The organism is Moraxella canis, assembly GCF_002014965.1.
In the GTDB taxonomy this organism is placed as follows: domain Bacteria; phylum Pseudomonadota; class Gammaproteobacteria; order Pseudomonadales; family Moraxellaceae; genus Moraxella; species Moraxella canis.
Genome location: NZ_MUXT01000001.1, coordinates 217560 through 275230 on the forward strand (window position 1 = coordinate 217560; position 57671 = coordinate 275230).

Annotated in this window: 45 protein-coding genes and 2 tRNA genes (2 of these 47 cut by a window edge); 18 read left to right on the forward strand and 29 right to left on the reverse strand. The window is 46.0% G+C overall.

What is annotated here, in order from left to right:
- The 4 genes from B0180_RS00975 to B0180_RS00990 all read right to left on the reverse strand — a co-directional run.
- Positions 1–1771 carry the 5' portion of a M3 family metallopeptidase gene (locus B0180_RS00975; protein ID WP_208609372.1) on the reverse strand. Its footprint begins 440 nt before the window's first position, so 1771 of the gene's 2211 nt are visible here — the first part of the coding sequence; it begins with the start codon at positions 1769–1771; the stop codon falls past the left edge of the window.
- A 98-nt stretch (positions 1772–1869) separates the two neighbouring features.
- Positions 1870–3474, reverse strand: coding sequence for an efflux transporter outer membrane subunit (locus B0180_RS00980; protein WP_233424883.1), 1605 nt, complete (start codon positions 3472–3474; stop codon positions 1870–1872).
- A gap of 9 nt (positions 3475–3483) precedes the next feature.
- Positions 3484–6639, reverse strand: a complete 3156-nt coding sequence (locus tag B0180_RS00985) for an efflux RND transporter permease subunit (protein ID WP_078255263.1) — start codon at positions 6637–6639, stop codon at positions 3484–3486.
- Between the two features lie 13 nt (positions 6640–6652).
- Positions 6653–8068, reverse strand: a complete 1416-nt coding sequence (locus B0180_RS00990) for an efflux RND transporter periplasmic adaptor subunit (RefSeq protein ID WP_078255444.1) — start codon at positions 8066–8068, stop codon at positions 6653–6655.
- A 364-nt stretch (positions 8069–8432) separates the two neighbouring features.
- Here B0180_RS00990 and B0180_RS01000 point away from each other — a divergent pair.
- Positions 8433–8506: transfer RNA gene (locus B0180_RS01000), tRNA-Cys, on the forward strand.
- 9 nt (positions 8507–8515) lie between these two features.
- Positions 8516–8602, forward strand: a tRNA-Leu gene (locus B0180_RS01005).
- Between the two features lie 101 nt (positions 8603–8703).
- On the opposite strand, the gene tsaA is transcribed toward B0180_RS01005, so the two are convergent.
- Positions 8704–9429, reverse strand: coding sequence for a tRNA (N6-threonylcarbamoyladenosine(37)-N6)-methyltransferase TrmO (gene tsaA, locus B0180_RS01010; protein WP_078255264.1), 726 nt, complete (start codon positions 9427–9429; stop codon positions 8704–8706).
- Positions 9430–9576: 147 nt separating this feature from the next.
- Here tsaA and B0180_RS01015 point away from each other — a divergent pair, with 147 nt between their 5' ends.
- A complete protein-coding gene (locus B0180_RS01015; RefSeq protein ID WP_078255265.1) occupies positions 9577–10350 on the forward strand; it encodes a ferredoxin--NADP reductase in 774 nt (257 codons plus the stop codon).
- Between the two features lie 51 nt (positions 10351–10401).
- Here the strand turns inward: B0180_RS01015 and B0180_RS01020 are convergent, their stop codons facing one another.
- A complete protein-coding gene (locus B0180_RS01020; RefSeq protein ID WP_078255266.1) occupies positions 10402–10827 on the reverse strand; it encodes an HIT family protein in 426 nt (141 codons plus the stop codon).
- Positions 10828–10943: 116 nt separating this feature from the next.
- Here B0180_RS01020 and B0180_RS01025 point away from each other — a divergent pair, with 116 nt between their 5' ends.
- Positions 10944–11588 carry a hypothetical protein gene (locus tag B0180_RS01025; RefSeq protein ID WP_078255267.1) on the forward strand — a complete coding sequence of 215 codons (645 nt, stop codon included), beginning with the start codon at positions 10944–10946 and terminating at the stop codon, positions 11586–11588.
- A 4-nt stretch (positions 11589–11592) separates the two neighbouring features.
- Here B0180_RS01025 and B0180_RS01030 read toward each other — a convergent pair whose 3' ends face one another.
- Positions 11593–12834 (reverse strand): AI-2E family transporter, encoded by a 1242-nt coding sequence (locus B0180_RS01030; RefSeq protein ID WP_078255268.1) that lies wholly within the window; start codon positions 12832–12834, stop codon positions 11593–11595.
- Positions 12835–12970: 136 nt separating this feature from the next.
- Positions 12971–14674, reverse strand: a complete 1704-nt coding sequence (locus tag B0180_RS01035) for a BCCT family transporter (protein WP_078255269.1) — start codon at positions 14672–14674, stop codon at positions 12971–12973.
- A 570-nt stretch (positions 14675–15244) separates the two neighbouring features.
- On the opposite strand from B0180_RS01035, the gene ilvD reads away from it, so the two are divergent.
- Positions 15245–17143, forward strand: coding sequence for a dihydroxy-acid dehydratase (gene ilvD / locus B0180_RS01040; protein ID WP_078255270.1), 1899 nt, complete (start codon positions 15245–15247; stop codon positions 17141–17143).
- A gap of 247 nt (positions 17144–17390) precedes the next feature.
- On the opposite strand, the gene B0180_RS01045 is transcribed toward ilvD, so the two are convergent.
- Positions 17391–18470 (reverse strand): phosphoribosyltransferase, encoded by a 1080-nt coding sequence (locus B0180_RS01045; protein ID WP_233424884.1) that lies wholly within the window; start codon positions 18468–18470, stop codon positions 17391–17393.
- Here B0180_RS01045 and B0180_RS01050 point away from each other — a divergent pair.
- A complete protein-coding gene (locus tag B0180_RS01050; protein ID WP_233424885.1) occupies positions 18469–18645 on the forward strand; it encodes a hypothetical protein in 177 nt (58 codons plus the stop codon). The genes B0180_RS01045 and B0180_RS01050 overlap by 2 nt on opposite strands.
- Positions 18646–18745: 100 nt before the next feature.
- On the opposite strand, the gene hpt is transcribed toward B0180_RS01050, so the two are convergent.
- The 4 genes from hpt to B0180_RS01070 all read right to left on the reverse strand — a co-directional run bounded on the left by hpt (position 18746) and on the right by B0180_RS01070 (position 23067).
- Positions 18746–19282 carry a hypoxanthine phosphoribosyltransferase gene (gene hpt, locus B0180_RS01055; RefSeq protein ID WP_078255271.1) on the reverse strand — a complete coding sequence of 179 codons (537 nt, stop codon included), beginning with the start codon at positions 19280–19282 and terminating at the stop codon, positions 18746–18748.
- Positions 19283–19370: 88 nt separating this feature from the next.
- Positions 19371–20630 carry a serine hydrolase domain-containing protein gene (locus B0180_RS01060; protein WP_078255272.1) on the reverse strand — a complete coding sequence of 420 codons (1260 nt, stop codon included), beginning with the start codon at positions 20628–20630 and terminating at the stop codon, positions 19371–19373.
- A 76-nt stretch (positions 20631–20706) separates the two neighbouring features.
- Positions 20707–21603: a MaoC family dehydratase gene (locus tag B0180_RS01065; protein WP_078255273.1), complete on the reverse strand. Its 897-nt coding sequence runs from the start codon at positions 21601–21603 to the stop codon at positions 20707–20709.
- Between the two features lie 96 nt (positions 21604–21699).
- A complete protein-coding gene (locus B0180_RS01070) occupies positions 21700–23067 on the reverse strand; it encodes a 3-oxoacyl-ACP reductase (protein ID WP_078255274.1) in 1368 nt (455 codons plus the stop codon).
- A 328-nt stretch (positions 23068–23395) separates the two neighbouring features.
- Between B0180_RS01070 and B0180_RS01075 the strand changes: the two genes are divergently transcribed.
- Complete coding sequence (locus B0180_RS01075; protein ID WP_078255275.1) at positions 23396–24679, forward strand: acetyl-CoA C-acetyltransferase; 1284 nt, start codon at positions 23396–23398, stop codon at positions 24677–24679.
- Between the two features lie 105 nt (positions 24680–24784).
- Here B0180_RS01075 and ruvB read toward each other — a convergent pair whose 3' ends face one another.
- Positions 24785–25774 (reverse strand): Holliday junction branch migration DNA helicase RuvB, encoded by a 990-nt coding sequence (ruvB, locus tag B0180_RS01080; RefSeq protein WP_078255276.1) that lies wholly within the window; start codon positions 25772–25774, stop codon positions 24785–24787.
- Positions 25775–26071: 297 nt separating this feature from the next.
- Here ruvB and B0180_RS01085 point away from each other — a divergent pair, with 297 nt between their 5' ends.
- From B0180_RS01085 to B0180_RS01110, 6 genes are all read left to right on the forward strand, one after another.
- The gene (locus tag B0180_RS01085) at positions 26072–26557 is read left to right on the forward strand and encodes an MCR_0457 family protein (RefSeq protein ID WP_233424886.1); all 486 of its coding nucleotides are present in this window, start codon (positions 26072–26074) and stop codon (positions 26555–26557) included.
- A gap of 64 nt (positions 26558–26621) precedes the next feature.
- Positions 26622–27620 (forward strand): porphobilinogen synthase, encoded by a 999-nt coding sequence (hemB, locus tag B0180_RS01090; protein WP_078255278.1) that lies wholly within the window; start codon positions 26622–26624, stop codon positions 27618–27620.
- Positions 27621–27888: 268 nt separating this feature from the next.
- A complete protein-coding gene (locus B0180_RS01095) occupies positions 27889–30219 on the forward strand; it encodes an NADP-dependent malic enzyme (protein WP_078255279.1) in 2331 nt (776 codons plus the stop codon).
- 101 nt (positions 30220–30320) lie between these two features.
- On the forward strand, positions 30321–31493 hold the full coding sequence (locus B0180_RS01100) for a tRNA nucleotidyltransferase/poly(A) polymerase-related protein (RefSeq protein WP_078255280.1): 1173 nt from the start codon (positions 30321–30323) through the stop codon (positions 31491–31493).
- 25 nt (positions 31494–31518) lie between these two features.
- On the forward strand, positions 31519–32286 hold the full coding sequence (locus B0180_RS01105; protein ID WP_078255281.1) for a pteridine reductase: 768 nt from the start codon (positions 31519–31521) through the stop codon (positions 32284–32286).
- Positions 32287–32583: 297 nt separating this feature from the next.
- Positions 32584–33972: an APC family permease gene (locus B0180_RS01110; RefSeq protein ID WP_078255282.1), complete on the forward strand. Its 1389-nt coding sequence runs from the start codon at positions 32584–32586 to the stop codon at positions 33970–33972.
- A gap of 118 nt (positions 33973–34090) precedes the next feature.
- Here B0180_RS01110 and B0180_RS01115 read toward each other — a convergent pair whose 3' ends face one another.
- On the reverse strand, positions 34091–34804 hold the full coding sequence (locus tag B0180_RS01115; RefSeq protein WP_167366897.1) for a TetR/AcrR family transcriptional regulator: 714 nt from the start codon (positions 34802–34804) through the stop codon (positions 34091–34093).
- A gap of 389 nt (positions 34805–35193) precedes the next feature.
- On the opposite strand from B0180_RS01115, the gene B0180_RS01120 reads away from it, so the two are divergent.
- The 4 genes from B0180_RS01120 to B0180_RS01135 all read left to right on the forward strand — a co-directional run bounded on the left by B0180_RS01120 (position 35194) and on the right by B0180_RS01135 (position 39053).
- Positions 35194–36369 carry an acyl-CoA desaturase gene (locus B0180_RS01120; RefSeq protein ID WP_078255283.1) on the forward strand — a complete coding sequence of 392 codons (1176 nt, stop codon included), beginning with the start codon at positions 35194–35196 and terminating at the stop codon, positions 36367–36369.
- Between the two features lie 85 nt (positions 36370–36454).
- A complete protein-coding gene (locus tag B0180_RS01125; RefSeq protein WP_078255284.1) occupies positions 36455–37951 on the forward strand; it encodes a protein adenylyltransferase SelO family protein in 1497 nt (498 codons plus the stop codon).
- Between the two features lie 98 nt (positions 37952–38049).
- Positions 38050–38226 carry a cbb3-type cytochrome oxidase assembly protein CcoS gene (gene ccoS, locus B0180_RS01130; protein WP_078255285.1) on the forward strand — a complete coding sequence of 59 codons (177 nt, stop codon included), beginning with the start codon at positions 38050–38052 and terminating at the stop codon, positions 38224–38226.
- The gene (locus tag B0180_RS01135) at positions 38223–39053 is read left to right on the forward strand and encodes a sulfite exporter TauE/SafE family protein (RefSeq protein ID WP_078255286.1); all 831 of its coding nucleotides are present in this window, start codon (positions 38223–38225) and stop codon (positions 39051–39053) included. The genes ccoS and B0180_RS01135 overlap by 4 nt, the downstream gene beginning before the upstream one ends.
- On the opposite strand, the gene B0180_RS01140 is transcribed toward B0180_RS01135, so the two are convergent.
- The 9 genes from B0180_RS01140 to B0180_RS01180 all read right to left on the reverse strand — a co-directional run bounded on the left by B0180_RS01140 (position 39036) and on the right by B0180_RS01180 (position 49603).
- Positions 39036–40508: a zinc ribbon domain-containing protein gene (locus tag B0180_RS01140; RefSeq protein ID WP_167366898.1), complete on the reverse strand. Its 1473-nt coding sequence runs from the start codon at positions 40506–40508 to the stop codon at positions 39036–39038. The two genes, B0180_RS01135 and B0180_RS01140, sit on opposite strands and share 18 nt — an antisense overlap.
- Positions 40469–40732, reverse strand: coding sequence for a hypothetical protein (locus B0180_RS01145; protein ID WP_143821248.1), 264 nt, complete (start codon positions 40730–40732; stop codon positions 40469–40471). Before B0180_RS01145 ends, B0180_RS01140 begins: the two co-directional genes overlap by 40 nt.
- 143 nt (positions 40733–40875) lie before the next feature.
- Positions 40876–41532, reverse strand: coding sequence for an IS607 family transposase (locus B0180_RS01150; RefSeq protein WP_078255289.1), 657 nt, complete (start codon positions 41530–41532; stop codon positions 40876–40878).
- A 151-nt stretch (positions 41533–41683) separates the two neighbouring features.
- Positions 41684–42544 (reverse strand): S-formylglutathione hydrolase, encoded by an 861-nt coding sequence (gene fghA, locus B0180_RS01155; RefSeq protein ID WP_078255290.1) that lies wholly within the window; start codon positions 42542–42544, stop codon positions 41684–41686.
- A 12-nt stretch (positions 42545–42556) separates the two neighbouring features.
- Positions 42557–43666, reverse strand: coding sequence for an S-(hydroxymethyl)glutathione dehydrogenase/class III alcohol dehydrogenase (locus tag B0180_RS01160; protein WP_477472527.1), 1110 nt, complete (start codon positions 43664–43666; stop codon positions 42557–42559).
- Positions 43667–43845: 179 nt separating this feature from the next.
- Entirely contained in the window at positions 43846–45186 is a 1341-nt protein-coding gene (gene gdhA / locus B0180_RS01165; RefSeq protein ID WP_049236500.1) for an NADP-specific glutamate dehydrogenase, read from the reverse strand.
- A 306-nt stretch (positions 45187–45492) separates the two neighbouring features.
- Positions 45493–46923 (reverse strand): C13 family peptidase, encoded by a 1431-nt coding sequence (locus B0180_RS01170; protein ID WP_233424887.1) that lies wholly within the window; start codon positions 46921–46923, stop codon positions 45493–45495.
- 182 nt (positions 46924–47105) lie between these two features.
- A complete protein-coding gene (gene htpG, locus B0180_RS01175) occupies positions 47106–49040 on the reverse strand; it encodes a molecular chaperone HtpG (protein WP_078255293.1) in 1935 nt (644 codons plus the stop codon).
- A 92-nt stretch (positions 49041–49132) separates the two neighbouring features.
- Positions 49133–49603, reverse strand: a complete 471-nt coding sequence (locus B0180_RS01180; RefSeq protein WP_078255294.1) for a pyrimidine dimer DNA glycosylase/endonuclease V — start codon at positions 49601–49603, stop codon at positions 49133–49135.
- A gap of 173 nt (positions 49604–49776) precedes the next feature.
- Between B0180_RS01180 and B0180_RS01185 the strand changes: the two genes are divergently transcribed.
- Complete coding sequence (locus B0180_RS01185; RefSeq protein WP_078255295.1) at positions 49777–52137, forward strand: penicillin-binding protein 1A; 2361 nt, start codon at positions 49777–49779, stop codon at positions 52135–52137.
- 44 nt (positions 52138–52181) lie between these two features.
- Here the strand turns inward: B0180_RS01185 and B0180_RS01190 are convergent, their stop codons facing one another.
- The 5 genes from B0180_RS01190 to B0180_RS01210 form a co-directional block, all read right to left on the reverse strand.
- The gene (locus B0180_RS01190) at positions 52182–52958 is read right to left on the reverse strand and encodes a lysophospholipid acyltransferase family protein (protein ID WP_078255296.1); all 777 of its coding nucleotides are present in this window, start codon (positions 52956–52958) and stop codon (positions 52182–52184) included.
- 177 nt (positions 52959–53135) lie between these two features.
- Positions 53136–55034 carry an ATP-dependent zinc metalloprotease FtsH gene (ftsH, locus tag B0180_RS01195; RefSeq protein ID WP_078255297.1) on the reverse strand — a complete coding sequence of 633 codons (1899 nt, stop codon included), beginning with the start codon at positions 55032–55034 and terminating at the stop codon, positions 53136–53138.
- A 119-nt stretch (positions 55035–55153) separates the two neighbouring features.
- The gene (locus tag B0180_RS01200) at positions 55154–55786 is read right to left on the reverse strand and encodes an RlmE family RNA methyltransferase (protein ID WP_078255298.1); all 633 of its coding nucleotides are present in this window, start codon (positions 55784–55786) and stop codon (positions 55154–55156) included.
- 110 nt (positions 55787–55896) lie between these two features.
- Entirely contained in the window at positions 55897–57216 is a 1320-nt protein-coding gene (locus B0180_RS01205; RefSeq protein WP_167366899.1) for a surface lipoprotein assembly modifier, read from the reverse strand.
- 59 nt (positions 57217–57275) lie between these two features.
- Positions 57276–57671, reverse strand: the 3' portion of a protein-coding gene (locus B0180_RS01210; RefSeq protein WP_078255300.1) for a transferrin-binding protein-like solute binding protein. Its footprint extends 354 nt past the window's final position; 396 of the gene's 750 nt are visible here — the last part of the coding sequence; its start codon lies beyond the right edge, outside the window; it ends in the stop codon at positions 57276–57278.

Consider the following 57671-nt stretch of genomic DNA (forward strand, 5'->3'; position numbering starts at 1 on the left):
CCAGCAAATCAGCAGGCAGCGGCTCACCGGTCTGATAGTGCGCCGAAATGAAAGGCAGCGTCGTACGGTTAAAGGTAAACCCTTCCATTAATTGGCTTGGCACTTCGACAGCATCCCAAGGCACACCTGAAAGACCTGATACCCCATACACATCCATTTGGGTGAGCATCAGATGGATGGCATGTCCAAACTCGTGGAAAAGCGTGGTTACTTCATCATGCAATAATAATGACGGCTGACCTTCTGCCGGACGGCGAAAATTCGTCACAATCACTGCCACAGGCAGCTGAACACTCTCATCGATACGGCGAATGCGATTGATCGCGCTGCTATCGCTGCTGCGTGTAGCTGGGCTTGCATCGATACGGCGAATGCGATTGATCGCTGTGGACATCCAAGCCCCACCACGCTTATTATCACGGGCATACATATCCAAATAAAACGAAGCTTTATGGCGGTTTTGGGGATCATAAACCTCATAAAATTTCACCGAGCTGTCCCAAACATCTGCCTGTGCACGGCGAATGGTAATCCCAAATAAGCGCTTGGCAATTTCAAATAAACCTGATAGTACTTTTTCTTCAGGGAAATATTCTCTGAGCAATTCTTTATCAAAAGCATAAAGTGCGCTTTTGTGTTTTTCGGTATAGTACGCCACATCCCACGCATTGATTTTATCCACGCCATAAGTCTGCTTGGCAAACTCGCTTAGCTCTGCAAACTGCGCCTGCGCCTTGGGTCGGCTGCGTACGCTTAGATTGGTCAAAAAATCCATCACTTGCTTTGGGCTGTCTGCCATCTTGGTCGCCAAAGAATATTCAGCAAAATTATCAAAACCAAGCAATTTTGCCTTTTGATGGCGCAGTGTCATGATCTCAGCGATGACTGGCGTATTATCCCAAGCAGTATTATCCGCCAGTGGTGATGCCTTGGTCGAAAATGCCTTATAAACGGTGCGGCGCAAATCGGCATCATCGGCATAAGTCATGACCGCCATATAGCTTGGAATATCAAGCCCGATGCGGTAGCCGCTCTCCCCTTTATCTTCGGCGGCTTGTTTTGCACTTGCCAGTGCCGCATCATTGAGTCCTTTGAGTGCATCCGCCGTTGGGAAAGTGCGATGCCAACCATTGGTGGCGTCCAAAGCATTATTCCCAAACTGCGTGCTAAGCTCGGATAATCGCTGATCGATCTTCGCCAATTGTTCCTGTTTATCTTTGGGTAAATCCACGCCAGACAGGCGAAACTCAAGCACAACATCATCAATCAGCTTTTGTTGGGCGGTGGTCAAAGTAGCGTATTCTGGTGAGTTTTTGAGCGCCAAAACCGCGTCAAATAATGGTCGATGCATGCCGCGCCAAGTATAAAATTCGCTCACCAAGCTGCGCGCTTCATTATAAGCTTTACGCAGTGCGTCATCATTGGCGACCGCGTGCAAATTAGAAACAGCCGACCATGCCCTGTCGATTTTGTCATCAATTGCAGCAAGCGGAAAGTAGAAATTTTGCCAAGTGATATCAGGCTCATTGGCGACGGTTTCGATGGTTTTTTTGGCTTCTTCAAATAAAAACATCATCGCAGGCTTGATATGCTCAGGCTTAATTTTTGAATATTTTGGCAAACCACTAAAATCAAGCAAAGGATTGTCCATCAGCTCTTTGGGGATTTGCAATGATACATTGGGCACCACACCCAAAGCAAAATTAGGCAGACCAAAAATACCCATCGCTGTCATGCCAAGACTACCAAACAAAAAACGACGTCGATTCATCATCCATCCTTATGACTGATTAAAATTAGGTTTTTCATTCTATCATAAGCCAAAAACAAAAGCACCCATGCTGATGGGTGCTTTTATAACCGAAAGAATCACTGAGCCGGATGTGCTGCTGGTATGGTAGCGGGCTCAGGCTGTGCGATGACCGGCGATGTGACAGGCGAAGCTAAAGGCGCAGCCATCATCTCATCACTGGCAAGTTCGGCGGTGCGCATGGCTTCACGCTGACGATTCAATTCTGTGATTTGCTCAGCGGTTAAGCTTGCACCGCCGCCCAAGGCTTGGTACAGCTGGATTTGACTGACCAGTTTGGCAAGCTCAAGCTGCAGGATATTCTGCTGATTGGCAAACAAAGACCGCTCAGCGTCCAGCACCGTCAGATAATTATCCAATCCAGAACGAAACCGCGCGTAGGCGATATCATAAGTCTGACGATAGTTATCTTGAAGGCGAAGCTGAGCATCAATGCGCAAGCCCAAAGTCGCGCGCTCAGCTAAGACATCTGACACTTCTTTGAAGGCAGTTTGAATGGCTTTTTCATAATCCACCAATGCTGACTGCTGAGCGACTTGCGCCATCTCGTGATTGGCGCGGCGACTGCCTGCATCAAAGATGGGTAAACTGATCGAAGGTCCAAAAGACCAACCCAACGCGCTTGATTCAAACAAGTTATTCAAACTATTACTGCTAAAACCCACATTCGATGACAAACGAATCGATGGAAAATAAGCCGCACGTGCTACATTGATATTTGCGCCTGCCGCTTTTAAGCGATGTTCAGCCTGCACGATGTCTGGGCGATAATATAAAAGCTCACTGGGCAGACCTGCACTAAACAGTGTCTGTGCGGTGATATTTCCCATGTGCATACTAGCGTCTATCACTGGCAGCAGCTCATTTGGGACAGGGCGACCGATGAGTAGCTGCAGCGCATTTTTAGCTTTCAAGATACTGGTATCTGCTGCATATACCGCCAAACGCGCTGATTCAAGCGAACTTGCCGCTTGCAGGCTTGGCGACTTAGAATCAATTCCTGCCTCAAACCGCTTTTGGGTAATCATCATCGCATGTTCGCGAGTTTTTAGCGTCTGGTCAGCCAGCTGTCTTTGAGCCAAAGCATGGGCTAAGCTCACATAGCCTTGAGCAACACTTGAGATGATCGAGATTTGAGCAGCATCTTTGGCAGCGTTAGTTGCCAGATACTGATGTAGCGCCTGCTCTTTTTGACTGGCGACTTTACCCCACAAATCCAGCTCATAGCTACTCATTGCAAGCCCAACATTATAATTGGTTGAGGCATTGGCATCGACGCGGTTATTGGCTTGGCGTGTTACGCTGGCATTTGAGCCGACTTGTGGCACGCTGTTGGCTTCGGTGATTTGATATTGGGCACGCGCTGACTGAACAGCCAAGACTGCCGATTGCAAGTCTTTGTTATTTTGCAAAGCAAGCTCAATCAAGGCTGCAAGCTTAGGGTCTGTATAAAATTCCTGCCAGCGCAGTGATGCCACACTTGGCGCCTGAGCGACACTGATGGTGTCAGCATCATAGACTTGATAGCCATCCTTCATAGGCACATTGGGCACCGCCAGAACGGGTGCCGATGTGTCAATTTTCTTTGGAATGCTACTACAAGCTGCCATGCTGATAGCCAGCGCTGAGAGCGTCAAGATACGCGCAGTTGTAGAGATTTTCATAATCCATCCTTAAACATGTTCATGAGGTTCAGCATCAGTCACAGGCTGAGCTTTTGGCTTGTAGGGAAAGAGCGTACGCACCCAGACGTAAAACATTGGGATAAAGAATATTCCCAAGAACGTCGATGTCAATACTCCGCCCAAAACCCCTGTACCGACAGCGTTTTGACTGCCTGAACCTGCGCCTGTGGCAATATATAGCGGCACAACACCCATACCAAAAGCAAGTGAGGTCATGATAATTGGGCGCAAACGCATACGCGCCGCCATCATGACCGACTCTTTGAGAGTTTTACCAGATTCTTGGATTTCTTTGGCAAATTCAATAATCAAGATGGCATTTTTTGCCGACAGACCCACTACGGTCAATAATGCTACTTGCAAGTACACATCATTGGCAAGACCATGGATTTTGGTGAGCAATAAAGCACCAATCACGCCCAAAGGAATGACCAAAATCACCGCAAAAGGCACAGACCAGCTTTCGTATAGTGCCGCTAAGCACAAGAAAACGACCAAAATCGATAAAGCATACAGCATCGGTGCTTGACCACCTGATTTTTGTTGTTCAAGCGACAATCCCGTCCACTCAAAATCAATACCAGCAGGCAGCTGTGATGCCATTTGTGCCATCGCCTCCATGGCATCGCCTGTGCTCAGACCTGGAGCAGCTGCGCCTGTCAGCGCCATCGAAGAGACGCCATTATAGCGCGCCAAGCTTGGGCTACCATATTCCCATTTGCTGCTAGAAAAAGCACCAAAGCTCACCATCTCGCCAGATTGATTACGCACATACCATCGATTGATGTCCTCAGGCACCACGCGGCTGTCCGCCTCACCTTGGATATAGACTTTTTTGATGCGTCCGCGGTCAATAAAGTCATTGACATAACTGCCGCCCCACGCCTGTGCGATGGTGTTATTGATCGTCGCCAGGGGTACGCCATAAGCTGCCGCTTGCGCTTGATTGATATCAACTTTTAGCTTAGGTGCGTCTTCTTGACCACCTGGACGAATCGAAGCGATCGCTGGATTTTGCATCGCCATACCCATCAGCTGATTACGCGCATCTAGCAAGGTTTCATGACCGACGCCGCCGACATCTTTTAATTGTAGATCAAAGCCGCTGGCATTACCAAAACCTTGGATTGGCGGTGGCGCCATCGGGAAAATCAAGCTTGCTTCTGGGATCATCATATTCATCGCCATCGCTCGGCGCGCGATACTCTGAGCGGTGTTCTCACCACCTTTTCGCTCATCCCAATCTTTGAGCTTGATAAATGCCATCCCAGCATTTTGACCACTGCCCATAAAGCTAAATCCAGAAATCGTAAACACCGACTCGATGTTATCCACTTCTTTATCATGATAATAATTGGCAAGCTTATCCATCACGCTATTGGTCTTATCTAGCGTTGAACCTGCTGGCAGCTGCACCAAAGTCATGACCGAGCCTTGATCTTCTTCAGGCACAAATGAGCTTGGCAGACGCATAAAGACAAATGCCATGACCGCCACAATGCCAGCATACACCGCCAAATATACCAATTTAGAGGCATAAGTTTTGCCAACAAAGTTTTCATAACGGCGACTGGTTTTATAAAAAAAGCGGTTAAACCAACCAAAAAATCCAGTTTGGGTGTCAATGTCTTTATGTGCTTGACGCTTTAAAATGGTCACACACAAAGCTGGCGTAAAGACAAGCGCAATGAATGCAGACAGTGTCATACTGGTAATCAAAGTCACCGCAAACTGTCGATAAATCACGCCTGATGACCCGCCAAAGAAAATCATCGGTACAAAGACCACCGATAAAATCAGCGCAATACCAATGACAACTTTACTAATTTCATTCATCGACTGAATGGTGGCATCCATCACCGAGATGGCAGGATTTTCTTCCAAAATCCGCTCAACGTTTTCAACCACAATGATCGCATCGTCCACCAATAGACCAATGGCAAGCACCATCGCAAACATGGTTAAGATATTAATACTATAACCAAGCACCGACAGCACAGCAAAAGTCCCCAAAATCACCACTGGCACTGCCAATGTCGGGATAATCGTCGCTCGCCAATTTTGTAAAAATAAGAACATCACCAAGAAAACCAGCACCACCGCTTCTAACAGCGTATGCACTACTTGTGTGATTGACAGCCTAACAAATGGCGTCGTGTCATAAGGCACGACCATTTTTAGCCCTGGCGGGAAGCCTTGTGACAGCTCATCTAAGCGCACGCCCACAGCTTCACGCACTTCAAGCGCATTAGCGCCCGGCGCAAGCATGACAGCCAAGCCAGATGCTGCTTGACCATTATACTGGGTTCTAAATTGATAATTTTCACTGCCAAGCTCAACCCGAGCCACATCTTTGATGCGTACTTGAGCGCCTGATGTATCTGTTTTTAATAAGATATCTTCAAACTGCTCCGGCGTTTGCATATAGCTTTGCACACTGACAGTGGCGTTAATCACCGCACGATCCGTATTGGTGGGCAAAGTACCTAACTGCCCTGCCGACACCTGGACGTTTTGGGATCGGATGGCAGATGAGATATCCGATGGCATCAAATGATAGGCATGCAATTTGGCAGGATCGAGCCAAATACGCATGGCATAAGACGAGCCAAACACATTGGTGCCGCCAACACCTTCCACACGGCTTAGGGGATCGACAATATTCGTTGCAACATAATCAGCAATGTCCGACTGATCCATACTGCCATCTTCAGACACAAAAGCTGCTACCATCAAAAAGTCACTGGCGGATTTTTCGACATTCACGCCCATACGCTGCACCGTCTCAGGCAGCGAGCTCATGGCGGACTGTAGCTTATTTTGGACTTGTACTTGAGCGGTGTCTGGATCGGTATCATTTTCAAATGTCAACGTCACAGAAGCAGACCCTGTGGCTGATGAATTTGATGACATATACATCAATCCATCAATCCCTTTCATCTGCTGCTCGATGACCTGAGTGACCGAGTTTTCGACCGTTTCAGCATCAGCACCTGGATAGATGGCGCGCACCGTCACTTGAGGCGGCGCAATTTTTGGATATTGTTCAATTGGTAAACCATTAATTGCCAAAACACCGACTAGCATGATGAGAATTGCAATCACCCAAGCAAAAATCGGTCTATGTATAAAAAAACGAGACATAATATACCTTTATTTACTGGGTTTCATCAGCAGCATTCATCGCTGCTTGTTCTTCGGCGGATGGCTCAGAGGCGGTCGCATCGCTTTGTGGTCTTGCCATCGGCACATTGGCGTTAGCAGCGCTTGGCTCAGAAGGCGGCGCACCGTTAGCATTTGCTTCACTGCTAGCAGCCGGCAGTTCTCGCACGTTGACCTCTTGGTCTGGCTTGACTTTGGCACCACCAATAATCACAACACGGTCACCAGAATTGATACCACCTGTCACAATCCAATTACCATGATAAGTGCCTGCTGTCGTTACCGTACGAATCTCGATCTTATTGTCTGCATTGACGATATAAACTTGGGTTTCGCCTTTTGGCGTGCGCGTGACAGCCGACTGGGGCAATAAGGCAGCTTGATGAACGACCGTTTGGATTAATCGAGCATTAACAAACATACCCGGCACAAGCTTGCCCTCAGGATTTGGGAACACAGCACGCAAAGTCATACTGCCTGTGGCTGCATCCACTTGTGCATTAGCAAGCAGTAACCGTCCTAGGATGGGATAAGTTTGACCATCTTCAAGCACCAGCTGAACCTCTGCACTGCCTTGACCTGCTTGACCAGATTCTATCTGCTCACGCAATCTTAGCATTTCGGTTGAAGATTGGCTAATGTCTACATACACTTCATCTAGGCGATTGATCGTCACCAGTGGCGTTGGCTGATTGGCAGACACGAGCGCACCTGCTGTCACCGCTGAGATGCCTGTTACGCCACTGATGGGCGCCTTCACGATGGTACGACCGGCATCCAACTGACTGGCGTTTAAATTGGCGCGCGCACTTTGCACGGACGCAGTGGCGCTTTGAATGTTGGCGTCTGCCTGTGCAACCGCGGCTCTGGCAGCCGACACATTGGCTTCAGCGGTGCGCATGGCAGTCACTGCTTGATCAAAAGATTGGCGAGAGATTGCCTCCACATCCAATAAGCTCTCAAGTCGCATCACATCTGCCCGCGCCTGCGCCAAATTGGCTTCTTGGGCGGCTAGATTGGCTTGGGCTGATGCTCGCGTGGCTTGTGCATTGCCGACAGCTGCCTCGGCGTTTTGGACGGCTGCTTCACCTGCCTGCACTTGGCTGGTATAGCTATCGACATTAATCCGATATAAAGGCTGTCCTGCCCGCACCATACTGCCTTCGCGGAACAATACTTCATCAACAATACCTGTCACCTGCGGACGAACTTCCGAGGTCTCAATGGCGGCAACACGCCCTGCAAAGCTTTGGATCACTGGCACAGTTTCAAGCGTGATGGTCTGCACATCTACCGTCGGATTTGGCATTTGTTGCTGCGCGCCGGCATCGTCCTGCTTACTGCACGCCGTCATCACGCCCACACTGGTCATCAGCCCAATGATCAGAGCTGCTCTTAGATTTAATTTCATGATAACCCACTTTAAAACTGAATGAATAATTTTATGGATTTGCTGACTTGGCATTTATCACTGCGATAACTGCAAAATTCCCTCAAACACAAAATCAAGCAAACCCTTAAAACCACCATGTCTTTGACTAGGATTTGCCTTGTATTTAAGCATAAATGCAAAAGGACTAAATTTCTTATTATAGCTGATTTTGACTTCAAAACATTGAGATTTTTTTGAGATATTTTTGGGTAAGTTGTCAAATTTGCGTCTTGCAATTTGTGCTTTTTTATGAGCAGCTATGCACACTTGGCAGATTTTTAAAAATTTTTGAAAATTTTGCTTGTAATTTTAAAATTTTTTGGTAAGATAGCAGGACTTAAATGGCTGGATGGCAGAGTGGTCATGCAGCGGACTGCAACTCCGTGTACGCCGGTTCGATTCCGACTCCAGCCTCCAAGTATTCTTGCCCGAGTGGTGAAATTGGTAGACACAAGGGATTTAAAATCCCTCGCTCTTACGAGTGTGCCGGTTCGAGTCCGGCCTCGGGCACCATCATTAGCTTTGGCATTGCCAAAGTCAGCAACTAACCGCTAAACCCAATCAGGTTTCAGCGGTTTTTTGTTATCTTGGTGAGTGATCTGTGCATGATAAATTTAAGACGCATCACGCTTAATCAAACGCACGCCTGCGATGATCAGCCTGCCTGTTTCATCCATCAAAAAATCGACATCTACGCCATCGTAGCGTAAAGCAAAAGATGTACCAACTTCCCCTTGGCGATAAGCAGGTCTTGGGTCTTGAGCGATGAGACTTTGAATGATTTGAACATCCGCCTCATCTAGCATCTCTTGTAGAATCAATCCATCAAATGCCTGCCTAGCCTTGGCATCTATGATAACTTCGCGCGTGGACGGTGTGTCTATGTGAGTGCTGATCGCATCATGGATACAGTCTGAAAAGGTCAGATACGGCTTGATATCCAAAATTGGCGTGCCATCCACCATATCCGCCCCAAGGAGGTGCAGCACGACCTTATGATCAATTCGCTCGATACGCTCAAGGCGCACCACCGACAGCCCCAAGGCAGATGGGCGATACATACTACGCGTGGCAAAGACACCCATCTTAGCATTCCCCCCAAATCGCGGCGGTCTGACCTGTGGTCGAAAATTAGCCTGAGCGCGGTTATGATGAAACTGCCAAATGACCCAAAGATGGCTGTAATTTTCCATACCCTCAAAAGCGGCGACCTGATCATAGGGTGGCACAAATTCAATCCGACTTGAGACATTCACCAGATTGGGCTGTCTGGGCGCGCCAAATTTTTGGGTCAGTGGAGAGCGATGGTAGCCAATGATGGGTAAATTTATCATAGTCATAGAGAATTTTTCTCGTTTATGCTAAAATGAACGGCACTTATTCCAAAATTACCCTAAAATCATGGGGTAAAACTCGTTATTATACGCAAAAAATAACTTCATTTGTCAGCAGTCGTCCGTCTGCCGACACGAAAATCAGAGAATGCTATGTCAAAGTTTATCACAGAAACCGTTACTTATGTGCATCACTGGAATGACAGCCTATTTACCATCAAAACCACGCGCGGTGACAGCTTGCGCTTTCGTAATGGTGAATTTGCCATGATTGGCATTATGGTTGATGGCAGACCCTTGGCGCGTGCTTACTCGATTGCCAGCCCAAATTGGGCAGAAGAGCTTGAGTTTTTCTCAATCAAAGTGCCCGATGGTCCACTAACCTCTCGCCTGCAGCACATCAAAGTCGGTGATGAACTACTGATCAGCAAAAAGCCAACGGGTACTTTGGTGCTTGATGACTTATTGCCAGGCAAACATCTGTACATGCTTGCCACAGGTACAGGGCTTGCGCCGTTTTTATCACTGTGCCGCGATCCTGAAGTGTATGAGCGTTTTGAGAAGGTCATTTTGGTACATGGTGTACGCCATGTTGATGATTTGGCTTATCGTGATTTCTTTGAAAACGAGCTGCCTAATGATGAAATTTTTGGCGAATGGGTTCGCGAAAAATTCATTTATTATCCGACTGTCACCCGCGATGAGTTTCACAACACTGGACGCGTGACTGATTTGATGAAATCAGGGAAGCTGTTTGAAGATATTGGCTTGCCACCGATGAACAAAGACGACGACCGCGTGATGATTTGTGGCAGCATGGCGATGAATGCCGATACTGCCGCCATTTTAGATGGCTTTGGCTTGACAGTCTCACCGCGCATGGGCGAGCCTGCTGATTATGTGGTTGAGCGTGCGTTTGTTGGTTAATCAGCCGTCATCCAAACAAAAGCCAAATCCGAGTGATTTGGCTTTTATTTTTTACTCATCAATCGCTTTGGAGAATTGTGCGGCTAATTGCGCCAGCTCATCTTGATCAGCAGATGTCGACTCATGCTTAGCAAAGGCGCTAAAATGCGCTGGCACAAGGTGCATGTGATAATGAAATACCGACTGCCCTGCTTTGGCGTGGTTGAGCTGCATCTGAGTGATGCCTTGTGTTTGTAGAACTTGCCGTTGGGCTTTGATGACTTTTTGGGCGGTGGCGATGACCGCTTGGGCGTACTCTAAGGGCAGATCAGACAGCTCTGTGGCAGGATATTTTGGAATCACTAACACATGCCCTTTGGCAACTGGCATGATGTCCATAAACGCCAATGTCCGATCATCTTCATATACCTTATGACAAGGGATGTCCCCTGCTAGAATCTTGGCAAAAATATTGGCGTCGTCATAATGCGTTGTCATCAGATACTCCTTATTTGTTGGTGTGATGGCTCATTTTAGCACAGCTTGGCTGATGAAATACTCGGATATTATTGTGAATTTATGCTATAGTATGGATTTTAAATTGATGCGCCCACATGGATACTGCCGATACACTCATCCTCCAAGAAGTTCTTTTTGATGCCAGCTACTCATTTCGTGTTCATAATGTTAAGCTTGGCACGTTAGAAGTCATCCATGATTTGCCGCAGATGTTTTTGGCACACTATGATCAATTAGATGATGATCTAAAAGCCAGCACGCCTTTAACGCCGCAGCTGCTAAAACATCTAAATACGCCCATGACCACTGACGAGGCCATCACTCTGCTTGGTCTGCCACCCAAGAGCATTGCTGCGCCTTGGCACATTAAGCTTGGTGGTACGGCGGTGATCGCTTGTGATGCGCTGTCTTTGGCAGTCCATGTGAATTTCACCAATACCGCAAAATCCCATCAAGCTGTCTATGGCGATAAACAGACGCTCATCAAGCAAGAAGCCGAACGCTGGCAGCTGGCGGGCAATGTCAATGTTTTGTTCAAAAATCCAGCCCACCATCTTGTCAGTGTCGATCTTGAGGACGACAGGCTGGTCATTGAGGCGCACGGCAGCTATGTCCGTTTACCAAATAGCCATGCGCTTGCCACGACTCATGCAATCAATACGCTGAAAAATACGGATCCAGATGCTTTGGATTATCTGCATCAAGCAATCATCGAAAAAGTAACAGCAAGCGCCATTTGACGGCTTATTCATCAGTCTTTTTGGGTTCTACCGCTTGAGCGATCCGACCTTGTTTTCTTTGGCGCAATAGCTGAAGTCGGCGTTTAAGCGACGGATTTTCTTCGATACTTTGCTTTTTTTGATAAGTTTCCCAATCTCCAAAAGGGTCAGCTCGCATCTGATCTTCATTTTGATCCAAGATACGCACCGCATAATCCCCCAAGGCAAATTTAATATAAACCACCTGCACCCATACGATCGCCATGACCATTAAAGGCGCCGCCAACGCAATGCCCAAAATGCCTGTAATAGATCCCATAATCACTTGCGATAATAGCAGCGCCACCGGCGGCAAATCAACCATGCGATTTTGGACAATTGGGGCGATCACATAGCTTTCTAGCTGCTGCACCACAACAATCATAACCCCCACCCACAACAGCATGTCAGGCGCAACAATCAAAGTTAGCAGCATAATGGGCACCGCCGACAGCCAAGGACCAAGCACCGGCACAAAATCCAGCAAAAACGCAATAAACCCAAGCGCCAACGCAAATGGAATACCCATCAGCCAAAGCGCCACACCTGTGGTTACGCCAACAAATGCCATCACGACCAATTGACCCAATAGCCACTGCTGCATTGAGCGATAACTGCGATCAAGCAAATATTCTGCTTTATCGCGACTATCTTTGGGCACCATCGCCACAAAACTGCGACGATAAATCGACGGCGAGATCGCCAAAAACAGCCCAATAATCATGATTACCACAAAAGTACCCATACCACTGACCATACCGCCCAAATAGCTTGGCAAATGCGCCATCGCACCATCACTGAATCTTGCTAAAAACAGCTGCGGATCATGTCTTAATTCGCGCGCCCAGTCTTGATTGGCGAGCCATTCATAAATGGCAGGGTAACTTTGTAAGTATTGGTGCATGTACTCAAATGCCTGCGGCACCAACTGCTTTAAATTTTCTAGCTGAAGCGCCAATTCATGCCCAAATAAAGCAATAAATCCTGCAAAGACCACCATCAGTCCCAAGATAACAACTGTCAATAAAATGCCATGTGGCAGTTTTTTAAGATGCTTACCCATCCAAGGCAGCTTAGTCAAATACTCAACCAAGCTCAGCAAAAAAACTGCCGTCAAAATCGACGCAAAAATAATCAGCCAAACATGCACCAGATAATAAAAGCTCAGCAGCAATAAGACGACTGCCACCACCATAAAAATAAACGACTTTTGCGCTTGTATATTCATATCTTTGCCATCAAACTCAAATCTTAACCAAAGTTTTTATCAATCTTTAAAATTGTGTTCATCATACCATCATTTATCGACATTAAAAAGACGGCGTGACACCTTCATCAAGCCGTCTGTATGGCGGTCAAGCTGGCTATGGCTGAGTAGATTCATCCGACTCAGGCAGTGGCAGCGGTCCTTTGAGCAGATGCTCATCGATCATCTCATTTTGAGAGTTATGCTCAGCTGACTCTTCGGTGATGTACCACTGACTATTACGGTACAGCGTCAAACGATCACGACCCAAGCCACGCCATAAACAATACATCATCACAAAGACCACAAAGGCAAATGGCAAGCCTGCCACGATCGCTGCCGCTTGTAGTGCACCAAGTCCACCAGCCGCCAACAAAATGGCGGCAATCATGCCTTCTGAAGTCACCCAAAACAGTCGCTGGATTTTTGGTGGGTCGGTCTCACCGCCAGCGGTTAGCGTATCCACCACCAAGCTTGCGCTGTCTGCCGATGTCACAAACCATAGCACAATCATTATCATGATCACAACGATCAAGCCTTTGGTGAATGGATAGTGCTCAATGAGTCTAAAAATGGCACTGCCATAATCAGCCTGAACTGCTTCAACAAACCCATATGACCCTGATAGCTCCATATGAATCGCCACGCCGCCAAAGGTTGTGAACCATAAAAACAACAGCAGCATCGGCACAAACAGCACCCCAAATAAAAACTCACGAATCGTCCGACCCCGAGAGATACGGGCAATAAAAATCCCCACAAATGGCGACCAACTCACCCACCACGCCCAATAAAAGATCGTCCAAGCCGATTGCCAATCTGTATCAACATAAGCTTCATTCCAAAGCCCAAGCGTGATCAGATTGCCTGTATAATTACCAATATTTTCAACAAAGCTATCAAAAATAAACTGTGTCGGACCTGCCAAGATCATAAAAGCAAGCATCACTAATGTTGCTAAAATGGTAATATCGCTTAATCGTTTTACGCCCTTATCAAGCCCTGCCATCACTGACAGCGCCGCACACACCGTAATCCCTGCGATCAGCCCAAGTTTTAGCGTAAGACTTGGTGTGATGCCCCATAGCTGCGCCAAACCTGTCTCAAGCTGCATCACGCCAAGACCCAAAGAAGTCACGACGCCAAACATCGTCCCAAATACCGCCAAAATATCGACCGTATGTCCCCAGCCGCCATAAATACGCTTACCAATCAGCGGAAACAGCACCGAGCGCACAGACAAGGGCAATCCACGGCGATAATGAAAATACGCCAAAGATAACGCCACCACTGCATATACCGCCCACGCATGCAACCCCCAATGCAAAAATGAAATTTGCATGGCTTCAACGGCTGCCTCTACCGTCTCAGGCTCAGCTCTAGGCGGAGCAGCAAAATGATATAAAGGCTCTGCGGTACCCCAATATAAAAGCCCAATCCCAATCCCTGCCGAAAACAGCATCCCAATCCATGAGCCAAAACTGTATTCAGGCACCTCGGTTTGATGCCCAAGCCGAATATCTCCATAACGACTCAATGCCAAATACACGCAAAACACCAAAGCAATATTCATCAAAATTACCAGCCCAAAGCCAAACTTTTGACCGATGAATTGTTGCATTTGCCCAAATACTTGCCCTGCTTGCTCACTGAATATCGTGCCGTATAACATAAACGCTATGACCAAAAAGGCAGAAACGGCAAAGACAGGCACGCTGACCTTCGGAAAAATACCAAATCGGCTGATCTTCACACCTTCATTCATGATTTGCGTGTCATTTTTATGACTCGTTTGATGAGAAGGTGGCTGTGATGCACTCATAAATCCCTCAATTTTCGTAAAATTTTAATGAAATCCATTCAATCGCTTGGTTTGATTTTTAGTTGATAAATGACAAGTCACACAAACACAAGTGGCATAATAAGCCTGCGTTATTTGAACACTTTTAAGCTTTTAAATCTGATCCAAACTTTTTTAAATGACAAAATACGATTAAATATCAATCCGTTGCAGGCATAAGCCTAACAAGAATGATGCTTTATTGCAAATCTGCAGAGACATCCTTGCCCAAGTTTTGAGCGATCTTTGCTCAATTATTACTCAAATAGGTGAATAAAATTTTGTTTTTATTACAGTTTTTTAAGTTTAGTGGGTGTGTTTGGCTTTTGTAATTTTATGATAAAATCTGATTAATCAGCCAAAATTAGCCATTTGATCAATGATCGATAACTAATATTTATGTGTATTACAAAAAATCAAACAGGTTTTTGGCTATAAAAAGTGCTAAAATAGCAACAATTAGCCAAACAAAAAGCTGCCTCGTGCAAGTCAAGCCTAACTCGGGCAAACTCTGTCACCAGGCAGCTCAAAGCCATCAGATAAGGAATTGTTATGCCAATTTATCGCTCAAAAACTTCTACCGCAGGTCGTAATATGGCAGGTGCGCGTGCGCTGTGGCGCGCCACAGGCATGACCGATGGCGATTTTGACAAGCCGATTATCGCCATCGCCAACTCATTTACGCAGTTTGTGCCAGGTCATGTGCATCTAAAAGACCTGGGGCAAATGGTCGCCCGTGAGATCGAAGCGGCAGGCGGTGTTGCCAAGGAATTTAATACCATCGCTGTTGATGATGGGATTGCGATGGGACATGGCGGCATGCTGTATTCGCTGCCAAGCCGTGATTTGATTGCTGATAGTGTTGAATATATGGTCAATGCCCATTGTGCGGACGCATTGGTCTGTATCTCAAACTGCGATAAAATTACCCCAGGCATGTTGATGGCAGCGATGCGTCTAAATATCCCCACCATCTTTGTGTCTGGCGGTCCGATGGAAGCTGGCAAGGTACTCGCTGGCGAAACCAAAGATGGTCACATGGCACACGAAACCATCACCAACGACTCTGGTCAAAAAGTACGCAAACTTGACTTGGTCGATGCGATGATCGATGCGGCAGATGATCTGATCAGCGATGAAGATGTGGCACATGTGGAGCGCTCTGCCTGCCCAACCTGTGGGTCGTGTTCGGGCATGTTTACTGCCAACTCAATGAACTGCCTAACCGAAGCGCTAGGCTTATCTTTGCCTGGTAACGGTTCGTTATTAGCGACGCACGCCAAGCGCAAGGACTTATTCTTAGAAGCAGGTCGAATGATCGTTGAGATCACCAAGCGCTATTATGATAACGATGACAGCTCAGTACTGCCAAGAAGCATCGCCACCAAAGCCGCCTTTGAAAACGCCATGAGCTTAGACATCGCGATGGGCGGCTCGACCAACACGATCTTACACCTTTTGGCAGCAGCCAGTGAAGCAGGCGTGGACTTTAAGATGGCGGACATTGACCGCCTGTCTCGATCAGTGCCCTGCCTATCAAAAGTCGCGCCTGCGACCCAAAAATACCACATGGAAGATGTGCACCGTGCAGGCGGCGTGATGGGCATTTTAGCAGAACTTGACAGAGCCAATCTTTTGGACACCTCTGTGCCAACTGTCCATGCCCCCACCATGGCAGCGGCACTGGCGCGCTGGGATGTAATGAATCCTGATAATACAGAAGCGCGCGAACGCTACATCGCTGCGCCTGGTGGTGTACGCACCACCGAAGCCTTTAGCCAAAATAAAGTTTGGGGCAATCTTGACCTAAACCGAGAATCAGGATGCATCCGCTCAAAAGAGCACGCCTATTCTCAGGACGGCGGTTTGGCGGTATTATTCGGTAATATCGCTGAACGCGGCTGCGTGGTCAAGACTGCAGGTGTTGATGAAAGCATTTTGACTTTCACTGGTCGCGCCAGAGTGTTTGAAAGCCAAGACTCGGCTGTCGAAGCCATCTTAGCCGATCAAATCGTCGCAGGGGATATTGTGATCATCCGCTATGAAGGTCCAAAAGGCGGACCTGGTATGCAAGAGATGCTCTACCCAACTTCTTATCTTAAATCAAAAGGTCTTGGCAAAGCCTGTGCGCTTTTGACCGACGGTCGATTCTCAGGCGGCACCTCAGGCTTATCCATCGGGCACGCCAGCCCTGAAGCCGCCGAAGGGGGCGCGATTGGCTTGGTCGAAGAGTTTGACACCATTCATATCGACATCCCAAATCGCCGCATTCACTTGGATGTCTCTGATGATGTGCTTGCCGAGCGCCGCAGCGCCATGATTGCCAAAGGTAAAAACGCATGGAAACCTGTGAATCGTGAGCGCTATGTCTCTCAAGCGCTGCGCGCCTATGCCGCGATGGCGACCAGTGCAGACACTGGTGCGGTGCGTGATGTCAGTCAAGTAGAATAAGCATTCAAGCATTTAATCACTACAGGAATGACTCAATAAAACCAAATCCTGACTGGATTTGGTTTTATTTTTAGGTGTGACCTTTTTTGTCGGCGTCTATCCGTGTTAAGATACGTTTCTTTAGATGAAGGATGATGATAAACATCAACTTTGCTTTGGCGCAAGGATTTTATCTTGGCTCGTATAAGTGCTCTGCAGCCGCCTAGCACGCTCCTTAAAAAAGCCTTTGCCTTGCTTATAAGCATCTTTAAGGTCTTGACGCAAAGAGTGTATCTCTGATGGCGTCAATGCCATATCTGTGAATTTGTTTTGCAAGGTATCTTGCTTCTGATTCGGTAAATTGTGAGAAATCATAGCCAAATTGCTCCTGCCACCATTGTTCAATTTCTTTGCCTGCTTGTTTGCGAAGCTGTCCAAGCGTGGCTTTGGTAATAGGCAGTTTAGCAGAATTGGGTTTACCATTCAAGGTGCTGGCTAAAATTACTTTGCCACCCTTGCTCTCAATAAAGCCACGCAAATCCGCCAATGTGCCACCTTGGGTAATCACATCATCAACAATCACATAATGATGGCCACTTAATACAACACCATCAAAACTGACACGTTTTAAGAGTCTGCCCACGCCATCAGATGATGTGCGATAAGCACGCTTAGCTTGTACAATATCTAAATCCATATCCACACCAAGCATTTCTGATAAAGCTAAGGCATAAGCCATAGGGATTTTGTTTCGTCCTAGCTGTTCTTCGGCATGAACAGGCACAATACGTACATTATCATAACCTTTAATTGTATGGTGTAATTTTAGTACAAAATCATCTGTTAAGTATTCATCAACCAAAAACAATGCTGAGCTTAATTCCCCAGATTTGGCTTTTTGATAATGTTTGTGCGTTGTGATGGTGTCTTTGGTGTGGGCAATCATCACATTGGGCAAATCCCCCCAATCAGCTCTTTTCACAGTAAGCACTCCATCTTTGATATTGTCTAATTTTATCACAGCACCAAATGCCTTATCAAAAGCTGTTGGCTCTAATACTGCCATCTCACCTAAGGTTAATGGCGTAAAATTACGATCAAGTTGTAGGGCACGAAATCGCTCGATACTTAATCCACCGTCACGAAATAGCCTTGCTCGGCTTCTGCCCAGCACCTCATCTTGATAATTGTTTGGCTGTGATTTGAGCCATTCATAATAGCTTTGATTTTCAACAACACCGTCCATGCTGGCGCGCTGCTTAGGCGCTTGATAGCTATCATAGACAATCTCAAAGCTTGTGCGACAATTAAAATGATAAGGCGGATATACAGCCGTATCTAGGGGCATGAAATTGTCTTCAGAATCTCAAGCCAAGATTTCAGAGACCACATGTGGCTGCGTCGCTGATAAAGCACCTGAAGCGGTCAGCCTGACTGAGCTTAGCACAGCTGCCATTGATCCAAATGCGCGCGCTGAAGTTGCCCAAAAATCGTGCTGCACTCGCTCAGACCCTGCATGCTAGAAACCGTCAATGCCCTGATCATGCCGACCACCACACGCTGATCAATAAAAAACCATCTTAAATTAAGATGGTTTTGGTTTTTAAATGCGCTTTTACTGATTTACAGCCCAATTTCACCGATAAATGGTAAGTGGCGGTATTTTTGATCATAATCCAGACCATAGCCCACAATAAAACGATCTTCAACCTCAAAGCCGCAGAAACTCACCGCCATCGGAATCTCGCGGCGCGATGGCTTACTTACCAAGGTGCAGATTTCAATAGAGTTCGGCTCGCGCGTTTGTAGGATCTCAACCACTTTTGATAAAGTGCGTCCTGAATCGATGATATCCTCAACGATCAGCACATCTTTACCCTTAATCTCGCTGTCCAAATCTTTGATAATCTTGACATCGCCGCTAGATACGGTGGTCTTATTGATATAGCTTGAAACGGTCATAAAGTCAATTTCGTGCAACTTATCAATCTCACGGCACAAATCCGCCATAAAAATTACCGAACCGCGCAACAGACCGACCAATACCAGCTCTTTGTCGCTACCTGCATAGCGCGCGTTGATCTGTGCGCCCAGCTCTCTGACCTTGGCGGCGATTTCTTCGCTTGAAATCATGACATTTAATTGACGTGGTTCGTTCATGACGACTCCTGATAACAATAATTAAAATAATTTAATAAAAGACTGCCGATTGTGTCAAGTCATCCAAAGACTACTGCAGGCTTTTTATTCATAGATTTGCCAAAGCCATCTCAGATAATGCAAATTGTCGCACATCATTGAGCATGGTAGTATCAAAATTATGGATAAACACAAATGCCAAACGGCGACTGGGATCACAAAAAGCAACCGAGCCATTATAGCCCATATGACCATAGCCCTCTGGAACATCCTGCAAGCTAAATACTCGATGAAATCCCATCCGCCAGCGCATATTTGCCGGCATGACCGCGTCATAGCCATCTGTCTGGATTGTGCGCATTTTGGATAATGTATCCGCTCCAATGATCGTGCGCCCTTGCCAGACGCCATCAGCTGCGTGCATGGCATAGATGCGCGCCAAAGCATTGGCAGTTGAGACGCCATTTGCGGCAGGCACGGTGGCTGTCAGCACATCACGGCGATGGTACTCTAGCCCATCTTTGGCATTTGGCATGAGTGCATTTTTATAATTAGCAAGGTTCATGTAAGCCGTATCAAAATATAAGCGATTGATATTGGCAGTGCTGATCGGCTTATCGCCCAATGCCTCACGCCATAAATGACTGGTTGGTAGGTTTGCCAAAGTGTTTAGGACTTGATCACTGTCAGGCTTCAGAACAGGCTTACGGCGAGGGGAGTTTTTGCTGGGCTGTTCATAAAAATAGCGCTCAGGTTTGGCAATTTGATGAACCAAAGCATCATCCACACCAAAATACAGCTCGCCAACCACGCCTAAGGGCTGAGCCAAATACTCATTCAGCGCTTCATTGAGTGTCATGCCGGTGACGCGTTCGATTAGCCCACCAAGCACCCAGCCTGAGACCAGCGCACTATAAGCACTAACATACTGGTGCTCCTCTTGCGACTTAGGAACTTTCGTAGGCATGGCTGCGATGCGCTCTAGCATCCCATCCCAATCAAGCAGTACATCAGCATCCGTCGTCACTGAGCTGATATCAAATAACCCTGCGGTATGCGATAAAATTTGCTTAAGGCGAATATCCTTCTTACCATTTTGGGCAAACTCTTGCCAATAATCGCTCACAGGGGTTTCATAATTCAACAGACCTTGATGGACAAGCGCGGCAACCAAAGTTGCCAGCACCCCTTTACCGATCGAGAAATTCACCGATAAAGTTTGCGATGACCATGGCAACTCTGGCAATGCAAGCCCCGTGGCAGTATTAACCACCTCTTGATCATCTTTATAAATGACCAATGCCCCACCAGCAGGCGCATCATCAAACTGTAGTGCCTTTAGTACCTGTGTAAAGTCTTGTTCAAGCATAGCTGTGATAGATATCAATTTTTATGAACCAAAGCGCTTAAATGAATATAAATCAAGCGCTTAGATGAATCACTCATCATAAATAGGCAAGCGTGCCCACCAAGTGCACTTTTTCGCTGTCTTTGGCATATAGCCCAAATTCGATGCCAAGCTCATCAGGCGTATCGGTCATCAGCTCAATTTTTGATGGCAAAAATACAGGCAATTTAAATGACACATCCACGCGATATGCTGCAGGCAGCTCAAAATGGCGACTCATGGCGGCCAGTGAGCGCGCCTTAGTCCACATACCATGAGCGATCGCCTTGGGGAAGCCAAAAGCACGCGCCGACAGAGGGTGTAAGTGAATCAAGTTAAAATCACCAGAGACAAAGGCGTATCTACGACCGATATCCTCTTCAACATTGATCGCCAAAAACAGCCCCTCATCCGATTTGGCAGGCTTTGAAAAAACAGGCTTAGCAGTCTCTGGCTTGGCAGCTTGTCTTTGCTCTTTGGATTTTTTTTGACGAGATAGGTAAGTGGATACGCCTTCCCAAACCATTTCTTCATCCACCCAGACAGTCGTCACAAAATCAAACTGCTGCCCTTTATCATGCGCACGCAAATTATCCAAGCGCACTGACAGACGCACCGTTTCTGTATCAAAAATCACACGATGCTGAGTGACGCTGTTTTCGACATGCACCAGTCCAAGCATGGCAAAAGGAAAATCTGGCTTTGCCATCATGTTCATTTGCAACGTTTGTGACAGCACTGCAAAATAAGTCGCTGGCACACGCCCATCATCCAAAAAGCCACAAATCTTACGATAGTCGCGCAAGTTATTTTGATCAATGGCAAGCTTATCCACTGTATAGACTGAGCTTGGCAGATCTTTTGCCTTGGTGTCCGAAGACGGCAGTAAGCTTTTGATGACATTGGCGTAGGTCGTGTGCATTTTTGGCAATTCGCTAAAATGTTTGTCCGACATAATTTTTTCCTTCATGACCTATAATGGCTGAATAAATGATAAATTAGCAAGGCATTGGATGGTCAACACCCTCCAATACCAAGCTCGTAAGGCAGGTTAGGCGCCAAGTACGCTTTGACCACAGACACGCACCACATTGCCATTAAGACCGCCAGCCTTAGGTGACAATAGCCAAGCGATGGTTTCTGCCACATCCACAGGCTCACCGCCTTGGCTCATGGAGTTCATGCGGCGACCTGCTTCACGGATGGCAAATGGGATTTGACCTGTCATTTTGGTCTCAATAAAGCCAGGCGCCACCGCATTGATGGTGCGTGCTGAGTCTTCAAATACCTTGGCAGTCGCCTCAACCAGACCAATAACGCCTGCTTTACTCATGGCATAATTTGACTGACCCAAGTTGCCGGCGATGCCTGAAATGGACGATACGCACACGATACGTGCAGCGTCACTCAGCCCATTGTGATTAATCAAATAATCATTCACGCGGTGAATGGCGCCTAAGTTGATGTTCATGACCAAATTCCATTTATCTTCGGTCATCTTAGCCAACGTTTTATCACGAGTAACACCGGCATTATGCACCACGCCATCAAGCACACCGCAAGCACGCACGATCTGCTCACCGGCATCTTCAGCTGTGATGTCCAGCGGCAGCGCATGACCACCAATCTGACCTGCGACTTTTTGTAGATTGGCGAGACTGGCAGGCACATCTAGGCAGTACACCTTGGCGCCATCACGAGCCAGCACCTCTGCGATCGCCTGACCGATGCCACGGCTTGCGCCTGTGACTAGGATTTTTTTGCCTTGAAGAGACTCCCCAGTCTTGGCTACAGCTTTAGTCAAATAAATCGGCTGACCTGAGACATAGGCAGATTTGGCTGACATAAAAAATTCAAGCGTATGGGCAAGCTCGCTTTCAGCGCCCTTTTGCACATAAATCACTTGTGCAGTGATACCACGCTTAAATTCTTTGGCGATAGATTTGACAAAGCCAAGCACCGCACGCTGCGCCAAGCTAAAGCCAATGTCATCACCTGTGCAGCAGTCAGGACGCGCAATCACAAGGACTCTGCCCGACGCCTTGATACGGCGAGCGATCGGATGAAAAAAATCATACACTTGCTTAAGCTCATCAGTGCTTTTGATGTTGGTTGCATCAAAGATCGCCACCTTAAAACGAGCATTGTCATCTTTTAGGCGATCGCTGAGCGAAGTGGTTTTTAGGTTGGTGAAAGTGGCATCGGTATTGACTTTGGCTTCATAACCACCCAAAATCTCAGCCAATGCACTCTGCACAGCCGTATCTTCACCGCTTGCGACACCCAAGGCAACTTCGCCGCGCACCACAGGCTGACCTGATTCATAACGGTCAAGCTTCATCGGCATCGGCAAGCCTAAATTTTTGGCAACTTTTTTACCTAAAGGTGATTGAACCAATTCTCCATAACGATCGCTCATCAGCAGACTCCTAATTTTAATGTTTAATGAATGATTTCATCGCTTAGTCACGGTGGCACATTGTGCTCACAGCGTAACGAAACGATGAAATATGACAATTTATTGTACCATAAAATCATGAATTTGAAGAAATCGGTACAAACTTAATACTCAAAAACTGCCATTTATTTATATTTGGTTATACAAAATATTTTTTGTATAATAATTTGTAATTAAAACCCGAAAATTTCCCACAGGGCGCGCTAATAATGCTAAGCTAAGCCATGAATTGCTCAAGCTTCGATATGATTCGGCTTTTCATTTTTATTAACGATATTAAGGATATTTTATGAGCTTAAATAAAGTTGCCGTTTTGGGCGGTAATCGCATTCCTTTTGCACGCAGTAATGGCGTATATGCTGATGCCAGTAACACAGACATGCTGACCGCTGCTTTAGATGGTTTGGTCGCGCGTTTTGATTTGGCAGGTAAAGAAATTGGTGAAGTCGTGGCAGGTACTGTGCTTAAGCACAGCCGAGACCTAAACCTCACTCGTGAAGCGGTACTTAATACCGATCTGCCTGCGACGACGCCTGCCTACGATCTGTCTCAGGCGTGTGGCACTGGACTACAAGCAGCGTTTGCGGTGGCGAATAAAATCGCGCTTGGTCTGATCGACAGCGGCATTGCAGGGGGTACCGATACCACATCTGATGCACCGATTGAGCTGGGTGATGGTCTGCGTAAGCCGCTACTTCGCTTAGGTAATGCCAAAACTGCCAAACAACGCTTATCTGCAATCAGCACAATCAATCCAAAAGATTTATTAGCTTTTCCTCAAAATGGTGAGCCGCGCACTCGTTTATCGATGGGTGAGCATCAAGCCATCACCGCCCTTGAGTGGAACATTAGCCGCGCTGATCAAGATGAACTTGCCTATAAAAGCCATCAAAACTTGGCGCGCGCATACGAATCAGGCTTTTTTGATGATTTGATCACACCATACAAAGGCTTGACCAAAGATAACAATCTGCGTCCTGATACCACACTTGAAAAATTAGCAACCCTAAAACCTGCCTTCGGCAAGAAAAACGCCAACCCAACCATGACCGCGGGCAACTCTACGCCACTGACCGATGGCGCCTCTGCGGTACTGCTATCAAATGAAGCATGGGCAAAAGAACATGGCTATGAGCCGCTTGCTTATATCACTCATCAGCAAACAGCGGCAGTGGACTTTATCGGTAAAGAAGGTTTGACCGAAGGTCTATTGATGGCACCTGCTTATGCAGTGCCTAAGATGTTGGCACGTGCAGGTTTGACTTTGCAAGATTTTGATTTTTATGAAATCCATGAAGCCTTTGCCTCTCAAGTGCTGTCAACTCTAGCCGCTTGGGAAGATGAGACTTTCTGTAAAACTCGCTTAGGCTTAGATGCGCCACTGGGCAGCATCGATCGCAGCAAGCTCAATGTCAATGGCTCAAGCTTAGCGGCAGGTCATCCATTTGCAGCGACAGGTGGACGCATCTTAGTAACTGCCGCCAAACTACTGGCTCAAAAAGGCTCAGGCAGAGCGCTGATCTCTATCTGTGCTGCTGGCGGTCAAGGCGTCGTGTGTATCTTAGAAAGATGATTGATTAATATTCAGATAAACCCCCATTATCTTACTGGATAATGGGGGTTTATTGATAAAAAATTGATCTAATAAACCATGATTTCATAGCGATTTTAAACAATCTTACTCAAGCACATCCATCTGCGCCACCTTGTCTGAGATAATCCGCCCTTTACTGGTGCGCTGGATATAGCCTTGCTGCAACAAATATGGCTCAATCACATCCTCAAGCGTTCCGCGATCCTCAGCCATCGCCGCCGCCAGAGCCTCCACGCCTGCAGGACCGCCATGAAATCTTTGGGACAGCACCGCCAAATAACGGCGATCCAGCTGATCTAGCCCTTGCTTATCCACAGCCAACATATCCAGTGCCGCAGAAGCAATATCTGCCGTCGCCACACCATTACCCTTGATCTCAGCATAGTCGCGCACGCGTCTTAGCAAGCGATTGGCAATGCGCGGCGTCCCCCGACTGCGATGCGCCACTTCTAACGCCCCACCGTCATCCATCAAAACCCCCAACAGTCTGGCTGAACGCTTGACGATCGTGGTCAAATCCTCAACATTATAAAATTCAAGTCTTTGGACAATTCCAAAGCGGTCAAATAAAGGTGCCGACAAAAGCCCTGCGCGTGTGGTGGCAGCCACCAAAGTAAAGGGCGGCAAATCCAGCTTAATCGATCGAGCAGCAGGACCCTCACCGATCATAATATCCAGCTGATAATCCTCCATCGCAGGGTATAATATCTCCTCAATCACAGGGCTGAGCCGATGAATCTCATCAATAAACAGTACATCGCCCGCCTCAAGATTGGTTAAGATCGCCGCCAAATCCCCTGCTCGCTCAAGCACAGGTCCTGAAGTTGAGCGCAAATTACCACCCATCTCGCGCGCGATGATATTTGCCAAAGTGGTCTTACCCAAGCCTGGCGGACCAAAAATCAGCGTATGATCCAGCGCCTCTCCGCGCGCTCTGGCAGCAGGAATAAAGACCTGCATCTGCTCACGCACTTTGGGCTGTCCGATGTATTCATCCAAGCTGCCAGGACGAATGGCTCGGTCGGCGGCGTCGTCTTTTTTGGCATTTGGGTCAATTAAGCGATTTTCTAACATAATTTTTATTTTAAATGAGAATATAAAAGCCTATTTTAGCACAAATCCTTATCCAAAACCGATCCACCAAAATGTCAAAAATCAGGCATTTTTATCAAAAAATTGAAAAATAAGCGCATCAAGCGAAAGAAATCTCCCCAACTTTTGCCAATGTGTTACCAGATCGGGCGATATGCTACAATACACATACATATTGTGTGGGATTTTTTTACTAAAAAAACTTATCATAGGCACTTATCATAAGCCAGCCCAAAATTGATTGATTTGATAATGAAAGTGCTTTTTAAAGCCCCTCTTATGACGATAACGCCTCGGCTTGAGGTCGCAGCGCTACGAGATAACGATCGTTTGTTTTTGAGCTGCGTTCAAAGTAGTGCTCATAGACTTGGGATGATGCTCTTTGTGATGCTAAGTTTGGGTGTGTGCGCTGCTGCGTCGGCAAATAATACCACGCCTCGCTATCAGCGCATCTCAAGTCCTCAAGCCGTCAGCACTCAAGAGATTTATCTGACAGCGACACAGTATGAGTTGGCATTGATTCAAGTTCTCTCCGAGATTTGCCCACCTGTGCTCAATGCTCGCCAAAAAGCCAATTTTAATCGTGCCTATGACAGACAGCTGCGCATTTTTATGCCGCGGTCAGCCGATCCTTACCAAAGCTTAAGACAGCTGAGCACTCAGCGTGAGTATCGCATGGTTTTGCATAATGTGCGTGCCTGGACAGCCAGTTTTCCCGCCAGTGAAAATCGAGCGCTTTGTTATGAGTTCGCTGCGTCTGCTTAAGAAGTCGCCCCACTGTTCTTAATTTGATATAATCACCAAAACACGCTAAGATTTGAGGGCTTTTATGTATACTTTTAATCGTCAATTTCCCCATACTCGCCTGCGCCGACTACGCGTCTCTGATGGCATTCGTGAGATGGTGCGTGAGACGCATCTGGCGCCTTGTCATCTGATAGCGCCTGTCTTTGTCATCGAAGGCATGAGCCAAAAGCAGCCCATTGGCAGTATGCCCAATGTCTATCGCTACTCGATTGATTTGTTGATTGATTATGTGCGTGATTTGTATGCTGCTGGCGTGCGCATGATTGATATTTTTCCTGTCATTGACCCTAAGCTAAAAACTGTCGATGGTCAAGATGCCTATCACGCTGACACTCTCGCTGTGCGTGCGGTGCGCGCCATCAAAGACGCGGTGCCACAGATGATCGTGATGACGGATGTTGCGCTTGATCCTTATACCACACATGGTCAAGACGGCATCATCGATGAGTCAGGCTATGTCATTAATGATATCACCACCGAAGCGTTGGTTAAGCAGACCTTAGCACACGCACAGGCCGGCGCCGACATCATCTCTCCCAGTGATATGATGGATGGACGCATCAAAGCGATGAGACGGGCGCTAGAAGATGGCGGCTATGTCAATACTGCCATCATGGCGTACTCTGCCAAATATGCTTCGGCATATTATGGACCATTTCGTGATGCCGTCGGTTCATCAGGGAATTTAAAAGGTCATAAAAAACAATACCAGATGGATCCTGCCAATCGTGCAGAAGCCCTACACGAAGTCGCGCTAGACATCCAAGAAGGCGCGGACATGGTGATGGTCAAACCAGGACAGCCGTATTTGGATGTCGTCCGCGAAGTCAAAGATACCTTTGGTGTACCGACTTATGCCTATCAAGTCTCAGGTGAGTACGCCATGCATATGGCAGCCATCCAAAATGGCTGGCTTACCGATGCGGTCATCTTAGAAAGTCTGATAGGCTTTCGCCGTGCTGGCTGCGACGGCATTTTGACATATTTTGCGCTCGATGCCGCCCGTATGCTAACTGACTGATCTCACCCAATATGATCTTAAAATCGCTTCAGCGCCACTGAAGCGATTTTTATTTATATGCAATTTATTCATAATCAGTATGCAAAAGATAAGTTTGATATCACCTGAAAATTTTTCATGTAATCGGCTGGGTTTCGCCTACCGCAAGTCCAAAAATCATGCTAGAATAACTAAAATTTACCAAGCAATCGTGATATTTGGCGGCGAGAATGGCAACTGCTAACGCCAATCAAATCCGCCAAATTGACCCAATTATGATGGATATATTATGACTTCAGCAACCCGAGATCAAAAAGTGGATGACACCGCTTTTAGCACCAATGCCGACCTACAAAAACAACAATTTGAGCAAGCGGCGCTACATTATCATGAGCATCCACGCCCAGGTAAAATCTCCGTCACTCCCACCAAAAAAATCGCCAACCAGCGCGACCTTGCTTTGGCTTATTCGCCTGGTGTTGCTGTGCCTTGTATCGAAATCGAAAAAGACCCGAAACTTGCCGCCAAATACACCGCGCGCAATAACTTAGTGGGCGTCATCACCAACGGTACGGCGGTACTGGGCTTGGGTAATATCGGTGCGCTCGCCTCAAAGCCTGTGATGGAAGGCAAAGGAGTCTTGTTCAAAAAATTTGCTGGCATCGATGTTTTTGATATTGAAATCAATCAAAACGATCCTGATAAGTTCATCGAAGCTGTAGCAAGCCTTGAGCCTACTTTTGGCGGTATCAACCTAGAAGATATCAAAGCACCTGAGTGCTTTAAGATCGAGCGCGAGTTACGTGAGCGCATGAATATTCCTGTGTTTCATGATGATCAACACGGCACCGCGATCATCGCCGCCGCTGCTTTATTAAATGCCCTAAAATTGGTGAATAAAGACATCGCCAACATCAAAGTGGTCTGCTCAGGTGCAGGTGCAGCAGCGATCAGCTGTCTTGAGCTGATCATTGCGCTGGGCGTCAGCCGCTCAAATATCTATGTGCTTGATTCGCGCGGCGTCATTACCACGCGCCGTGATAATCTAGATGCCTCAAAGCAGCTCTTTGCCCAAGATACTGATGCCACCACTTTGGATCAAGTGATTGATGATGCTGACTTTTTCTTAGGTCTGTCAGGTCCAGGTATTTTAACCCAAGACATGGTTAAGCGCATGGCGACAGACCCGATCATCTTTGCGCTAGCAAACCCAACGCCTGAGATCATGCCAGAGCTGGCTCACGCTGCCCGCCCTGATGTCATCATGGCGACAGGTCGCTCAGATTATCCCAACCAGGTCAATAATGCTCTGTGCTTCCCGTACATCTTCCGCGGCGCGCTAGATGTAGGTGCCACCATCGTAAACGAAGAAATGAAGATCGCGTGTGTGCATGCCATCGCTGCTATGGCTCACACTGAAGTGTCACTCTCCGAAACCGATAAGGGCACTGAAAACAAGCAGTTTGGCCGTGAGTATCTGATCCCTGGTCCACTTGAACCGAATTTAATTCTTAACATCGCTCCTGCTGTCGCAAAAGCTGCCATGGATTCTGGCGTGGCAACCCTGCCCATCGAAGACTTTGATGCGTATCGCCAAACGCTGTCTGAGTTTGTCTATAATTCAGCCTTGGCGATGAAGCCTGTCTTTACCCAAGCCAAGCAATCACCAAAACGCATCGTCTATGCCGAAGGCGAAGATGCTAATGTTTTACGTGCAGTGCAGGTTGTTGTCGATGAAAATATGGCAAAACCGATCGTCATCGGTCGCCCTGATGTTATCGCAGCCAAAATCAAAGAGCTGGGTTTACGCTTGACTTTGGGTGAAAATGTTGAAGTGGTTGATATCAACAACAATCCAAAATATGAGCAATACTGGCAACACTACCACCAAGCTAACCATCGCTTGGGTGTGTCTGCTGAACTCGCTCGCCGTGATATGCGCCGCAAAAGCTCGCTACTAGGCGCGATGATGGTTGAGCAAGGCGATGCCGACGGTCTATTGTGCGGTACGTTTGGTTATTATGACCTACACTTAAACTATGTCCGCCGCGTGATCGGTAAGCGCGAAGGCGTAAGCGACTACTACGCCATGAGCGGTGTCATTCTCCAAGATCGTACGCTGTTCATTGCAGATCCTTATATTCACGAAGATCCAACGGCAGAGCAGATCGCCGAGATGACTGTGTTAGCAGCCCAAAGCGTGCGCCGATTTGGTGTTGAGCCACGTGTTGCGCTGCTGTCGCACTCTGATTTTGGTACTTCTCAGCGCACCTCAGCAGTCAAGATGCGTGAAGCTTATCAGATCCTGCGTGGCATGAATGTAGATTTTGAGTTTGATGGTGAGATGCATGGTGACGCTGCTTTAGATGTACGCGTCCGCGAACAAAGCCATCCGTTTAGCACCCTGCAAGGCTCAGCCAACCTATTGATCATGCCGACACTGGATGCAGCACACATCACCTTTAACTTGCTTAAGTCAAGCAGTGGCGGCTCAGCCATCGGTCCGATCCTGCTAGGTGCCGATAAGCCTGTGCATATCCTGGTACCTGCATCGACAGCGCGCCGTATCGTCAATATGACCGCCGTCGTCGTCACAGACGCCCAAAAAGCAGATGCCTAAACTGCCTCACACCAAAATGCCAGCTGATTTGCTGGCATTTTTATTGGATTTTTGGAAAATTATTGCTATATTTAATTTTTTCGTCTTTATAAGGATTATCCATGCAAGTATATTTGGTTGGTGGTGCTGTGCGTGATGGCGTGCTTGGATTACCCGTCAAGGATAAAGATTTTATGGTTGTGGGTGCCACGCCTCAGATGCTACTTGATCTGGGTTTTATACAAGTTGGGGCGGATTTTCCTGTATTTTTACATCCAAAGACGCAGGCAGAGTACGCTTTAGCCCGCATTGAAAGAAAGTCAGGTACAGGGCACACAGCTTTTAAGGTGCATGCTGACCCAAGCGTCAGTCTTGAGGAGGACTTGATTCGACGGGATTTGACCATCAATGCACTGGCGATAGAGGTCAAAGACCTGTTCGATGATACACCCATGACAGGTGAAGTGCTTGATTTTTATGGCGGGCTAAAAGATGTCCAAGATCGCACCCTTCGGCATGTCTCACCTGCCTTTAGTGAAGATCCGCTCAGAGTTTTGCGTGTGGCAAGATTCTTTGCCCGCTTTGCACCACTTGGCTTTAGTATTCATGATAGCACCGCCGCCCTCATGCAGACGATCGCAAGCTCAGGCGAGATGAGCAGCTTGAGCCGTGAGCGGCTGTACTCTGAATTTGCCAGAGCACTGATGGAAAATCAAGGCGACCAGTTCATTCGCTGCCTGCATGACCTTGATATTTTATCATCCGTGCTACCTGCACTCTCTCAGCATTTTATCAATTTCGATAATTATCAAGCCGCTATGACGCGCCTGACAAAAGCATGCCAGCTTAATTTGCCACTTGCTTCACGGCTGGCGGTACTTTTAAATGATTTGCCAGCAACAGATGTGGCAGATTGTCTGACACGGCTTAATGCGCCAAAGCACATCTGCCAATTTGTAACAGCTTTTCAAAACCTGCATGATACGCTCATCGCTCTGCCAGCGATTGACAGTAAAGCGCTGCTGACTTTGATCGAACGCACGCAAGCGCACAAAGACAGCGCCCAGCTCATACAGCTTTATGATACTTGCCATGCATATCAAGGTAGTCCTTTGACCCATCCCAAGCAGTGGCTATTTGACGCCATCGCGCGCTATCAAAGCGTGACGATTGCTGACATTGATCCTGCCTTGACAGGCAAAGCCATCGGCGATGAGCTATCACGCCTGCGTGCCCAAGCCTTGCATGGGCTTTTGGGGAATTTTCAAATGGCATCTGCACTGACCGATTTTTAAATATGACAATCATCAAGGAATCGACATGACCAAAATTGCTCTGATCACAGGCGGTGCAAAACGTATTGGTGCTGCCATCACGCGCCTTTTGCACCAAGAAGGATTTAATGTCATCATTCATTATCACCAAAGCCAAGCCCAAGCAGCTGCATTAAATGATGAGCTAAACCGCTTGCGCCCTGATTCAGCCGCCATCATTTGTGCTGATTTGAATATCGTTAATCATCCCAACGATTTATCACACTTTGCCGAGCAATGCGCTAGGCGGTTTGGACGGATTGATGCACTCATCCATAATGCGTCCAGTTTTTATCCCAATGATTTGGGTGATACACATGACGCTTTGCTTGCAGCGTGGGAAGATTTGTTATTAACGAACGCCAAAGCACCGCTTTTTTTGACTCATGCGCTACTACCTAAGCTCAAAGCCGCCCAAGGCTGCATTGTAAGCTTGCTTGATATTCATGCCGACGCCAAGCCTTTTGTTGGATATCCAATCTATAATATGGCAAAATCTGCGCATCAAATGATGGTGCAGAGCTTAGCGCTTGAGCTTGCCCCAGGCATTCGGATTAATGGGGTCGCACCTGGGGCGAATATTTTCCCCGACAGCCACAATCCCCAATTAAACCACCAAACCAAAGCCGCCATCAGTGCATCCATCCCGCTTGAACGGATCGGCACGCCAGATGATATCGCACAAGCTGTGTTATTTTTGATTCAAAGCAGCTATATCACTGGTCAAATTCTTGCTGTGGATGGCGGTCGCAGCCTGACCTTAAAGGGCGGCTGATGTCTAGCCTTGGGATATTTGCCTTAAAGTTAAGATAAGATTTTTAACAATTCACTGCCAAAATAACGCAAAAAATTGCTGACAAATTAAAGATTTTAGGCTAAAATTCACACGTTCTTACATGGTTATCAGTTTGCCGTTACATTTGGTCAAATTGGTAGCCTCTTTATTTTGTTTAACCCTTAAATTTTCGGAGCAGATAGCCTAATCGAACAGTCGCCAAATCCTTTGGCACGATGAAGCTTAGTTCCCTTTTGTGTTCGCTGCATTTATGCACACTTAAAAGGAATACCATCGTTGAATACTTCTCCCACTTCAAATGTCGCTCGTCTACAGCGAAACCTTGGTTTATGGCATGTAATCATTATCGGTCTTGCCTACATTCAGCCCATGACCTTGCTTGATACCTTTGGTATGGTATCTCGTGATAGCGGCGGTCATGTGCCTATGTCGTATATTTTTGCTTTGATTGCGATTTTGTTGACTTCGGTGAGTTACGGTCATATGATTCGTGCTTATCCTTCATCAGGTTCTGCTTATACTTATACCCAAAAATCTATTAACCCATCAATGGGCTTTATGGTGGGTTGGTCAAGTTGGCTTGACTATTTGCTATCGCCACTGGTGAATATCATTTTGGCGGTGATTTATTTAGAAGCGCTTTTCCCTGCAGTTAATCACTGGGTATGGGTCATCGGCTTGACAGCGATCATGACTGGCGTCAATTTATTTGGCTCAAAGGTTGTGGCGTATTTTAACAGCTGGATCGTCTTTGTGCAGTTAGCGGTGATTGCCGTTTTTGTATTCTTGACTTATGATGCGCTATCAGCAGGACAAAATGCCGATGGCATCATCAGCCCTGAAAACGCCTATCATCTGTGGAGCATGGCACCATTTTGGGACAGCATGACTTCGGTGGGCGCGCTGATCACTGGTGCGACGATCTTGTGTTTTTCTTTCACAGGGTTTGATGCGCTCTCAACACTTGCTGAAGAAACCAAAGATGCCAAACGCGTTTTGCCAAAAGCGATGATTTTGACCACCTTAATCGCTGGTATCGTGTTCATCATCAGCACCTATTTCATGCAGCTGTACTTCCCAAATCATCCAGAAACCTATTTTAAATTGGTGGATGAAACGCAGCCTGAAATCCTAGAAGCTGTCGGCGGCGCGGTCTTTAAGGCGGTTGTGCTTGGCTTTGCAATCGTGACGGTTATGGCTTCGGGCATCTCGGCTCATGCAGGCGTCTCTCGCTTGATGTACGTGATGGGTCGTGATGGCGTGATTAGTAAAGACATTTTTGGTAAAATTCACCCTACATTATTTACGCCTGTCAATAACATTTTGATCGCAGGTGCTGTTGCCTTGACTGCTGGATTTGTGACACTTGAGTCGGTGGTGAACCTGATCAGCTTCGGTGCCTTGACTGCATTTAGCTTTGTGAATATTTCTGTGCTATTCCATTATGTCTTTAGAAATAAACACGTGCATAATGCACAAGATGTCTTAAGCTATATCATCGTACCAACCGCTGGCTTTATCAGTGTGTTCTTGATGTGGCTAGAAGTTGACGCGCTGACCTTTAAAGTAGGTCTGTTCTGGGCGGCAATGGGCTTTATTTGGCTTGGTATCAAGACGCGCGGCTTTAAAGCACCTGTACCACAGTTCAGAGAAGAAGACGTTTAATACTTTGAACATAAAAATATCCCAAAGACTTTTGGGATATTTTTTTATCTTTGTATGAGCCAAATCATCATCTTTTGGTCTTCATCAGGTGGTGATTTGGCTGCCTTTAGATAAGGGCTTAAGGCGTGATGGTCTGCCCGATCGCCTCTGCCAGCTCAAGAATCTCTTCTTCGCTCATATCTTGGCTGGCTGCCAATAGCCTTTGGGAAATCTCATCTGCTGGCTTATCATCAGCCTTAGGATACAGCTTTGGCAAATCCAGCATCTGACGCACCAAAGCACTCTTTAGGGTGTCACGCCGACCCAAATAGCGCTGATAAAAGCTTGAATTTAGTAGGCTTGCGCCGCCTTGCCCAACCGCATATAGTGTGGCCATATAGTCACGAATATTCATATCGCTGTTTTGTTCGGTCAGATAAACCTGAACGATCTTAGACATGCGCACCATGCGCTCTCGTCGCACGCGGTACAATTCAGCAAACATCTTGTTCAGTCCAGAAGTCGTCGATGACAGGCGCTCTTCAATATGATTGAACAAAATCGCGCGATGCGGCAAATTGACCAACTGAAGCACCAGTCGAGCCACGCCAGCCCCAGCACCATCTTCAACGATAATCATATCAAGTTTACGTTTTTCATAATCAATCAAAATTCGCAAAAGCAGCTCATCTTTACTGGCAAAATGCTTATAAAGCGTCCCTTTTGCCAAATCCAATGTCAAAGCAAGGCTATCTAGTGTCAAATCCCCCTCGCCAGACTCAAGCAATAACTGCTCAGCCGTCTGCAAAATGCGCATCTCCCGCAGCTCGAATTGCTGCTTGCGATTGGTCATGATGTATCCTTTTTTAATGATGAAAATAAATATTAAAGATTATAACAAAACACAATAAAAATTGGTGAGACTTTTTTAAACTTACCACATTGTTAAACCATTCTTGCTGATGACTGAATGATGCAGGAGGCGCGAAACATGAGGCAGGGTTTGGGTCATGGTTGTTACAATTTCATCCCAAAAATATGTGAATAATTGTTCACATTTAGCTGGTTTTGTGTTAGCATATTTTATTATGGAAATTCTTCTGAATGCATTGAAACTACTTGTTTTGCGAAATTGGTTTATCATAAATTTTGCATAAAGATTTGGAATGAATTTGCCGTTATTTGCAAACTTTTTCTAAACTGTGTCAGTTTGCCACCTTTACTATAGGATCCATACCATTTATGAGTATCGAACGCAATCCTGAAGCTTTTGACAAAGCGCCCATCAACTGGGTGCCTGCTGTCGTGCTTTTATCTACTTTATTTTTGGCGATTGCCATTGTGCCTTGGTATCTGTGGACGCACAGTGTCGGCATGGGCGTGTGGGTCGCTTTTGCCATTTTGATGGCGTGGACAGGGCTTTCTATCACTGCAGGCTATCATCGCTTGTGGGCACATAAGTCTTATGATGCCCACCCTATCGTTAAGTATGTGCTGCTGCTTGGTGCGACTTTGGCGGTTGAAAGCTCAGCATTTGATTGGTGTTCAGGACATCGCATTCACCACCGACATGTCGATGATGAATATGATGACCCATATTCAGCCCGCCGCGGGTTTTGGTTTAGCCATATCGGTTGGATGCTTCGCAAGTACCCCAGCGGTCAATACGATTACAAGAACATCCCTGACCTAAAAAAAGATAAGCTACTTACCCTTCAGCATAAATATTATGGGTTTTGGGTCGTTGCCACGAATGTCGTTGTTTTAGCGATCATCGGTCTGATCACAGGGGATATGCTCGGGACATTTGTGATTGCAGGTCTGCTTCGCTTGGTCTTGACGCATCATTTTACTTTCTTTATTAATTCACTGTGCCATATGTTTGGTACACGCCCTTATACTGATGAGAATACGGCGCGTGATAATGGCATACTTGCGTTATTGACCTGGGGTGAAGGTTATCATAATTATCATCACTATTTTCAATATGACTACCGCAATGGTATCAAATGGTGGCAATATGATCCAACCAAGTGGATTATCGGTCTGCTTGCCAAAGCAGGCTTAGCCAGTAACCTAAAGCGCGTGGATGATCTGACCATCAAACATGCCGAAGTCACCATGCAGTTTAAGCGCGCCCAAGAGCGTATCGCCAAAGGCGAGCTAAGCCTCGATGAGCGCTTGACCGCATTCAAAGAGCGCATCAGTGCAGAATATGATGACTTTACCAAGACTGTGGAAGAATGGCATGCCCTGAAAGCCAAAGCCATAGAGCTTAAGCGAGCAGAATTTGCCGATCGCCTCAATGAAGCAGACGAAAAGCTCAAGGCTCAGTTTGCTCAAGTAGAAGCGAAAATCCTCGAACACAGCCGCCGCATTGAGCAAGCTTATCTACACCTTAAAGGCAAAGCTGTTTAATATCCAAGCCTTGTTTTCTCCGCCCTTTATCTGTATAGTTGGATAAAGGGTTTTCTTTTTTATAATAATAAATAACGGATCACTTATGAAATTTGTGCATGACTATCTCAAACATGACGAGCGGCTATACCGCCACATCTCACCCACGCCACTGGATAATCCAAAACTCATCGCGCTCAACCATCGGCTCATTGATCAGCTGGGATTAACAGCGCTTAGTGACGATGATTGGCTGTCGGTGATTTCGGGTCATTTGGCACCACTCAGCGACATCGCACCTCATGCGCTACAGCCGATCGCCATGGCGTATGCAGGGCATCAATTTGGTCAATGGGCAGGTCAATTGGGCGACGGCCGCGGTTTATTGATCGCTCAATTACAAGACGAAAAAACGGGTCAATTGATTGATTTACATCTTAAAGGTGCAGGACTTACACCCTATTCACGGCGCGGAGATGGGCGTGCGATGATGGCAAGCTCTATCCGTGAGTATTTGGGTGGTCATGCGCTCAATGGTCTAGACATCCCCGCTTCAGATGCCATCGGTGTCATCGTGTCTGACACCCGCATTCAGCGCCAATATATCGAACATGCCGCCGCCCTGCTTCGTGTCAGCGACTGCCATGTGCGCCTTGGTCATTTTGAGTGGGTATCGATGTATGCATCTGATTATTTTGAAGAATTTGTCATTAAAATTATCCAAAGTTATTACCCGCACTTGTATGATAAAGCGAAAAATACTGCTAATATCGCTGAATTTTTAACTGAAATTGCCGCCAATACCGCACACATGATTGCCAAATGGCAGCTGGTTGGCTTTTGTCATGGCGTCATGAATACTGATAATCTTAATATCACGGGCTCTACGCTGGATTTTGGACCCTTTGCCTTTATGGAAGGTTTTGATCCAACTTGGATCAATAACCACTCAGACCATACAGGTCGTTATGTTTATCAAAATCAGCCCATGATCGGACGCTGGAATCTATCAACGGTCTATCGCACTTTTGGTCTGCTTACCACCCAAAATGAGATCGATCATGCCTTGACCACCTATGAAACAGTCTTTACCGACACTTATCATAAGGGTCTTTGTCAAAAGCTTGGTCTTAAGATGTCTGAGCCTGCCATACAGCTTGGCTATCGCTTGCTCACTTTGATGCAGGCGCACCGTTTGGATTACACCAACAGCTTTCGTGCGCTGATTGCTTTGCTGGATCAAGATGATCATAGCAAGCAATTTGAGCATGAGTATGGGCTAATGACCAATCTGATGCACAGCCTACCTCATGCTGCACACAGCCAGTGGCATGAGTGGGTACATGATTATTTAAATTATGTTCAGAAAACTACCACCAAAGCTGATGCCATTTCGCTCATGCAGTCGTTCAATCCGATCTATGTTCTTAGAAATCACATGGCAGAGCGCGCCATTGCGTCTGCGCATCGTGATGATTTTTCTGAAGTGACACGCTTATTTAGACTGCTGAGCGATCCTTATCACATTCAGGACATCGCCACTTCTGATGACACTCGCATGGCGTTGGCAGAAGAAGCGGTGGCGGTCAGCTGCATGTCTTAATTAAAGCCAGCACCAAGCTTCATCCAAAAAATCACAAAGTCTGCCTTTATGGGCAAATTTTTGGTAGAATATACCCAATTTTTTAACCAAGGCTAGCCATGCTCAGTATTTATCTACTAATCCCCCTAAGCCTCATGCTGTTTGTGGTGGCGATTTGGGCGATTTATTATGCGGTGAAGTCCAATCAATTCGAAGATTTGGACAATGCCCCCGAGCAGATCATTCTAGATGACCGACAAGCTCGCCGAAAGAATATTTCTAAGGATCATCAATGACTGCTGCGCTGATTTTTGCTGCTTTTAGCATGGGCTTGCTTGGGTCACCACATTGCCTGGGCATGTGTGGTGGGATCGTGGCAGCTTTTGGATTATCAATGAAAGATGCGGCGCCTGCCAAGCGCACCTTATTGATGCTTGGCTATCATACTGGGCGCTTGGGCAGTTATGTTATCTTGGGGCTTTTGGTGGCGACATTTGGCAAGCACATCTTAGCGCCTTTGATGGCAAATGGTGCGCTGCCTAAATATCTGCTCGGCGGCGCACTCATTTTTGCCGCTTTATTGATGCTAGGCTTACCAGTACTTAATCGCATTGAAAGAGTTGGCTTAAAATTTTGGAACACCCTTGCACCTTTGCGCGCCAAAGTTCTGCCCATGGACAGCTTGCCAAAAGCGCTTGCCGCAGGGCTGCTTTGGGGATTTTTACCATGTGGATTGGTTTATGGGGCGCTTGGGGTTGCACTGGGGCTTGCTGCCGATGGTCAAGCAGGGTTGACCGCGACGGCATTCATGGTGTTTTTCTGGCTTGGCACCCTACCGATGCTGCTGGCGACAGGTACAGTGGTCGCATGGCTCAAGTCTAAGATTGCCGCCTTCAATCTGCGTAAGTTTAGCGGCGTGGTGATGCTCATCTCAGGCTTTGCGATCGCCTTTAGTATGCCGATCATGCAAGCCATGCACGGTGGGCATGGTCACGACCATCACGGCGAACCATCTACCCATCATGCTCACGATCATTCAGCGCATGAAGGACACGGACAAGCAGATACTCATTCAGGTCACAGCCATTCGGAACACTGTTCCATTTTATGTGAGCATTTGTGAGTCAAGGTGAGTTTTTACCTTGACTCTAATACTTTGGTCAAGCAGAACACTGTCATAAGAGGTATCAAGATGTTTGATAGCCTCATATAATTGCAAGAGCTTGACTTTTACTTTCTGCTTTGGCGTATGGTTGTTAATCCCAAGCAAAGCATCGACGCACATATATCGATTTAATAGGTTTACTGCGGCTGCATAATCTGATTGACTGGCTTGTGCGCCATCTTTCGGAGGTATGACCTGACAACTAGCAGTAGGCTGTGGTACATGACCACAAGCTACACAACAAAACACATCCCCATTTCGTGAACGACTGTCCACAAAACCACAAGCGGGGCATGTTTGAGAGCTGTACGCTGGATTAATCGCAACAGCAGTAAACCTAGGATGATAAAGTTTGGTTTTATCGCTCACTTGCTCGATGAAATCATGTAGTGTCATCAAGTTTAATGAGCGTTTAAAATGACGGCTACGGGTTCTTACAGGACCGTCTTGTTTCATTAAATTCGTATCGGCATTTTCATACACCAGTACATCCGCTTGGTTATCAATCAAGTAATCCGCCAAGTCTTTGGCTTGGGATAGCTGATGCTGTTGGATTTGCCGAGTGAGTTTCTTAAAGTCTTGATTGGATTTTGCTTTGATAGCCAAATAGTTGCTTGGATTGGTGTTGGCAACCAATTGATAAATCCCGTACTCAATAGGACGCTTATTCTCACGGCGTTTTAATTCAAGGCTGCTTAGCACTCGCTGAAGTTCAAGCTGTTTATCAGCGCATTTCTTGTAAAACACACCGTTATTTGGATAGAACACATCGCCATTTGAGAAAGTAAATAGCTCTGTTGTTCCCCAGTCAGCGGCTAGGATGTTTGGTTTACGAGTGGTATTCTTGGTTTCTTGTTGATCTGACTTGGCGTTAACCTTATTCGGCTTAACATCAAATCCTAAATGCAAATAAAACACAGGCTTGCATAAGCCATCTTTGATGTCATAATCAAAACTCATGATCAGGCTTTTACTGTATCCCATCTTGCTAAAATTGGCGATATGGTGATAGCCTGATAGCGTGATACCTGTAAACCGCTTGCACCCATCAAGATTGACCAAGGTGAGGTGATGCTGGTATCGCTTACTAGCTTCATCAAAGACGCTTTTGATGGTATAGCAGTTTTCATCTAATCGAATGGTTGGTTGATATACCGCTGCTAGGTTATTAACATTGGTTTGTTTGATATGCTTTTTACACAGTGAATTGACCTTATTGGCATAGGTGCTGATATTAAGCTTGGTTGGGAACTTAGCTTTCTTTACATGTTGGGAAATAAACTGTTTAAAGCCCTCAATGATGCCATGTTCACGCCATAGCTGTTCAAGCTTTAAGTACTTACCTGTCTTAGCTATCACAAAGTTAATCAGCATCAGAGGGTGGCGTTCATCATCGCTGAGTGTCTGAAACAAGCTTGATTGTACACATAGGCATTAAGACGGTCTTTAACACGCAATAAACCACCCGCAAAGGTGCGTTCTTGAAGTAGATAGGCTTCTTCCAGTGCATTCTTCCACATTCTTGCGGTCAGCGGTGTGTCCCACTCAAGGCGACCATGCTTCATGAAGTGGTTACGCACATCGATGTACGAATAACCGTTTTTTAAAATTGATGCCATCATTAAAACTGGCATCATTTAATGAACGAGAGAAGTATAATCTTGCTGTCTGATAGGCGTAGAAATAATCCACCATTGCCATTGCAGTGGCGTCATCAGCAACCACTCAGCGGTGCTTGGTGGTGCGTATGGCTGTGTTGGTGGATTTATTCATTTCAAATTTACTCTTCGCTCTGTGTATCTACAGACTCATCCAGCTTTAAATCACGGCTTAGCTGAGCGGTGTTCTTCTTGTACTTGCGAAGTCCATACAGTCTACTTGAAAAGCAATGTACGATTGAGATTAAATCTTGGGTAAACTCCTCTTCCGGTGAACAAGATTCCAAGTTAATCACGGTTAATTTAGTGTTGTGCTTTTGGCATAAGCGCTCAAAATACTCAAAGCCAAAACGAACCAAGCGGTCTTTATGAGCAACGATGAGTTCAGAGACTTCATCATTCTCAACCATATCCATCAGCTTTAAGAAGTTCTTACGGTTGTAGTTTAAGCCTGAGCTGACATCGGATAGGTGTAAATCCACAGCAATGCCACGACTGACCACAAAAGTTTCAATAAAGGCTTGTTGGCTTTGTAAATCAACCTTTTGTTCCGAGGATGATACCCGAGTATAGGTCACTACCTTACGGGGCTTATCTCGCAGTTCCGCAAACGCTGGATTGAACTGTTGTAAGAACAACAACACATCTTCTTCAGTGTAATAACGACGACCAGCACTGTTCTTTTTAGCGGGAAAGCGACCATCTCTATCAAAGATTTGAATCGTCTTAGGATGATAACCAACCCGCTTGGCAAATTCACTGAGTTTTAAAATACGCATAGGGGAAAATAGTAATTTAGGTTACTTAGTATACTAATAAATAACCATAAATAAAGCAAGTGATATTACTAATATTCATTGGATATTACTGTTATTTGTTGATAGGTGAAACTCTCATCATTGATAGGGGTTTGTGATATCAAGCCAATGATCATAATGAGTCTGATCTTGCTTGGGCATCAGAATCATTCAGATACTTTGCATGAAATTTAATATGCGCCTCAATAAAACTTGCAACAAAAAAGTAGCTGTGGTCATAGCCATCATGCAAGTGTAAATCTACCTCAACGCCATTTGCTTGGGCGGCGGCAACAAACCGCTCAGGCTGCAGCTGATTTGGATAAAAATCATCTGCCAAACCTTGATCGATACGAATGGGCAAAGATTTTGGCACTTTTGCGACCAGATAAGTACTGTCGTACTCCTGCCAATCGGATTTTTGTTCCCCCAAATAAGCAGTGAATGCTTTTTGACCCCAAGGTGTCATGGATGGATTGACAATCGGCGCAAAGGCAGAAATACTCGTATAAGCGTCAGGATTTTTTAGCCCGATTTGCAAGGCGCCATGACCGCCCATGCTATGTCCACAGATCGCTTTTGAGCTAACCTTAAAGTTCGCCTCAATCAGCATTGGCAGCTCATGGACAACATAATCATACATGTGGTAATGAGCCGACCAAGGGCTGACTGTCGCATTGACATAAAATCCAGCACCTTGACCCAAATCATAAGCCTCATCATCAGGCACGCTCTCGCCGCGCGGTGATGTGTCAGGCATCACCAAAATTATCCCGTGCTTGGCAGCATGCTGCTGAGCGCCCGCCTTAGTTGAAAAATTTTCATCATTACACGTCAAACCTGACAAATAATACAATACAGGTAAGCGCGCCCCTTCAAGCGCCTGCTTCGGCAAGTAGATTGCAAAGATCATATTACCTTGAGCAGCTTTAGAAAAATGGCGATAACGGCGATGCTCGCCATCAAACATCTTATGACAACTGATCAACTCCATAAATCACCCAAATCAAAAATGAATCACACTGCGAATCGACTTACCTTCATGCATCAGATCAAAGGCAGTATTGATTTGCTCAAGCGGCATGGTATGGGTAATAAAATCACTCAGCGCAAAATCACCTTGCATATATTGACGCACAATACCAGGCAGTTCGCTACGACCTTTGACACCACCAAACGCAGATCCGCGCCACACACGCCCAGTTACCAGCTGAAATGGGCGCGTAGAAATCTCAGCACCTGCTGGCGCCACACCAATAATAACGCTCTCACCCCAGCCTTTGTGGCAGCACTCAAGCGCCGCTCGCATGACATCGACATTACCGATACACTCAAACGAAAAATCCACACCGCCATCGGTCATCTCGATGATGACCTGCTGAATCGGTTTGTCAAACTCATTAGGATTGATGCATTCTGTCGCCCCAAGCTCTAGCGCTTTGGCAAATTTATCTTCATTAATATCAATGCCGATGATGCGACCAGCGCCTGCCATGCGAGCACCGATCACCGCAGCAAGTCCGATGCCGCCCAGACCAAAAATCGCCACCGTATCACCTGGTTTAACCTTGGCTGTTTTTAGGACTGCGCCCATGCCAGTGGTTACACCACAGCCAAGCAAACATACTTCTTCTAAAGGGGCATCTTTTTGAATCTTTGCCAATGAATACTGAGACACCACGGTATATTCTGAAAAAGTCGATGTGCCCATATAATGATAAATCGGCTCACCTTCTTTGAAAAACCGAACAGTGCCGTCAGGCATCAAACCCTTGCCTTGTGTTTCTCGTACTGCCGAACATAAGTTGGTTTTTTGAGATAAGCACATTTTACATTTGCCACACTCAGCTGTATATAGCGGGATTACATGATCACCGACCTCAAAATCGGTCACACCCTCACCGACAGCCTCAACGATGCCCGCACCTTCATGACCAAGCACACAAGGAAAAACACCTTCAGAATCTGCGCCTGATAAAGTATAAGCGTCTGTGTGACACACGCCTGTTGCCACGATGCGCACGAGCACTTCTCCAGCTTGTGGTGGCATTAAGTCCAGCTCTTCGATCACCAGCGGTTCATTAGGCGCCCAAGCAACAGCAGCGCGCGTTTTGATAAATTCCATCATTGACTCCTTTGGTTGGCACATCTATCACACCAAAAATATTCATTGGCGACGTGCTTTTATTGTACTAGATAAAATTCAAAAGAAAAACCGTCAGTTACATTCATCCAAAATAAAAACAGCCTGAATTGACACAGGCTGTTTTTACAAAATTCATTATAAATGATCAATCACAAGATACCATAAGCCACCAAAGCATTGGCTACTTGGATAAAGCCTGCCACATTAGCGCCCGTCATGTAGTCAACTGTGCCTTCGGTTGAGCCGTATTTTTGACCTGCTGCCAGTGAGTTGTCATGGATATTTCTCATGATATTTTGAAGCTTATCATCAAGCTCTGAGAAGCTTTTATATTGGCGCACAGAGTTCTGGCTCATCTCAAGACCCGAAACTGCCACACCGCCAGCGTTAGCTGCCTTACCTGGTGCGTATGTGATGCCATTATCACGCACCACATCAATCGCTTCGGCAGTCAGCGGCATGTTTGCCCCTTCTGCGACATATTTTACGCCGCCCTTGACCAGCTGCTCGGCTTCTTCTTTATTAACTTCATTTTGGGTGGCACATGGTAAAGCCACATCAGCGTCAAACTGCCAAGGTTTGGCACCAGGCAGCCATTCGCCGCCAAATTTTTCGACATAGTCGTATAGTGGCTTACGCGCATCTTTTTGAGCTTTTACCCAGTCAATTTTTTCTTGGGTGAAACCTTGAGCATCATGTAGCGTGCCTTGAGAATCAGAAAATGTGATCACTTTGCCGCCAAGATGTAGTGCTTTTTCGGCAGCGTACTGTGCCACATTGCCCGCACCTGATACTAGGACAGTTTTGCCGACCAAGGTGTCATTGTTGGCTTTGAGCATATTATCCAAGAAATACACCAAGCCGTAACCTGTCGCTTCGGTACGAATCAAGCTGCCGCCAAAGCCCACGCCTTTACCAGTCAGCACGCCTTCATATTCACGTGTCAAGTTTTTGTACATCGCAAACATATAGTTCACTTCACGACCACCAACGCCGATATCCCCTGCTGGGACGTCCATGTCTTTGCCAATGTTTTTGTGTAATTCGCGCATAAACGCATAGCAAAAACGGCGAATTTCAGCATCTGATTTGCCTTTAGGATCGAAATCCGAACCGCCTTTACCACCACCCATCGGTAAACCGGTCAGCGCATTTTTGAAAATCTGCTCAAATCCCAAGAATTTTAGTACACCTTCATTGACCGTCGGGTGGAAACGCAAGCCGCCCTTATATGGACCGATGGCATTACTAAACTGTACGCGCCATCCACGGTTTACTTCCACTTCGCCCTTGTCATTTTCCCAATTCACGCGGAAGCTGATGATGCGATCTGGCTCGCAAAGACGCTCAAATACTTTAAATTCTGCAAACTTAGGATTGTCTGCATACACTTTTTCGATTGTCATGGCGACTTCTTGAACCGCTTGGATAAATTCTGGTTGGTGGGCGTAGTTTTTTTGAACTTGTTCAACAGCAGATTGGATACTCATGTGATACATCCCTTAAATTGGTGGAAGCAGGGTTTGCCTAATGTGATTTGGCGAACAGTTTTTTCAGCTTTTATTGATAAATATAGAACTATTTATCAGTGATAAATCATAAAAAATTGTGATATTATAAGCAAAGGTAATATACCGAAATTTCGGGCAAATTACAAGCGGTTTTTGGGGGAATACTCGCCATTTTAAACAAAAATAGTTGGTCAAATGCTCCGCTAATACCGCCTTTGAATGACAAAAAACCGCTGCTTGCTTTAGCATAACAGCGGTAGTTTAAGACATGATGAAAACAGCCAATTAATTTGGGGCAGGCTCAGTATCAGGCGCTTTATTGATCAGTCCATAAGGAATGCTGATGCTTGGATTGTCTTGATGATGAAATAAAGCTTTTTGAAGCTCAGGCAAGGCAAGCTGCATGGCTTCACCAATAACCATCTGCGGCTCAGAAGGCTCAAAACCCATCAAAATTTCACGCTCTTTGATCATTGGGGCAGCATCATAAAATGCCTCCATCACCCCCTCTGAGTGTGGCAAGCTTTCATTAAAAAACGCTCGACCAAAATAGGTCATGTCAGCATCATCGGTACAGCCAAAAGAAGCCTTGTCAGATTTGGATGCGGTGATGACCATGGTATAGGGATCTTTAAGCGCATTAATAAATGTGCCTGAATAACACGCCGAAACCACAATCACACGCCAGCGAATGCCTGATCTGTCCAAAGCGGCTTTTAGCCAAAAAGGATCAATTTGGCGCAAATTCATGGGCGGATTTGTCACCGCCAATTCACCAATCGGCTCGCCATGCCTATCCACCGATCCGTGTGAGCTTAACACCAAAAATAAAGCATCTTCATCAGGGTTCATCAGCCCGCCGATGTGCTCAAGGCTTCGCTCAATGCTGGAGCGTGTGGCAATGGGATACTCTCCCCAAGTGTTTGGATTATTAATCAACGCAATCGAACGCCCTGCCGTATCAAATCTAGCATCAAATAATTGGCGAGCTTGGATAATCTCGCTGGCAAAGACATTTTGCTCACTAAAGCTTGCTGCCCCCAAAAAATACCACTCATGCCGACCCTTACGACCTGCAGTCATGGCTTGCAGCTGATCAGGCAGGAGTGCTGCTTGCTCATAAAATGCCAATTCATCAAGCTCAACCACCACCTCATCCATTTTAAAGATGGGCTGATTGATGGTATTTTTTTGCCATACCACCAATAAGATGATACTGGCAATGAGCATGAGCGCTGCTTCATACCAAGGACAATCAAAACGCTTAGCAAAAATCAGCAAAAGTGCCGCCGTCTGCCACACAAATAGCAGCAAAAATAAAGTAGGCAAAATACTGTGCAGCCAAAACGGCAATAGACTTTCATTCTCAAGAAACTGAATACCACTTTGAAATAGCACAAGCAGCGTATCCGCCGCCAACCATAAAATTGCCGGCACAAACAACAATGAGTAATTCAGTGAACGCTGAGCAATGATGATGCCTGCAGCGACAATGATGGTTGGCCAAACCAAGTAACTGATCAGACCTTGTTCATTAAAATAGCTGTCACTTGGTGCGGCAAGCCAAGCAAATAAAATATTTGCCGATAACGCCACCACCATAAAAGCAGCCGCTTGCGCAAATGTTGGCTTGACAAGCTTAAACGCTCGCTCGCTGCCCACCAGCATCCATAAAGACGCACCCAGATTTGAGAAAAAATTTGAGAAAAAACCCATTGAACTCTCGAAAGTCAGTTTCAAAAAGTCTGACCATTGTAGCATATTGCAAAATTACACTGGGCAGAAATTTTGTATCTTATCCGACATGTTTTTGGCTTAGCATTTGTTGATTTAATAACCAAATACGCACTAAAAAAACTGCCATGGTATTCCACAGCAGTTTGGCAAATCAACTCTAATTAGCCCATCAAAAGCTTATTAACACGCTTTAGATAGCCTGCAGGATCTTCAAGCTGACCGCCATCAGCCAACAACGCCTGATCAAAGATGACTTGTGCCAAGTCGTCAAAATCGCCACTGGTTTCAAGTTTATTGATCAGTGGATGATTCGGATTAATCTCAAGTACAGGCTTGACATCAGGCACGCTTTGACCCATGGCTTTGAGCATTTGAGCCATCTGTGGCGTAAGCTCACCATCACCCACGACCAAGCACGCTGGGCTATCCACCAGTCGGCTTGACACTCTGACATCTTTGGTGCGATCACCTAGCGTAGTTTTAAGTTTTTCAACCACAGGCTGCATTTTTTCTTCAGCTTGTTTGGCTTCTTGCTTTTCATTTTCGTCTGTTAAGTCGCCTAGATCAACCGCACCTTTGGCGATATTTTGAAGTGGCGTGCCGTCAAACTCATGCAAAAAGTTCATCGCCCACTCATCGACGCGCGCAGTCATCAAAATCACTTCGATGCCTTTTTTATTAAACAGCTCAAGCTGTGGACTGTTTTTGGCAGCAGCCAAATTATCAGCGGTCAGATAATAGATGGCTTTTTGACCATCTTTCATGCGGGCTTTATAATCAGCAAAACCTGTCGCGACCGTTTCATCGGTGCTGGTGGCATAGCGTAAAAGCTTAGCAATGCGTGCTTGGTTGGCTTGATCTTCACCCAAACCTTCTTTGAGCACATCACCAAATTCTTGATAAAAATCGGCAAACTTTTGCTGCTTATCGGCATCTTCAGAATTGGCAAGGCTTGATAATAGTGTCAGCACTCGGCGAGCATTACCATCACGGATGGCTTTGACATCGCGAGATTCTTGAAGGATTTCGCGGCTGACATTCAGCGGCAGATCAGCGGTATCAATCACACCTTTAACAAAACGCAGATACATCGGCAACAGCTGCTCAGCATCTTCCATGATGAAGACGCGCTTAACATATAGCTTCAAACCATGCTGCTGCTCGCGAGCGTACAGATCCATCGGTGCTTTGCTTGGAATGAATAACAGCTGCGTGTACTGAACACGACCTTCGACGCGATTGTGCGTATATGCCAATGGATCAGCGTAATCATAGCTAAGATTTTTGTAAAACTCGTGATACTCATCATCACTGATCTCGCTTGGACTTTTTGTCCACAGTGCATTGGCTTGGTTTACCGTCTCGTATTCATCGGTGGTGATGTATTCGCCTTTGCCCGTTGGCTCGCCATCATCACCCAGCTCGTCTTGCCAAATTTCTTTAGGCATTTGGATTGGCAAGCTGATGTGATCAGAGTATTTATTGACCAGTGTTTTGATCGTGTGACGATTAAGATAGTTGGTATTTTCCTCGCTATCGCCTGCGTATTCATCTTTTAGGTGCAGCGTAATCGATGTGCCGCGATTTGGCTTGGTGATGGTTTCGGTGGTGAATTTACCTGTGCCATCAGATACCCAGCGCACGCCTTGTTCAGCAGGCTCGCCTGCTTTACGGCTTTCAACGACGATCTTATCTGCAACAATAAATCCTGAATAAAAGCCCACGCCGAATTGACCGATCAAATGGCCGTCTTTTTTATCGCTTTCTGATAATTTTTCCAAAAAGGCTTTGGTGCCTGATTTGGCAATCGTGCCCAAATGCTCAATCGCATCATCTTCATTCATGCCGATGCCATTATCGCTGAATGTGATGGTCTTGGCGGCTTTATCAATATCAATACGAATCGCAAGCTCGCCATCATTTTCATATAAGCCATCCTCTGTGGTCGCCAAAAATCTCAGCTTATCACAAGCATCTGATGCGTTGGACACCAGTTCACGCACAAAAATATCAGCATTTGAGTATAAAGAATGCGTCACCAAATGCAAAAGCTGCGCAACTTCAGCTTCAAAGTGATGGGCGGTCGGATTAGTCATAGTTGTCTCCCTATCAAAGTTTCATCTTTCAAGATAGGGATGGTGCCTATTTTTTCAAGCACTGATTGTACAAAGTTATTTGAATGGGTGACTTAATTACAATCAGTGATCAAATTTTTAAGTCCCTCTTGATACACTGTATCGTCAATCACATTGCCCTGCTTGCGATACCACTGCGGTTTGGCGGCGATTTTTTCAAGTAGTCGCTCAATGGAGAGCGTCAAATCCGCTTTGGTAGGTGTATAATCTTGATAAAAGCTTGGATCAATGCTTTGGCGAAATCCCACGATGCTGTCTTTGGGCGTGAATTGATACTCGCGCGCGATCAGCTCCTCTTTGAGCGCAAAATAACGCTTTTCAATAAAATTAAGCTTATCATAAAAAAATAGCACATGACCTGTGCCCAACCGATAGCTTGAAGGAATCTTTTTGAGCGTGTCGCTGATCCCATGCTTGGCGACAGCGGATTGTACAAGCGTAAAAATCCGCGTAATTTCTCGAAATTCGGCAAACAAATGCTGATCCGTCAAATCCTTTGGGTCGATCAAATTAATACGAGTCATAGGGTGTCTGCACATCTCAAGCATTGATAAATTGGCTTTAGCATAACACAAAATCGTAAAAATTTATCCAACACACACATAATCATCTCTACACGAAATTACCAATAAAAACTAGCTATTCTATCTACAACCTAGTAAAATAAGAGATTAGGTCTATAGCAAGCAAAGAATTTATGTCTAAAAACACTTTTTCTGCGTCACTACTCGCCATACTATCTAAAGTGATCTTAAGCGTTTTGGCGCTATTTGGGATTTTGGTTTTGGCGTTTCCAATCGGGTTTTATGGGATGGCGATGTATCTTGAGCCAACCTTACCTGACGTCAAAAATCTGGACAACTCCCGTTTTGAGATGCCGCTGCAGATTTATACTGCCGATAATAAGCTAATCGGACAATATGGCAATCGCTATTCTTTGCCTGTAACCTTTGATCAAATTCCTGAGCGTATGATTCAGGCGTTTTTGGCGGCAGAAGACGATACTTTTTTTGAGCACAGTGGTATCAGCGTTAAAGGGATGGGACGCGCGCTGACCGAAGTTGTCAGTGATAACGATACTCAAACTGGTGGCTCGACCATTACCATGCAGGTGGCGAAGAACTATTTTTTAAGCCCTGAGCGCACCATCAATCGCAAACTGACCGAGCTTTTCATTGCCCGCAAAATTGAAAATGAGCTCACAAAAAACGAAATCTTAACGTTATATGTCAATAAAATTTATCTGGGCGAAGGCACTTATGGCATTCAAGCTGCTGCGCGCCGTTACTATTCTAAAAGCTTAGAGAATCTGACGATTGCCCAAATGGCGATGATTGCAGGCTTGCCCAAAGCCCCTTCGGCCTATAATCCTGTGGTCAATCCCGAGCGCGCCATGGAGCGACGCAACTGGATTATCGGGCGCATGCATCAAGAAGGCTTCATCACTGCATCTGAGCGAGACACCGCCATTGCTGAACCCATGGGACTAAACATCTATCAAGAAAAACTTGACTTAAACATGCCCTATGTTGCCGAGATGGCTCGCACCGCTTTGGTGGAGCGTTATGGCGAGGCGGTGATGGATTCAGGGTGGCGTGTTCAGACTACCATTGATAGCGGCTCTCAGTTGGCTGCTGATGCTGCTTTGGTGGGTGGACTGCGCAATTATGATCGTCGTCATGGTTGGCGCGGTGTCGAAGCAGAAGAAGGAACGCTTGAAGGTCGTAGAAATTTTGACAATATTTATCCTGCCAAAGTCACCAAGGTCAATAACCAAAGCTTTGAAGCCAAGCTTCAATCTGGAGAAACTGTCACCATCGGCTGGTCAGGCATGAATTGGGCGCGTCGCTACTATGATGCTAACCGTGTCGGCGGTGGTTACAGTAATGCTCATCAAATGGTCAAGGTCGGTAATATCGTCCGCATCTCTCCGCTCAATGAATCAAAAACCGCTTGGCGTATGGAATCCATTCCCGAAGTTCAAGGTGCGCTGATCTCTTTGGATCCTGAAAATGGCGCCTTGCGTGCTGTTGTTGGAGGTTTTCATTTTAATCACAGCAAATTTAATCGCGCCATCCAAGGATATCGCCAACCAGGGTCAATCATTAAGCCTTTTGTTTTTGCTGCAGCTCTTGAATCAGGCAAACACACACCAGACAGTTTGGTCTCTGATGCAGCGATTCGTGTTGGCAGTTGGCAGCCAAAAAATGCCGATGGGCGATACACAGGCGATATGACGCTGCGCCGTGCACTGGCTTTATCGCGCAATACGCCTTCTATTCGCCTACTGCGCTCGGCGGGCATCGATGAGACTCGCCACCTGATGAATGCGATGGGCGGACTTGAGATGGAGCGCATGCCATCCACCTTGGCATTGGCACTGGGGGCTGCCGACGCCACACCGCTACAAATGGCAACGGGTTTTGCCACCATCATCAATGGTGGTCACCGTATTCAGCCTTATTTTATCGAAAGAATCTATGATTTTGGCAATGACATCATTTATCAAGCCAATCCACAGCAAGCCTGCGCACTTTGCTTTAATGAAAATCTTTCAGCAACCAATGCCAAGCTCATTGAATCATTTGAAGCCAATAGATCACAAGAGCCAGCAGGCGAGCTTGGCACACCAGCTGGCGATAGACTACACCCAAGAAGCGCGCCACAATATGTGGCTGCCACCCAAGCGCCTCGTGTACTTTCTCACCAAACAGCTTACAATATCTCTAATATGATGCGTGAAGTCATCACCAGCGGTACAGGTCGTAGAGCTCGTGCTTTGGGTCGTAGTGATGTTGGCGGTAAGACTGGTACCACCAACCTTGCCAAAGACGCTTGGTTTGCAGGGTTTCATCCGACCAATGTGGCTGTAGTTTGGGTGGGCTTTGATACGCCGTCGACTTTGGGAAATAGTGAGTACGGTGGCGTCGCTGCACTGCCAATTTGGGTGAACTTTATGAGCCATGAGCTTCGCGGCACTCCTTCCCAATGGATCAGCCAAGAAGATCGGTCAAAAGCCGTTAAGGCAGCCCAGCAGGTCATTGATTTAAAAGATTAATCAAAAAGCCCCGATGGTCATCATTGGGGCTGTTTATTGATGGATTAAGCTGTCAGTACACGCTGATGTAAGTCTTTGAGACCTTGTTGCATCACTGCTTGCAAAACTTCGGTCAATTCGCGCTGATCTCGACCCTCAGGATAAATGGGCTCAAGCGGCAACACATACGCAGTAATCCCTCGGGCATCTGCCACCGACTTTAAGCTTTGTACCATGGTTCGCTCACCGTAATAAGCGGCTTTATCAGACAGTTTACCCTCTTTATCCACATAAGCAATCACCATCGGGCAGATTGGCAAGTCGGTGTCGATCGCAGCTTTTAACAATTTACCATATATTTTCTTAATCTGCTTGCCATCTGTGGTTGTCGCTTCAGGAAAGAAAACGACCGATGACCCCTCACTCAAAAACTCTGCAATTTGATCACTCACTGAGCCCACATCCCCTGAGCCACGCTGAATAAACAGTGTACCGCCTGCTTTTGCCAAGCGTCCAAAAATTGGCCATTCGCCAATTTCAGCCTTAGATAAGAAAAAAACAGGCGCAACGCTGCCGACCACAGGAATATCTAGCCAAGAGACATGATTGCTAACCCAAAGTCCGTGCCTTTGCGGAACTGGCTCAACTTGAACGACGTTTACGCCAAATGAATTCGCCATCTTTCGACAAAATTTTTGCACATAAGGCGTCAATCGATTGCGTGGTACATCGGAACGATATGCCTTTGCTTCATAAACCATCTGAAAACCATTTAATAAAGTATTTGTCAATCCAACTGCTGCTTTAGTACGATGATATTGATTGCTAATGAAATTTGACATAAATAAACTCAGCGTATTTCTTTGCCATACAGACTAAACCCAAATGCAAAAAAAATCAAGTGCTTTGGTGAACATTTATAAACCAAGCTCCAAATAAACAATTTAAAAAAAATCTCCAAAGCGTACACCTTGGAGATTTTTTATGATTTAATCAAGCATGCTTGATACAGTCGCTAATCACACTGGCAATGGCGGCGGCAACGCATCGTCATCAGCAGGCTCTTCGGCTACCACAGGCGTCTGCACGATGTGCTGATAATTCTTAGGCTCACGCGGCGCCTCACCTGCCATGATTTGTAAGAGCTGCTCACGATCAATGGTTTCCCATTTCATCAGCGCCTCAACCATGGCATGCATCTTGTCATGATTTTCATCAATGAGCTTATAAGCAACATCATACTGAGCTTCTAAAATATGACGAATCTCATCATCGACTTTTTGCTGTGTTGCTTCTGAGATGGTGCGAGTACTACCACCAAAATAGCCACCATGCTCTTCGGCTTCATAGACCATAACCCCCAATTCATCCGACATACCATAGCGAGTTACCATGGCACGAGCCAATTTGGTAGCACGCTCAAAGTCGTTGGATGCGCCAGTCGATTTACGATTTACAAAGATTTCTTCGGCGATACGCCCACCAAACAAAATAGAAATTTCATTGAGCATTTTGTCTTTATAATTGCTGATCGCATCTTGCTCAGGCAGCTGCCAAGTCACACCCAAAGCCCAACCACGTGGCATGATGGTGACTTTATGCACAGGATCCGTACCTGGCAGCAGCTCTGCCACCAACGCATGTCCTGCTTCATGATATGCCGTCGCACGGCGTTCTTCTTCACGAAGTACCATTGATTTACGTTCAGGACCCATAAACAGCTTATCTTTGGCATCTTCAAAGTCATTCATATCAACGCTGTCTTTATTTCGACGAGCCGCAAACAAAGCTGCTTCATTGACTAAGTTAGCAAGCTGAGCGCCACTAAATCCAGGCGTACCTCGTGCCAAAGCATTGATATCCACACCGATGGTCGCAGGGAGTTTTTTGAGATGTACCATCAAGATTTGCTCACGACCCTTGATATCAGGTAAGCCAACAGATACTTGACGGTCAAAACGACCTGGACGCAGCAGCGCCTTATCAAGCACATCCACACGGTTAGTGGCAGCGATAACAATCACACCATCATTGCCCTCAAAGCCATCCATCTCAACCAACAGCTGGTTTAAGGTCTGTTCGCGCTCATCATGACCGCCGCCCATACCACTACCACGGTGGCGGCCTACAGCGTCAATTTCGTCGATGAAGATGATACAAGGCGCATTTTTTTTGGCTTGATCAAACATATCACGCACACGAGATGCACCCACACCCACGAACATTTCAACAAAATCTGAACCAGAGATGCTAAAGAAAGGAACTTTGGCTTCACCTGCGATTGCCTTAGCAAGTAAAGTTTTACCTGTGCCTGGCGGACCAACCATCAAAACACCGCGAGGAATGGTCGCGCCAAGTTTGGTAAATTTACTTGGATCTCTTAAGAAATCAACAATCTCAGCAACTTCCTGCTTTGATTCTTCCACCCCAGCCACATCAGCAAAAGTGACCTTAACCTGATCTTCTGACAGCATTTTGGCTTTGGATTTACCAAAACTCATTGGGTTGCGACCGCCCATACCGCCGCCGCCAGCACCGCCGCCGCTCATGCCGCGCATGATCAGCCAAAACAAACCGACAATTAATAAAATTGGGAATGCCGCCATCAGAAGCTGCATGCCAACGCCTTGACGCTCAGGTGGGATACCTTGAACTTCAACATTATTCTCACGCAGTAGCGGCATCAATTCGTTATCAGTAATTTCAGGGCGCACTGTCTCAAATTGAGAGCCATTGACCTTAGTACCAGTAATCTCTTCGCCACTGATTTTTACATCTTTAATTTCGCCTTGTGACACTGCGGTCACAAATGCCGAATAATTCATCGTATAGGCATCAGCTCTACCGCTATCAAGATTGCTAAAAATCACAACCACGATACCGATGATCGCCAGCCACAATAAGGTATTCTTCACCATGTCGCTCAAACTTTTCTCATCCTTAGCTTATGGATATTGGGAGTAATCCGCCCAATGCTGATTAACTATATATAATATATTGATGAATTTAGCTATTTCAAGTAAACTCTATGATTGATTTATTTAATCGCTACCCAAAACATCTCTTTTGAGCGCGGTCGGGATGCGGCAGGTTTGATACTTTTGATTTTGCTAAATTGCTTTTGCATCTGAGCGCGCAGCTCTTGAGAGCCTTCACCCTGAAACACCTTCATGATCAACGCACCGCCTTCTGGGAGCACTTTGAGCGCAAAATCCACCGCAAGCTCACACAAATACATCATGCGCGGCTGATCGACAGCAGCCATCCCAGAAGTATTTGGCGCCATATCTGACAATACCACATCCACACGGCGCCCGCCAACTTCGCTCATAATTTGGTTAAATACTGCCTCTTCTCGAAAATCACCTTGAATAAAGGTCACATTTTCTAGTGTATCCATGAGTAGAATGTCCGAAGCAATCAATGTGCCTGAATCACCCACAAGCTGACCTGCCACTTGCGACCAACTGCCCGGCGCAGAGCCTAAGTCCACGACCGTCATGCCTTTTTTGATCAGCCCTGTTTTTTCATTGATTTCAAGAAGCTTATAGGCAGCTCGCGCACGATAGCCTTCTTTTTGAGCTTTTTGAACATAAAAGTCATCAATGTGCTCTTTCATCCAAGCACGGCTTGACTTCGACAATTTTTTGTTTTTAATTCGGGTTGCCATGAATTTTAAATTACTAAAAAGATATTAAATATAGCTCGGTAGTTTAACATAAAATATAATTAACTACCTATTTTGTTGCTTTCTAATGTGTTAAATTTTATGTTATGGCATTAAAAATGCTTGTGTATCTCAAAGTATGCTTGTATGTCTTCGGTATCAAAGGCAAAATGATTACTATCCACACGCTCATAATTGACATTTAGACTGGGGATATAGCCACGGTATTGAAAGCGTTCGTGCCAAAGTCGGTGCCAAGTTTCATATCGCCAATCTCGCCTAGTGATATTAAAAATATCTGCCGCATCGTAATGTCGGTAACTAGCACTAAATCGGTGAGTTAAATGCACGGGCTGCCATGAATGCAAAAATCCAAATGACACGCCATAATCTTGATAACTTTCGCTATCTTCTTGAGCATGCTGCTGATGATGATTAATATTCATCCACTGATTTGACCCATACACACCGATAGAGGTATTAAAATAATGCCCATCCAAAAACTTACGTTCCTGATGTTCTATTTGCCCTGCTGCACCTGACAAACCAATAGAAGCTTTGGGGCTAGATTTCTTTTGATACCAAAGCCGCGCACCAAGGGTATCTGAATAAGGCTTATTACCGTACCATCTTTTTTGATAAAACGGCATGACACCTGCGCTCGAATCATTATCTTGATAAGCAATACCTGTTCCAACCAAAGCATGGATATCGTTAAATTGATGTTTATTATAGTATTTAACATCAAACCCAAACTGGGTTTGCAAAGAAAAGTTTTGATAAAAATTCGTGTTTTTTTGGGCAGCTGCAGAAATGTTGATCCCTGAAGCTGTCACAGGCGGACTAAGCTGCCAACCTTGATAACTTTTTATTTTTGGCGAGTTATTAATATTAGTATCGTGTAACATTCCGCCGCCCAAAGATGTCTGCCACGCTTGCCGATCTTTGAGCCACTTTTGATCTTGAACCAATCGCTGCTTCATCTCATTATTAACCCTTGGATCTTCTAATAAAGAAACTAAGATGTCATCAGCACGGGCATATTGCTTATCAAAAGCTAATGCTTGCATGAGCAATAGTGAAATTTGGTTAAAATCCTGATTTATTTTCAAAATATGCTCAAAATGACGAATTGCCTGCTTGTAATGACCATCTTGCATCGCAAGATAACCCAAACCATAGTGGTAGACAAAAGGATCTATCGTATTTTGATCAATTAAAGTGCGAAGCAAGCGAAGATCTTCTGTACGATGTTGGTCAATCGCTTGCAAAATAAAACTTTCAAGCAATCTTGGATCTTTTATCAAATCAGATTCATCAAGCATCACTGGATTTATGATCTCTTGATCAAATACATGATAATTATCCGCCTGACTTGACAGACTTAGGCAAAGACCAATCAGCAATAAAATCTTATTTGAAATTTTTGTCATCATCCACCCCAATAATAAAATCCCCAAGCATACACTTAGGGATTTTAAGTATCATCTAATTACTTTTTTGCACCATAGGCACCACTGACAGTACCCGCTGTATTTTTATAAGTCCCGCCAAGTTCTTTGGCGCCATCACCGTAAAAATAACCATTGGTGCTAAAACCATTTTTTGTGCCACTAAACTGATTGCCTGAGATCGTACCTGCAAGCGAGACATGATTACCGATAGTGCCTGCAACGGTTTTATTACCATAATCAACGGTAAATTTCGCATTAGGGGTGGTTACTTGACCATTAGCAACATGGGCAGCAAAACCTGTATAAGTTGCCTTACCAGTGGTTGGCATATTGTTTGTCACGGTACCCTGAGAAAATAAAGCAGGTGTGCCATTAACTCCTTCTTTGATGTAACCGAAACGAGAACTTTCAAGATACCCGTTTCCAGAGCCAAC

Coding starts and splice junctions, on each gene's coding strand:
- gdhA (WP_049236500.1), bottom strand. CDS start 45,186: ATGAGTATCCAATCTGCTGTTGAACAAGTTCAAAAAAACTACGCCCAC.
- B0180_RS01070 (WP_078255274.1), bottom strand. CDS start 23,067: ATGAGCGATCGTTATGGAGAATTGGTTCAATCACCTTTAGGTAAAAAA.
- ccoS (WP_078255285.1), top strand. CDS start 38,050: ATGCTCAGTATTTATCTACTAATCCCCCTAAGCCTCATGCTGTTTGTG.
- B0180_RS01190 (WP_078255296.1), bottom strand. CDS start 52,958: ATGTCAAATTTCATTAGCAATCAATATCATCGTACTAAAGCAGCAGTT.
- B0180_RS01100 (WP_078255280.1), top strand. CDS start 30,321: ATGCAAGTATATTTGGTTGGTGGTGCTGTGCGTGATGGCGTGCTTGGA.
- B0180_RS01205 (WP_167366899.1), bottom strand. CDS start 57,216: ATGACAAAAATTTCAAATAAGATTTTATTGCTGATTGGTCTTTGCCTA.
- ftsH (WP_078255297.1), bottom strand. CDS start 55,034: ATGGTGAAGAATACCTTATTGTGGCTGGCGATCATCGGTATCGTGGTT.
- B0180_RS01020 (WP_078255266.1), bottom strand. CDS start 10,827: ATGACAACGCATTATGACGACGCCAATATTTTTGCCAAGATTCTAGCA.
- B0180_RS01025 (WP_078255267.1), top strand. CDS start 10,944: ATGGATACTGCCGATACACTCATCCTCCAAGAAGTTCTTTTTGATGCC.
- B0180_RS01060 (WP_078255272.1), bottom strand. CDS start 20,630: ATGCTTGAACAAGACTTTACACAGGTACTAAAGGCACTACAGTTTGAT.
- B0180_RS01145 (WP_143821248.1), bottom strand. CDS start 40,732: ATGATGCCAGTTTTAATGATGGCATCAATTTTAAAAAACGGTTATTCG.
- B0180_RS00985 (WP_078255263.1), bottom strand. CDS start 6,639: ATGTCTCGTTTTTTTATACATAGACCGATTTTTGCTTGGGTGATTGCA.
- hpt (WP_078255271.1), bottom strand. CDS start 19,282: ATGAACGAACCACGTCAATTAAATGTCATGATTTCAAGCGAAGAAATC.
- B0180_RS01085 (WP_233424886.1), top strand. CDS start 26,072: ATGACGATAACGCCTCGGCTTGAGGTCGCAGCGCTACGAGATAACGAT.
- B0180_RS01135 (WP_078255286.1), top strand. CDS start 38,223: ATGACTGCTGCGCTGATTTTTGCTGCTTTTAGCATGGGCTTGCTTGGG.
- ilvD (WP_078255270.1), top strand. CDS start 15,245: ATGCCAATTTATCGCTCAAAAACTTCTACCGCAGGTCGTAATATGGCA.
- hemB (WP_078255278.1), top strand. CDS start 26,622: ATGTATACTTTTAATCGTCAATTTCCCCATACTCGCCTGCGCCGACTA.
- B0180_RS01050 (WP_233424885.1), top strand. CDS start 18,469: ATGAAATTGTCTTCAGAATCTCAAGCCAAGATTTCAGAGACCACATGT.
- B0180_RS01075 (WP_078255275.1), top strand. CDS start 23,396: ATGAGCTTAAATAAAGTTGCCGTTTTGGGCGGTAATCGCATTCCTTTT.
- B0180_RS01180 (WP_078255294.1), bottom strand. CDS start 49,603: ATGACTCGTATTAATTTGATCGACCCAAAGGATTTGACGGATCAGCAT.
- B0180_RS01065 (WP_078255273.1), bottom strand. CDS start 21,603: ATGTCGGACAAACATTTTAGCGAATTGCCAAAAATGCACACGACCTAC.
- B0180_RS01035 (WP_078255269.1), bottom strand. CDS start 14,674: ATGAGTGCATCACAGCCACCTTCTCATCAAACGAGTCATAAAAATGAC.
- B0180_RS01170 (WP_233424887.1), bottom strand. CDS start 46,923: ATGGGTTTTTTCTCAAATTTTTTCTCAAATCTGGGTGCGTCTTTATGG.
- B0180_RS01115 (WP_167366897.1), bottom strand. CDS start 34,804: ATGACCAATCGCAAGCAGCAATTCGAGCTGCGGGAGATGCGCATTTTG.
- B0180_RS01095 (WP_078255279.1), top strand. CDS start 27,889: ATGACTTCAGCAACCCGAGATCAAAAAGTGGATGACACCGCTTTTAGC.
- B0180_RS01015 (WP_078255265.1), top strand. CDS start 9,577: ATGTCAAAGTTTATCACAGAAACCGTTACTTATGTGCATCACTGGAAT.
- B0180_RS01105 (WP_078255281.1), top strand. CDS start 31,519: ATGACCAAAATTGCTCTGATCACAGGCGGTGCAAAACGTATTGGTGCT.
- B0180_RS01185 (WP_078255295.1), top strand. CDS start 49,777: ATGTCTAAAAACACTTTTTCTGCGTCACTACTCGCCATACTATCTAAA.
- B0180_RS00980 (WP_233424883.1), bottom strand. CDS start 3,474: ATGAAAATCTCTACAACTGCGCGTATCTTGACGCTCTCAGCGCTGGCT.
- ruvB (WP_078255276.1), bottom strand. CDS start 25,774: ATGTTAGAAAATCGCTTAATTGACCCAAATGCCAAAAAAGACGACGCC.
- B0180_RS01125 (WP_078255284.1), top strand. CDS start 36,455: ATGAAATTTGTGCATGACTATCTCAAACATGACGAGCGGCTATACCGC.
- B0180_RS01200 (WP_078255298.1), bottom strand. CDS start 55,786: ATGGCAACCCGAATTAAAAACAAAAAATTGTCGAAGTCAAGCCGTGCT.
- B0180_RS01150 (WP_078255289.1), bottom strand. CDS start 41,532: ATGCGTATTTTAAAACTCAGTGAATTTGCCAAGCGGGTTGGTTATCAT.
- B0180_RS01120 (WP_078255283.1), top strand. CDS start 35,194: ATGAGTATCGAACGCAATCCTGAAGCTTTTGACAAAGCGCCCATCAAC.
- htpG (WP_078255293.1), bottom strand. CDS start 49,040: ATGACTAATCCGACCGCCCATCACTTTGAAGCTGAAGTTGCGCAGCTT.
- B0180_RS01045 (WP_233424884.1), bottom strand. CDS start 18,470: ATGCCCCTAGATACGGCTGTATATCCGCCTTATCATTTTAATTGTCGC.
- tsaA (WP_078255264.1), bottom strand. CDS start 9,429: ATGACTATGATAAATTTACCCATCATTGGCTACCATCGCTCTCCACTG.
- B0180_RS01030 (WP_078255268.1), bottom strand. CDS start 12,834: ATGAATATACAAGCGCAAAAGTCGTTTATTTTTATGGTGGTGGCAGTC.
- B0180_RS00990 (WP_078255444.1), bottom strand. CDS start 8,068: ATGAAATTAAATCTAAGAGCAGCTCTGATCATTGGGCTGATGACCAGT.
- fghA (WP_078255290.1), bottom strand. CDS start 42,544: ATGGAGTTGATCAGTTGTCATAAGATGTTTGATGGCGAGCATCGCCGT.